The organism is Streptomyces sp. SID13666, assembly GCF_010548325.1.
Taxonomy (GTDB): domain Bacteria; phylum Actinomycetota; class Actinomycetes; order Streptomycetales; family Streptomycetaceae; genus Actinacidiphila; species Actinacidiphila fildesensis.
On record NZ_JAAGLX010000022.1, the window covers coordinates 57,672 to 113,605 of the forward strand.

General features: G+C 69.5%; 51 protein-coding genes and 3 pseudogenes (1 of these 54 only partly in view). 27 read left to right on the top strand and 27 right to left on the bottom strand.

The annotated features are described in order from the left end of the window. Window positions 1–86: 86 nt before the first annotated feature. The gene (locus tag G3I60_RS25520) at window positions 87–437 is read right to left on the bottom strand and encodes a DUF1036 domain-containing protein (RefSeq protein WP_164296947.1); all 351 of its coding nucleotides are present in this window, start codon (window positions 435–437) and stop codon (window positions 87–89) included. A 2-nt stretch (window positions 438–439) separates the two neighbouring features. Continuing rightward, entirely contained in the window at window positions 440–643 is a 204-nt protein-coding gene (locus tag G3I60_RS25525; protein ID WP_164296949.1) for a hypothetical protein, read from the bottom strand. Window positions 644–1,045: 402 nt separating this feature from the next. Between G3I60_RS25525 and G3I60_RS25530 the strand changes: the two are divergent. After that, a pseudogene (locus G3I60_RS25530) lies at window positions 1,046–1,253 on the top strand (hypothetical protein); the annotation flags it as partial. Window positions 1,254–1,439: 186 nt separating this feature from the next. Here the strand turns inward: G3I60_RS25530 and G3I60_RS25535 are convergent. Both G3I60_RS25535 and G3I60_RS25540 read right to left on the bottom strand, forming a co-directional pair. Continuing rightward, the gene (locus G3I60_RS25535) at window positions 1,440–2,114 is read right to left on the bottom strand and encodes a TMEM175 family protein (RefSeq protein ID WP_164296951.1); all 675 of its coding nucleotides are present in this window, start codon (window positions 2,112–2,114) and stop codon (window positions 1,440–1,442) included. Between the two features lie 180 nt (window positions 2,115–2,294). Continuing rightward, window positions 2,295–3,758, bottom strand: coding sequence for an NAD(P)/FAD-dependent oxidoreductase (locus G3I60_RS25540; RefSeq protein ID WP_164296953.1), 1,464 nt, complete (start codon window positions 3,756–3,758; stop codon window positions 2,295–2,297). 341 nt (window positions 3,759–4,099) lie between these two features. On the opposite strand from G3I60_RS25540, the gene G3I60_RS25545 reads away from it, so the two are divergent. Beyond that, window positions 4,100–4,930 carry an alpha/beta fold hydrolase gene (locus G3I60_RS25545; RefSeq protein ID WP_164296955.1) on the top strand — a complete coding sequence of 277 codons (831 nt, stop codon included), beginning with the start codon at window positions 4,100–4,102 and terminating at the stop codon, window positions 4,928–4,930. Between the two features lie 71 nt (window positions 4,931–5,001). On the opposite strand, the gene G3I60_RS25550 is transcribed toward G3I60_RS25545, so the two are convergent. Then, on the bottom strand, window positions 5,002–7,410 hold the full coding sequence (locus tag G3I60_RS25550; RefSeq protein WP_164607759.1) for a helix-turn-helix domain-containing protein: 2,409 nt from the start codon (window positions 7,408–7,410) through the stop codon (window positions 5,002–5,004). Window positions 7,411–7,737: 327 nt separating this feature from the next. Between G3I60_RS25550 and G3I60_RS25555 the strand changes: the two genes are divergently transcribed. Next, window positions 7,738–8,316: a Dps family protein gene (locus tag G3I60_RS25555; protein ID WP_164296962.1), complete on the top strand. Its 579-nt coding sequence runs from the start codon at window positions 7,738–7,740 to the stop codon at window positions 8,314–8,316. A gap of 76 nt (window positions 8,317–8,392) precedes the next feature. On the opposite strand, the gene G3I60_RS25560 is transcribed toward G3I60_RS25555, so the two are convergent. Both G3I60_RS25560 and G3I60_RS25565 read right to left on the bottom strand, forming a co-directional pair. Then, window positions 8,393–8,734, bottom strand: coding sequence for a GNAT family N-acetyltransferase (locus G3I60_RS25560; RefSeq protein WP_164296995.1), 342 nt, complete (start codon window positions 8,732–8,734; stop codon window positions 8,393–8,395). A gap of 10 nt (window positions 8,735–8,744) precedes the next feature. Beyond that, entirely contained in the window at window positions 8,745–9,725 is a 981-nt protein-coding gene (locus G3I60_RS25565) for a pirin family protein (protein ID WP_164296964.1), read from the bottom strand. Window positions 9,726–9,838: 113 nt separating this feature from the next. Between G3I60_RS25565 and G3I60_RS25570 the strand changes: the two genes are divergently transcribed. Then, window positions 9,839–10,342 carry a carboxymuconolactone decarboxylase family protein gene (locus G3I60_RS25570; RefSeq protein ID WP_164296966.1) on the top strand — a complete coding sequence of 168 codons (504 nt, stop codon included), beginning with the start codon at window positions 9,839–9,841 and terminating at the stop codon, window positions 10,340–10,342. Window positions 10,343–10,458: 116 nt separating this feature from the next. On the opposite strand, the gene G3I60_RS25575 is transcribed toward G3I60_RS25570, so the two are convergent. The 4 genes from G3I60_RS25575 to G3I60_RS25590 form a co-directional block, all read right to left on the bottom strand. Next, window positions 10,459–11,196, bottom strand: a complete 738-nt coding sequence (locus G3I60_RS25575) for a YoaK family protein (RefSeq protein WP_164296968.1) — start codon at window positions 11,194–11,196, stop codon at window positions 10,459–10,461. Continuing rightward, entirely contained in the window at window positions 11,177–11,701 is a 525-nt protein-coding gene (locus tag G3I60_RS25580; protein ID WP_164296970.1) for a DoxX family protein, read from the bottom strand. The genes G3I60_RS25575 and G3I60_RS25580 overlap by 20 nt, the downstream gene beginning before the upstream one ends. Window positions 11,702–11,749: 48 nt before the next feature. Next, window positions 11,750–12,412 (bottom strand): hydrolase, encoded by a 663-nt coding sequence (locus G3I60_RS25585; protein WP_164296972.1) that lies wholly within the window; start codon window positions 12,410–12,412, stop codon window positions 11,750–11,752. Window positions 12,413–12,538: 126 nt separating this feature from the next. Then, the gene (locus G3I60_RS25590) at window positions 12,539–14,419 is read right to left on the bottom strand and encodes an amidohydrolase (protein WP_203673854.1); all 1,881 of its coding nucleotides are present in this window, start codon (window positions 14,417–14,419) and stop codon (window positions 12,539–12,541) included. 320 nt (window positions 14,420–14,739) lie between these two features. Between G3I60_RS25590 and G3I60_RS25595 the strand changes: the two genes are divergently transcribed. Together G3I60_RS25595 and G3I60_RS25600 are read left to right on the top strand one after the other, a co-directional pair. Beyond that, window positions 14,740–15,711 carry an alpha/beta hydrolase gene (locus G3I60_RS25595; RefSeq protein WP_164296976.1) on the top strand — a complete coding sequence of 324 codons (972 nt, stop codon included), beginning with the start codon at window positions 14,740–14,742 and terminating at the stop codon, window positions 15,709–15,711. A 56-nt stretch (window positions 15,712–15,767) separates the two neighbouring features. Then, a complete protein-coding gene (locus G3I60_RS25600; RefSeq protein WP_164296978.1) occupies window positions 15,768–16,490 on the top strand; it encodes an alpha/beta fold hydrolase in 723 nt (240 codons plus the stop codon). A 357-nt stretch (window positions 16,491–16,847) separates the two neighbouring features. Here G3I60_RS25600 and G3I60_RS25605 read toward each other — a convergent pair whose 3' ends face one another. After that, the gene (locus G3I60_RS25605) at window positions 16,848–17,804 is read right to left on the bottom strand and encodes a helix-turn-helix domain-containing protein (protein WP_203673856.1); all 957 of its coding nucleotides are present in this window, start codon (window positions 17,802–17,804) and stop codon (window positions 16,848–16,850) included. A gap of 708 nt (window positions 17,805–18,512) precedes the next feature. After that, complete coding sequence (locus G3I60_RS25610) at window positions 18,513–19,385, bottom strand: alpha/beta fold hydrolase (protein ID WP_164607761.1); 873 nt, start codon at window positions 19,383–19,385, stop codon at window positions 18,513–18,515. Between the two features lie 510 nt (window positions 19,386–19,895). Here G3I60_RS25610 and G3I60_RS25615 point away from each other — a divergent pair. The 6 genes from G3I60_RS25615 to G3I60_RS25640 all read left to right on the top strand — a co-directional run bounded on the left by G3I60_RS25615 (window position 19,896) and on the right by G3I60_RS25640 (window position 28,184). Continuing rightward, window positions 19,896–20,996, top strand: a complete 1,101-nt coding sequence (locus G3I60_RS25615) for a helix-turn-helix domain-containing protein (RefSeq protein WP_164297419.1) — start codon at window positions 19,896–19,898, stop codon at window positions 20,994–20,996. A gap of 269 nt (window positions 20,997–21,265) precedes the next feature. Next, window positions 21,266–24,013, top strand: coding sequence for an AAA family ATPase (locus tag G3I60_RS25620; RefSeq protein ID WP_164297417.1), 2,748 nt, complete (start codon window positions 21,266–21,268; stop codon window positions 24,011–24,013). An 86-nt stretch (window positions 24,014–24,099) separates the two neighbouring features. Beyond that, entirely contained in the window at window positions 24,100–24,867 is a 768-nt protein-coding gene (locus G3I60_RS25625; protein ID WP_239070214.1) for an alpha/beta fold hydrolase, read from the top strand. A gap of 230 nt (window positions 24,868–25,097) precedes the next feature. Beyond that, window positions 25,098–26,348 (top strand): sugar ABC transporter substrate-binding protein, encoded by a 1,251-nt coding sequence (locus G3I60_RS25630; RefSeq protein WP_239070216.1) that lies wholly within the window; start codon window positions 25,098–25,100, stop codon window positions 26,346–26,348. 154 nt (window positions 26,349–26,502) lie between these two features. Further along, window positions 26,503–27,372, top strand: coding sequence for a carbohydrate ABC transporter permease (locus G3I60_RS25635; protein ID WP_239070234.1), 870 nt, complete (start codon window positions 26,503–26,505; stop codon window positions 27,370–27,372). Between the two features lie 59 nt (window positions 27,373–27,431). Continuing rightward, complete coding sequence (locus G3I60_RS25640; RefSeq protein ID WP_164297438.1) at window positions 27,432–28,184, top strand: carbohydrate ABC transporter permease; 753 nt, start codon at window positions 27,432–27,434, stop codon at window positions 28,182–28,184. Window positions 28,185–28,263: 79 nt separating this feature from the next. Here G3I60_RS25640 and G3I60_RS25645 read toward each other — a convergent pair whose 3' ends face one another. The 3 genes from G3I60_RS25645 to G3I60_RS25655 all read right to left on the bottom strand — a co-directional run bounded on the left by G3I60_RS25645 (window position 28,264) and on the right by G3I60_RS25655 (window position 30,631). After that, the gene (locus G3I60_RS25645) at window positions 28,264–28,887 is read right to left on the bottom strand and encodes an FMN reductase (protein WP_164297413.1); all 624 of its coding nucleotides are present in this window, start codon (window positions 28,885–28,887) and stop codon (window positions 28,264–28,266) included. Beyond that, window positions 28,884–29,969 carry an LLM class flavin-dependent oxidoreductase gene (locus G3I60_RS25650; RefSeq protein ID WP_164297411.1) on the bottom strand — a complete coding sequence of 362 codons (1,086 nt, stop codon included), beginning with the start codon at window positions 29,967–29,969 and terminating at the stop codon, window positions 28,884–28,886. The genes G3I60_RS25645 and G3I60_RS25650 overlap by 4 nt, the downstream gene beginning before the upstream one ends. A 122-nt stretch (window positions 29,970–30,091) precedes the next feature. After that, on the bottom strand, window positions 30,092–30,631 hold the full coding sequence (locus tag G3I60_RS25655; RefSeq protein WP_203673832.1) for an ABC transporter permease: 540 nt from the start codon (window positions 30,629–30,631) through the stop codon (window positions 30,092–30,094). 104 nt (window positions 30,632–30,735) lie between these two features. Between G3I60_RS25655 and G3I60_RS25660 the strand changes: the two are divergent. The 3 genes and pseudogenes from G3I60_RS25660 to G3I60_RS25670 all read left to right on the top strand — a co-directional run. Then, a pseudogene (locus tag G3I60_RS25660) lies at window positions 30,736–31,098 on the top strand (transposase family protein); the annotation flags it as partial. 199 nt (window positions 31,099–31,297) lie between these two features. Further along, entirely contained in the window at window positions 31,298–31,912 is a 615-nt protein-coding gene (locus G3I60_RS25665; RefSeq protein ID WP_164297409.1) for a flavin reductase family protein, read from the top strand. A gap of 136 nt (window positions 31,913–32,048) precedes the next feature. Beyond that, window positions 32,049–33,251, top strand: coding sequence for a CapA family protein (locus G3I60_RS25670; RefSeq protein ID WP_164297407.1), 1,203 nt, complete (start codon window positions 32,049–32,051; stop codon window positions 33,249–33,251). Between the two features lie 50 nt (window positions 33,252–33,301). On the opposite strand, the gene G3I60_RS25675 is transcribed toward G3I60_RS25670, so the two are convergent. Then, on the bottom strand, window positions 33,302–34,045 hold the full coding sequence (locus G3I60_RS25675) for an alpha/beta hydrolase (protein WP_343241797.1): 744 nt from the start codon (window positions 34,043–34,045) through the stop codon (window positions 33,302–33,304). A 213-nt stretch (window positions 34,046–34,258) separates the two neighbouring features. Between G3I60_RS25675 and G3I60_RS25680 the strand changes: the two genes are divergently transcribed. The 3 genes from G3I60_RS25680 to G3I60_RS25690 all read left to right on the top strand — a co-directional run bounded on the left by G3I60_RS25680 (window position 34,259) and on the right by G3I60_RS25690 (window position 37,304). Continuing rightward, on the top strand, window positions 34,259–35,161 hold the full coding sequence (locus G3I60_RS25680; RefSeq protein ID WP_164297404.1) for a hypothetical protein: 903 nt from the start codon (window positions 34,259–34,261) through the stop codon (window positions 35,159–35,161). Window positions 35,162–35,271: 110 nt separating this feature from the next. Continuing rightward, complete coding sequence (locus G3I60_RS25685) at window positions 35,272–35,928, top strand: transcriptional regulator (RefSeq protein WP_164297402.1); 657 nt, start codon at window positions 35,272–35,274, stop codon at window positions 35,926–35,928. Further along, window positions 35,925–37,304, top strand: a complete 1,380-nt coding sequence (locus G3I60_RS25690; RefSeq protein ID WP_164297400.1) for an MFS transporter — start codon at window positions 35,925–35,927, stop codon at window positions 37,302–37,304. The genes G3I60_RS25685 and G3I60_RS25690 overlap by 4 nt, the downstream gene beginning before the upstream one ends. A gap of 16 nt (window positions 37,305–37,320) precedes the next feature. On the opposite strand, the gene G3I60_RS25695 is transcribed toward G3I60_RS25690, so the two are convergent. After that, window positions 37,321–37,725: a helix-turn-helix domain-containing protein gene (locus tag G3I60_RS25695; RefSeq protein ID WP_138355467.1), complete on the bottom strand. Its 405-nt coding sequence runs from the start codon at window positions 37,723–37,725 to the stop codon at window positions 37,321–37,323. Between the two features lie 239 nt (window positions 37,726–37,964). On the opposite strand from G3I60_RS25695, the gene G3I60_RS25700 reads away from it, so the two are divergent. Then, complete coding sequence (locus tag G3I60_RS25700) at window positions 37,965–38,846, top strand: NADP-dependent oxidoreductase (protein WP_343241798.1); 882 nt, start codon at window positions 37,965–37,967, stop codon at window positions 38,844–38,846. Window positions 38,847–38,894: 48 nt separating this feature from the next. Here G3I60_RS25700 and G3I60_RS25705 read toward each other — a convergent pair whose 3' ends face one another. From G3I60_RS25705 to G3I60_RS25715, 3 genes are all read right to left on the bottom strand, one after another. Then, complete coding sequence (locus tag G3I60_RS25705; protein WP_164607780.1) at window positions 38,895–39,656, bottom strand: hypothetical protein; 762 nt, start codon at window positions 39,654–39,656, stop codon at window positions 38,895–38,897. A gap of 174 nt (window positions 39,657–39,830) precedes the next feature. Beyond that, the gene (locus G3I60_RS25710) at window positions 39,831–40,103 is read right to left on the bottom strand and encodes a hypothetical protein (protein WP_164297398.1); all 273 of its coding nucleotides are present in this window, start codon (window positions 40,101–40,103) and stop codon (window positions 39,831–39,833) included. A gap of 336 nt (window positions 40,104–40,439) precedes the next feature. Continuing rightward, the gene (locus tag G3I60_RS25715) at window positions 40,440–40,598 is read right to left on the bottom strand and encodes a hypothetical protein (RefSeq protein ID WP_164297396.1); all 159 of its coding nucleotides are present in this window, start codon (window positions 40,596–40,598) and stop codon (window positions 40,440–40,442) included. Window positions 40,599–40,714: 116 nt separating this feature from the next. On the opposite strand from G3I60_RS25715, the gene G3I60_RS25720 reads away from it, so the two are divergent. The 3 genes from G3I60_RS25720 (at window position 40,715) to G3I60_RS25730 (ending at window position 43,467) form a co-directional block, all read left to right on the top strand. After that, window positions 40,715–41,371, top strand: coding sequence for an HAD family hydrolase (locus G3I60_RS25720; RefSeq protein ID WP_343241796.1), 657 nt, complete (start codon window positions 40,715–40,717; stop codon window positions 41,369–41,371). Between the two features lie 249 nt (window positions 41,372–41,620). After that, window positions 41,621–42,442 carry a hypothetical protein gene (locus G3I60_RS25725; RefSeq protein ID WP_164297394.1) on the top strand — a complete coding sequence of 274 codons (822 nt, stop codon included), beginning with the start codon at window positions 41,621–41,623 and terminating at the stop codon, window positions 42,440–42,442. Between the two features lie 239 nt (window positions 42,443–42,681). Beyond that, complete coding sequence (locus G3I60_RS25730) at window positions 42,682–43,467, top strand: pentapeptide repeat-containing protein (protein ID WP_239070240.1); 786 nt, start codon at window positions 42,682–42,684, stop codon at window positions 43,465–43,467. 44 nt (window positions 43,468–43,511) lie between these two features. On the opposite strand, the gene G3I60_RS25735 is transcribed toward G3I60_RS25730, so the two are convergent. From G3I60_RS25735 to G3I60_RS25745, 4 genes and pseudogenes are all read right to left on the bottom strand, one after another. Next, a complete protein-coding gene (locus G3I60_RS25735) occupies window positions 43,512–43,979 on the bottom strand; it encodes a PPOX class F420-dependent oxidoreductase (RefSeq protein ID WP_164297392.1) in 468 nt (155 codons plus the stop codon). Window positions 43,980–44,356: 377 nt separating this feature from the next. Beyond that, window positions 44,357–44,515 (bottom strand): hypothetical protein, encoded by a 159-nt coding sequence (locus G3I60_RS44675; protein WP_187144761.1) that lies wholly within the window; start codon window positions 44,513–44,515, stop codon window positions 44,357–44,359. A 157-nt stretch (window positions 44,516–44,672) separates the two neighbouring features. Next, window positions 44,673–45,188: pseudogene (locus G3I60_RS25740) on the bottom strand (undecaprenyl-diphosphate phosphatase); the annotation flags it as partial. 183 nt (window positions 45,189–45,371) lie between these two features. Beyond that, window positions 45,372–46,079: a TVP38/TMEM64 family protein gene (locus tag G3I60_RS25745; RefSeq protein ID WP_164297388.1), complete on the bottom strand. Its 708-nt coding sequence runs from the start codon at window positions 46,077–46,079 to the stop codon at window positions 45,372–45,374. Between the two features lie 428 nt (window positions 46,080–46,507). Here G3I60_RS25745 and tuf point away from each other — a divergent pair, with 428 nt between their 5' ends. From tuf to G3I60_RS25760, 3 genes are all read left to right on the top strand, one after another. Beyond that, window positions 46,508–47,680: an elongation factor Tu gene (gene tuf / locus G3I60_RS25750; RefSeq protein WP_138355461.1), complete on the top strand. Its 1,173-nt coding sequence runs from the start codon at window positions 46,508–46,510 to the stop codon at window positions 47,678–47,680. Between the two features lie 164 nt (window positions 47,681–47,844). Further along, the gene (locus tag G3I60_RS25755; RefSeq protein ID WP_164297386.1) at window positions 47,845–48,687 is read left to right on the top strand and encodes a patatin-like phospholipase family protein; all 843 of its coding nucleotides are present in this window, start codon (window positions 47,845–47,847) and stop codon (window positions 48,685–48,687) included. Between the two features lie 26 nt (window positions 48,688–48,713). Continuing rightward, window positions 48,714–49,562, top strand: a complete 849-nt coding sequence (locus G3I60_RS25760; protein ID WP_138355459.1) for a spermidine synthase — start codon at window positions 48,714–48,716, stop codon at window positions 49,560–49,562. Here the strand turns inward: G3I60_RS25760 and G3I60_RS25765 are convergent. Beyond that, window positions 49,502–50,851: an MFS transporter gene (locus G3I60_RS25765; RefSeq protein WP_164297384.1), complete on the bottom strand. Its 1,350-nt coding sequence runs from the start codon at window positions 50,849–50,851 to the stop codon at window positions 49,502–49,504. The genes G3I60_RS25760 and G3I60_RS25765 overlap by 61 nt on opposite strands. Before the next feature lie 79 nt (window positions 50,852–50,930). Then, window positions 50,931–52,019, bottom strand: a complete 1,089-nt coding sequence (locus G3I60_RS25770) for a hypothetical protein (protein WP_164297382.1) — start codon at window positions 52,017–52,019, stop codon at window positions 50,931–50,933. A gap of 125 nt (window positions 52,020–52,144) precedes the next feature. On the opposite strand from G3I60_RS25770, the gene G3I60_RS25775 reads away from it, so the two are divergent. Both G3I60_RS25775 and G3I60_RS25780 read left to right on the top strand, forming a co-directional pair. Further along, on the top strand, window positions 52,145–52,597 hold the full coding sequence (locus G3I60_RS25775; protein ID WP_138355457.1) for a DUF4442 domain-containing protein: 453 nt from the start codon (window positions 52,145–52,147) through the stop codon (window positions 52,595–52,597). Between the two features lie 224 nt (window positions 52,598–52,821). Then, window positions 52,822–55,934: the 5' portion of a DNA polymerase III subunit alpha gene (locus tag G3I60_RS25780; RefSeq protein ID WP_164607766.1), read on the top strand. 406 nt of this gene lie beyond the right edge of the window; only the first 3,113 of its 3,519 coding nucleotides appear in the window; its start codon is at window positions 52,822–52,824; its stop codon lies off the right edge, out of view.

Genomic DNA, 55,934 nt, shown 5'->3' on the forward strand with positions numbered 1-55,934 from the left:
CCAGCGGCCGCTGACCCGAGGCGCACAGAAGCCCCGAACCGGACAGTCCGGGGCTTGCAGCTGTGAAGGCTGCCGAGGCCGGCCCGTCAGACGACGTTGATCGTATGGTTGATCGAGGTCACCGGCACGAGCACCTTTCTCATGCCGAGCAGCCGGGAGTCGCTGCTCCCCGTGTTCCAGCACCAGTCGAATGCCTGGTCCGGCATTGGGGTGAAGAATTCGCCACCCCAGCTCAGACTTCTGTCCTGATTCTCCGCGAAAAAGAAGTACTTCGCCCCGTTGACCGGGCCGGAACGCACCTTCAAATCTGTGTGCGGAGTGACCATGAACCATCCGGTCTTCGACCACGGGTCACCCTTTGACGCGCAGTCGCTGTCCGCATAGGCGTAAGCGAACCAAACAGTTGTCGACGTGCTGTTCTGGAAGTAGAGTCCCACGGTCATCCCTCCTGCGGTGTGGGGTCGTCACCGCGGGAGTCGTCGTCGGCGTAGTCGCTCTCCACGCCGGGACGGTGGTCCTCACCGCTGGAGACCTCCGCCGTCCGATCCATCGGGACCGCCTCGTCCGTCCGGTCCGGACCGCGTGATCGCTGGTGTTCGGCAGCTTCGTCCGCCGTCCAGGCCCGCGACAATCTCTCTGCCATATGCGACACCCTTCCGTCTCTTGGCAGACCGAGCGATGCTCAGGTCGCCGTTCTGCAGGAGTTCCGTTGCTGGCGTGCCGCATCGCCTCGGTTGAGGCTGCCTCGGATCGGGCGTACTGCCGTTTGGTTCCGTTTCACCAGGACCGAAGCGCCCGCCGGATTCGCCGCTCCACCAGCGTGGTGAGTGCATCTCTCATATCCAAGCTAGCTTCAACGCATCCGCGTCGCATTCGGGCGAGTGATGAGGGGAGATCCGACCACGAGTGCAGGACACCAAGTCGCCGATCCCAAGAAGTGCGAGCGGGGCCTTGGAGCGAGCCACGCGGTGCTCGTTCTGGAGGGGCGGAGTTAGCGGTCACTGCAGCGGTCGCACCAGGCCTCCTGTTGCATCGGCCGGCTGAGCTCGATGCCGCCGTCCTCTGGACAACGCGATACCTCGACGCCGCCGTCGACCACCTGCGGGCCCTGCCGCCCGAGGAGCCGGAGCATGACGTCCTGGACGAGGACGTGCCCCGGGTCTCCGCGCTGAAGCACGCCAACCTCAACTGCCTGGGCCGCTACAGCTTCCCCGCCCGCCCGCCACACAAGGGTTCGCGCCCACTGTGACCCGGCGGCCGTCCACCTCGACGGGGACGACGAGGCTCGTGACACATCGCCACGGCCTTCGTACGCTCACCGCGCACCACACGTGCAGCGACCGTCACGGAAGACTCCGACCTGCTGAGATGAGGGAACTCACCCCGGCTGCACCGGCGCATGGACTCACGGGGGAACTTCACCCTCGCAGAGTCGGCGGTCACGCACCCGTATGGCCGGCGGCTTCGTGCCCTGCCGGCAGCCCTTCGCTGGAGACGAAGTAGAAGGCGGGCAGAACGATGAAGACGCCCAGTGCGATCAGTGGGGAGATCAGGCCGCCCAGCACTCCGGCGACGGCGTAGACCAGCGCGCCGGCCCAGGAACGGAGGCGGCCATGCGGCACATAGGTGGGTTCGACTTCCGGGTCCATGAGTTCGGGGTGGCGGCCGAGGTGGTGATAGAGGACGACCCAGCTCAGACACATCACCGATGCGAGGGACGCGTAGAGGACAACCGCCACCCGCGCATCCGCGCCGGAGACGTCGGACCGCAGCGCATCCGCGACGACGCCGGTGGGGAAGGCGAGCGCCCCCGTGGTGAACAGCAAGAAGAGATTGGCCGCGTGCAAGCCCCGGTCCATGCTGCGGATCCGCACGAAGGCCTGGTGATGGTTGAGCCAGATAACAGCGACGTAGCTGAAGGACGCGAAATAGCCGACGTAGGCGGGCCATTGCGACACAAGGGCGTGCGCGAGCCGGCCGGGCCGGTGCGCGGGAACGGTCAGGCCGAGCACCAGAATGGTGACCGCGATCGCGAAGACGCCGTCGCTGAAGGCCTCGGCACGGGCCGTCTCCGAACGGGAGAACCGCCGGGCCGGAATGCGGTGTTGAGACATAGCCGTTCCTCGGATCGTTGGGTCGCGGGGGCGACGGGGCCGTTCGGGCGCGTGGCAACCCTGTCAGCCACATTGCCCCCGCCGTCGGCAGCGGTCCGGCCGCCGACGGAGGACCGCCCGCCGCTCCTACGGCAGGCATGGCGCGGCGGCGCGGCCCCGTGTGCTGTGGGTCGGCTCCGCTCAGAGCCCATAGGTTTCCAGCAGGCGAAGCCACACCTCGTTCACGGTGGGGAAGGACGGGACCGCGTGCCACAGGCGGCTCAGCGGCACCTCGCCGACCACGGCGACGGTCGCGGTGTGGATCAGTTCGCCGGCGTCCGGGCCGGTCAGCGTGCAGCCGACGATCACGCCGCAGTCTTCGTCGACCACCAGCTTCGCTCGGCCCCGGTAGTCGTCGGCGTGCAGGGCGGCGCCGGCGACGTCGCCGATTCGGTACTCAACGGTGCGGACCGACAAGCCGGCCCGACGGGCCTGGAGTTCGGTGAGGCCGACACTCGCCACCTCGGGGCGGGTGAAGACGGCCTGCGGCACGGCGGCGCGGTCGGATGGCGCCGACCACGGGTTCCAGCCGCTGGGAAGGTCGGAGTGCCCGGCCGTGCGCCGGGCTATCGCTGCGGCGCAGGCGCGTGCCTGGTACTTCGCCATGTGGGTCAGCGGGGCCCGCCGGTTCACATCGCCGACGGCGTAGAGCCAGCCCTCTCCCACCGAGGGGACCTGACAGCTGTCGTCCACCTCGATCCATGAGCCTGGCGCCAACCCGACGGTATCCAGGCCGAGATCGTCGGTCCGCGGCCGCCGACCGACGGCGACCAGGAGCTCGTCGCCCGCGACGGTGGTGCCGTCGGCCAGCTCGACGGTGACGGTCGCGCCATCCCGGACGGTGCGCGTGGCCTCGACGTCGAAGCGGATCGTGACACCCAGGGCCCGGAGCCCGTCAGCCACCTCCTGTCCGACGAACGGTTCCCAGCCGGCCAGCAGTTCGGGGCCCCGAACGAGGAGGGTGACGTGCGAACCGAGTGCGCTCCAGGCCGTGGCCATCTCGCAGGCGACCACACCGCCGCCGACCACGATGAGCCGCTCAGGTACGGTCTGCGCGGCGGTCGCCTCACGGTTGGTCCACGCCCCGACCTCAGCCAACCCCTCGATAGGCGGCAGGACGGGGGCGCTGCCCGGTGCCAGCACGACGGCCTGACGGGCCATCATGATCCGGCGCCCGCCGTCCGCGTCGCGGACTTCGACCCGGCGCTCACCCACGAGCCGGCCCCATCCTCGTACCAGGTCGACTCCGGCGCCGCTCAGCCAGTCGACCTGCCCGGTGTCCTTCCAGTCGGAGACGAAGGCGTTGCGGCGAGCCAGTACCGCCGCCGCATCCAGGTGGCCGGTCACCGCCTCCCGGGCGCCGGCAACTGAGAGCGCGGCGTCGAGGGCGGCGGCCGGGCGCAGCAGCGCCTTACTCGGGATGCACGCCCAGTAGGAGCACTCGCCGCCGACCGCCTCGGCCTCGATCACGACGGCAGTCAGCCCGGCGGTCGTGATCCGGTCAGCCACAACCTCGCCTCCCGGCCCCGCACCGATCACCACCACGTCGTACTCATCGGTGGTGCCGGCGTCATCCCTCTCGTGGTCCGTCGTCGGGCGCTGCATGGCGACTCCTTTTCACTGCTGGGGCGGGTCGGCGCCGGCCGGTTCCGGCGAGCGCGAGGACCGTCACGCTAGCTGTGCGCTGTTGGCCGCGGGACCGGCCGCGAGGGCAGCGGAACAGGCTGTGCGTGGTGAGGACAGCGCTGTGCGCGGTGGGTCAAGTCCTGCCCGCCCGCCGGTTCGGGCCTTTGGCGGCCGTGCCCTCGGCGACAAGCTCGTGTGCGCGCTCGGACCACTCGGCCGTCCGCCGGGCACCTACGTTGACGGGGCAGGCTCCGACGAGGACCCAGCCGTCACCTGCGCATTCAAAGTGCTGGGTCGTATGGCTGGAATTGGGGAATGTCATGCCGTTCGTCAGCGTGGGCGAAGAGAACTCCGCACGGATCCGGCTCTATTACGAGGACCACGGTTCGGGCCGACCGGTGGTGCTCGTCCACGGCTGGCCGCTGAACGCCGCCTCCTGGGAGAAGCAGGCTGCCGCCCTGCTGGATGCCGGCCACCGGGTCATCACCTACGACCGCCGCGGCTTCGGCCGCTCGGACCAGCCCGACACCGGCTACGACTACGACACCCTCGCGGCGGATCTGCACCAGCTGATCGGGCAGCTGGACCTGTCGGACGTCTCGCTGGTCGGGTTCTCGATGGGCAGCGGTGAGGTCACCCGCTACCTCGGGACCTATGGCTCCGATCGGATCCGCAAGGCCGTGATGATCGGTGTCGTCCCGCCGTTCCTGCTCAAGACCGAGGACAACCCGTCAGGGGTGGATGGCGCTGTCTTCGAGGGGATCCAGCAGGCGATCGTGGCTGACCGTCCCGCCTTCCTGGCCGGGTTCCTGCATGACTTCTACAACGTCGACGTGTTGGGCGGCGAACGGGTCAGCGACCAGGTGGTCCAGTACAGCTGGAACGTCGCTGCCGCCGCCTCCGCCCGGGCCACGCTGGCCTGCGTCGCCGCGTGGCTGACGGACTTCCGCGAGGACCTGCCCAAGATCGACGTGCCTACACTGATCATCCACGGCGACGCCGACCGAACGCTGCCGCTGGACGCGACGGCGATCCCGCTCTCGCAGCGGATCGACGGCGCGAAGCTGGTGGTCATCCCGGACGCTCCGCACGGCCTGATCTGGACCCATGCCGCCGAGGTCAACGCCGAACTGCTGGACTTCCTGGCCTGATCCAGCCACCCGTCCCGGTGCCGGGTGCCGTCACGATGGGGCGGCACTCGTGCAGAACAGGAGAACACCCGTCACTCGAAGTGGGTCGGCGGCGCGAGCCGACCGGCGGCAAGGGCGTCAAGGCTTGAGCGGGCTTCTTCCAGCACGACCGGCGGTATGCGGCCTTCCATTGCGAGCACGGCACGGTATTCGGCGGCTGCCTCGGCGTTCTCACCGAGATGCGCGAGGGCGTGAGCCAGATAGAGGTGGACCTTACCTCCGTGCCGGTGATAACCACGGGCCTCGAACTGCCCGCGCATCGGACGCAGCACGTCGACCGCGTCCTGCCAATGTCCTTGGTTGAGATGGACGAACGACACGTAATTGCCGGCGATCGATGCCGTGAGGTCCCGCACGTCGGGCGGAATGCGGTCGCGATTGCGAGGATCGGAGAGAGCTTCCATGATCTCCCGATAGGCTGTGACGGCTTCCTGCATGCGGCCCGCGGTCCTCAGCAGTCCGATGCTCCCGCTGGCGGCCTGGAGGTATCCGATGATGTCGTCGGCCTGGGAGAACAGTTCCCTGGAACGGAGAACGTTGTCGACGGCGTGCGACGTGTCCTTGACCGCCTGCTGCAGCCAGCAGAGATAGTTGTGCGCCCATGCCTGCTGGACGATGTCCCCACAGGCTGTGGCGAGGCGAAGGGCGGACGTAGCGGCGGCGACCGCCTCGTCATGGCGGCCCTCGCACGCCCAATACGCCCACGAGAGGTAGTTGTAGTGGGTGGCTTCCAGCAGCATGTCATGCAGGGCCGCACCGGCCTGGGTGGCGCGTTCGTAGATCTCGACCCAGTGGCCCCAGGACACCCAGTTCTCGGAGAACCAGTGCATGGCTTCCGCGACTTCGATGACTCTGGCGTGCTCGCCGACCTCGGCGGCCTCGCGGAATACCGCCAGCCAGTTGTCGCTCTCCACTTTGAGCCAGCGCAGTGCCTGCTCAGGGTCGTCCAGAGGGACCAGGCGACTCAGGTCCGGCGACGGCGCACCGTAGCCGGGCTCGTACCAGCGGCCGGCGACGACGGCGGTGTCCAGCAGCCAGAACCGCAGACGGGAACCGGCCGCGGCCGACTCCTGCTCGCTCTCCTCCATCCGCCGCCTGGACTTGGCATACAGGCGCAGCAGGTCGTGGAAGCGGTAGCGGTCCTCGCGGGAGGTCATCAGCAGTCCCGCCTCCAGCAGTTCCTCCAGGAGGTCTTCGGCGTCGAGCAGGGGCACGTCCGCGAGGACGGCCGCCAGCGGCATGCTGAAATCGCCTCCCGGTATCAGCGACAGCAGCCGGAACATCCGGGCGGCACCAGGAGCAAGACGCGAGTAGGACAGGGAGAAGGCGGAGTTGACCCGCAGGTCACCGGCGCTGAGCGCGTCCAGTCTGCGATCCTCGTCGGCGAGCCGGGTGGCGAGCCGTTGCAGGCTCCAGTTCGTGCGGGTGGCGGCCCAGTTCGCGGCCACCCGCAAGGCCAGGGGAAGGTGACCGCACAATTCGGTCACCGAGTGTGCGGCTTCCGGCTCCGCGTCCACGCGTCCGTCGCTGACCACGGCACGCAGCAAGGAGTTGGACTCCTGCTCGGTCAGTGGACCGAGTTCCACGCGCCGTACTGCCTCTAAACCGGCCAGGGTGCGGCGACTGGTCACCACCACGAGCACACCCCCCGCACGCGGCAACAGGGGCCTGACCTGCGCCTCACTACCGGCATTGTCCAAGACCAGCACTGCACGCAGCCCGGCTGCGGTCGCCTGGTAGCACGCCAGCCGCTCCTCGGCGCTCACCTGCGCCACCTCGACGCCCCATGCGCCCAGCAAGCGAAGCATCGCCTCCTCTGCCGACAGCGGCTGCTCCTCCAGGCCCCGCATGTCCAGCAGTAGCGCGCCGTCCGGAAAGGCGGGAGCGAACTCCTCGGCAAGCCGGACCGCCAGGGTCGTCTTGCCGCTGCCCGGCGCACCGCACACCACCGCGACTGGCGGCGCAGCGGTACGCCGTCCCTGCTCCTGAGGCTCTGACTCCTCGGCGGCCCGCTGCGCCAGGGCACGCAGCACGGACAGTTCCGCGTGCCTGCCGACGAAGTCCCGGACACCTCTGGGCAGCGCATAGGGAGACGGCTTGACGGAAAGAGTGGCTTTTGCGGCAAACCGGGTGGCTCGGGCTTCGGCCAGCAGTGCATTGTGCGCCGCCTCGTCCAACCGCAGCCCCTGCGCCAACGCGGTGACCGTTCCCCGATGCGGACGCAGACTCCGTCCCCGCTCCATGTCACCTATCGCGCGCCCCGAGACACCGGACGCCTCCGCCAGTTCCTCCATCGTCAAGCCGTGACTCTGCCGCAACTCCCGCAACATCCGACCGAACGACGACCCGCCGGCGGCACCCGCCGCCCGCTTCACCGACGCCCTCCCGGTAGCCGCGGTGCCGCTGTCCTGGGCTCCGCCGGTGGTCGCCTCGATCCCCATCAATTCTCCGCCTTCCAGGTCGCCGGCACGGCCCCCGCGGTGCCCTCAGCCCCCATAGCCCCCACAGCCCCCACAGGCCACGGGACGTGTACGTGATGGCCGAAAACCGACTAATCACCCCCGCAGCATACGTGCCCGTGACGTCGGGCCACCGCGCCAGTCGCTGAGCGCCGGGCGCGCGGGGGAGCAGCAGTCGTGGTGCTTACGCGTGCGCTGAGGACAGTGCGCTGCGGGGCATCACAGCATGCGCTGCCGGACAAGCCGCCTCCCGTCCGGGCACTTAGCGTCACAGGGGTACGCACAGCACCGCACCGCAGGAGGCCGTTCATGACCACCCATTCCCCGCTCGTGAGCGGCAGTCAGCCGTGGTTGCACCAGAAGGGGGCGGTGATCCAGGAATTCGGCACCGTCAAGCAGTTCCCGATCGGTCTGTCCTACGAGGCGCGGATGTACTCCTGCCAGCGCCTGAACAGGGTGCTGGCAGACACGCAGATCCTCTACGGCCTCTACAAGAAGCATCACTGGCTGATGCGCGGTGCGACCTTCTACCAACTGCACCTGGTCCTGGACAAGCACGCGGGGGAACAGCTCGAACTCGTCGACACCATCGCCGAACGCGTCCAATCCCTGGGCGGTGTCGCGGTGGGAGACCCCCGGCACGTCGCCGAGATCACGTCGATTCCGCGGCCTCCGGACGGCGTGGAGGAGGTGCCGGCGATGCTCTCACGGTTGCTTGAGGCCCATGAGACCATCCTCATCGAATCACACGACGCCGCCGCCCGGACTGTTGAACTGGGGGACGACGGCACCAATGACCTGTTCGTCTCCCAGGTGATCAGGACCGGCGAACTGCAAGCGTGGTTCCTTGCCGAGCATCTGGTCGACACGCCACTGGTCCGCGCCTGACGTCGCATCAGCGGGCCTGCCGCCGCGGTCCGATTCCATGTAGCGGCAGGCTCCGGTCCGTGCGTGGTTCTGCCGGTCAGTGAGCGCGCACGGTGCTCAGCCACTGCAGGGTCTCCGCGGTAACGGGGTCGGTGATGTCGGCGAACTCGTCATGCCTCTTGAGGAATTTCGCCACGTAGGGGCAGACGGGCACGATGCGTTTCCCCGCGGCGCGCACGTCACTCAACGCCTGCTGGACGAGTACGGAGGCCAGGCCCTGCCCGGCGAAGGCGTCGTCGATTTCGGTGTGGTAGAAAACGCGTTGGTTGTCGTGGTCGCGGTACGCGGTGTGGCCTGCGGTTTTGCCGTCGACCAGGATTTCGTAGCGGTGTTTGGTGTCCACTCGCTGGACAGTCGGAGTGGCGGCGGGCTGCGTCATCGTATGCCTTTCAGTCACGCGTCGGGTTGGTGCGCGGTGTGATGGTGGCGTTGGGAAGGGCGGGCGCGGGAAGTCGATCGCCGTCGTATCCGTCGACCCTGCCGAAGCGGTCGGATGCGCTCTGCCACCCCTTCCTGGCCTCGACGATGTCTTCGTGGCTCCGGCCGATGAAGTTCCACCACATGACGATCTGTTCCTCGAACGGCGTCCCGCCGAGCAGGACCACCCGAGCAACGGCGTCTGCCTCGTTCGTCAGCGTCAGCGTGTCGCTTCCCGTGCCGACATAGCCCAACTCCGCCGGGTGCAGAGTTGTTCCAGCGATACGGACATCCCCGTGGTCGACGAGAAGGCCGTGCTCGAAGCCGGTGTCGATGGCGAGCGTGGTCGTCGAGCGCGGCTCAAGGATGAGTTCGGCGCCGAGCAGGGGCGTGAAGGTCCGCACCGGAGAGGTGTCACCTGCCAGTGCCCCCAGGAACACTCTGACGTCGGCTCCGCCCACCCGGAACGGGCTCGGCACATAGTGCTGGAAGTCACGGCCGGTGTGCCGGTGCTCTGCGGGAAGGGCCACCCACAGTTGTACGCCGTGCAGGATCGTGGTCCGGGCGGTGGAGACTTCCGAGTGGCTGATGCCGTACCCACTTGTCATGAGGTTCAGCTCACCGGGTCGGACGAGCGCGTGGCTCCCCATGCTGTCCCGGTGCTCGATCTCCCCGCTGAACAGCCAGCTCACCGTCTGCAGACCGGTGTGCGGATGGGGCGCGACGTCCATGCCGCCCGTGCGGGCGATGTCGTCGGGACCGTAGTGGTCGACGAAGCACCAGGCCCCGATCAGCGTCCGGGCCCGCTGCGGCAGCGTACGCCGCACCGTCATCGCCCTCGGACCACCCAACGGGACGTCCCGCGCGGAGAGAACATCGACCTTCGGCACCTGCTCGCCGTGGTCCGGGGCCCTGTGGCCCAGTTCGGTGGGATCCCTCTCGACGTTGCTCATTGCACTCCCTTCGCGCTCAAAGATGATTTCATATTCAACAATTGCCTCTGATGATAAGTCGCTGGGTTGCCTGTCAGGCGAACGGCAGAACGAGCGAGGGCCGGGAGCGGCCCATGAAGGAGTCCAGGTTGAATGACACGGCAGCCGGTCCGGTGAGCAAGCGGGTCTTCGTCGACAAGCAGAGTCCGAAGGCATACCGCGCGTTGGTCGAGACGGCCGAAGCAGTCCGTGCGGTCGCCGCCGACACGGGACTGGACCGCACGCTGGTGGAATTGATCAACCTCCGGGTGTCACAGATCAACGGCTGCGCGTACTGCCTCCATGTGCACACCCGTGCCGCACTGCGCGCCGGCGAGACCATCCAGCGATTGGGTGTGCTGGCCGCCTGGCGCGACACAGAACTGTTCACGGCACGGGAACGCGCGGCACTCGCCCTGGCGGAGGCCACCACCGAACCCGCGAACGCCGTCGTGCAGGAAAGCGCCTACGACTCAGCCCGCCAGATCCTCACCGACGATGAGATCTCCGCGGTGATCTGGGTGGCCATCACGATCAACGCGTTCAACCGGGTCTCCATCATGAGCAAGCATCCCGTGCGTGGGATCCCCCAGCAGTGATCCGATTTCGCCCCTATGTGCGCCGAGATGCCGGTCGCGCCGGCTCATCTCCGATCGAGATGACTGACATCCCGAACCATTGGACCAGGTGAGGAAGGACGAGGGGTGGCCCGCGCTCATGCCTGCGGCTTGGTCCAGGCGGCGTTTGACGCCGAGAGGCGGTACGCCGTCAGGGACGTCACCGCGAGCAGCACCAATACCAGCCCCAAGGTGAGGGCGAGTTTGTTGTGCAGCAACAGCACGGCACCGACCAGGGCTCCGAGGAATATGGCCAGTACGGAGAGGATCCGCCGACCCGGCCGGGGGGCCTGCCCGCCGGCCGCGGTGGAGTCCGCGGCCAGTCCCGTCAAGGTCAGAGTCAGTACGGTCGTGGTCAGGTCCGGGACGCCGAGGCGCCGGGCGGTCGCGTTCTGCAGCCCCATGGCGAGTCCGAGGAGCACGATCAGGGTGTACTGGACTCCGGTGGTCACCTTGCCCTGCGAGGCCGTTGCCGCGATGGCGGCCGCGGCGACGAGCACCGCCTCCAGCGCCGTGGTGATGGCCAGCAGCCGCCCGCGGTGTGCGGCGAACCGGTTGGTGAACCGGCCTCCGGCCAGTGCGCCGGCGAGGAACGCGGCCATCGACACGATGGGAGCGAGTGCGGACAGTCCCTCGGCGCCTGCCAGAGCGAACCCCAGGAAGACCACGTTGCCGGTCATGTTGGCGACGAAGACGTGCCCGAGGCCCAGATAGCTGACGGCGTCCACCAGGCCGGTCGCCACCGTCAGCATCAGCATGAGCGGTGGCAACGGTCCGTGTCTGTCCCCCTTGGGAGGGGCCAGCGTGCGGGCCACGTCAGTCAGCAGTTTGGGCATACCGAGTTGCTCCTTCCGGGACAGCGGGGCGATGCAGCAGCACACGGGTGAACAGTCCGCTTGCGGGGCCGAGCACGATGACCGTGATGGAGGCCCACAGGGGCCAGGGGGTCAGCCCGAGCGCATGGTCGAGCGACCACTGGCCGGGGCCGGTGAGTGCCAGCACTGTGGAGCTGGCGACAAGGACCATCGGGTACTCATAACCGTCGTTCTGAACCCAGAGCCCGTTGTGCCATTTGACGGTGCCGGCGACCGTCATCACTCCCATGGCGGCCATCGCCGCAGCGGGAGTGAGCAGACCGGCCGCCAGGAACAGGCCTGCGCCGATCTGGCTGCCGCCCGCGGCGAGTGCGGTGAGTCTGCCGCCGCGGAAGCCGTCGTGGCGGAACTCCTCGGTCCCGCCCGCCAGGCCATTGCCGCCGAGCCGGAAGCTGACCTTCTGCACTCCGTGTCCGGCGACGAGGAGGCCCACCACCAGCCGGAGGACCAACAGTCCAGTGTTCATTGCTTTCCCACCTGTTCCTGGCGTTTCGTCGATGCTCAGGTGAAGAGGTCAGCCGGCCGCGTGGGCGCCGATGACGGCTTGCGCGTAGACCAGGCCCAGGCCGTAGGCGCCGCCGTGCTCCTTCACCACTTCCGTGACGGGGACGTACGTCTCCGTCCGCGCCCAGTCACGCTGGAGCTCAAGGAGCACCTGCACCCAGGTCACCGGAATCGCGCCTCCCTGGACCATGCGCTGGATGGCGTGCTCGTGCGCCTGCGGGCTGACGCCGCCGGACGCGTCCGTGACGACGTAGACCTCGTACCCCTGGGAGATGGCGGACAGCGTGGGCAGTACGACGCAGACCTCGGTCCACAGCCCGGCGATGACAAGCTTCTTGCGGCCGGTCGCCTTGACGGCCTCGACGAAGTCGATGTCCTCCCAGGCGTTCATCGTGGTGCGGTCGATGATCTTCTGGTCGGGGTAGACAGCGGCCAACTGCGGCATGATCGGACCCGAGAAGGACTCGGCGGCCACGGTACTCAGTACCACGGGAACGTCGAACACCTTGGCCGTCTTGGCCAGGCCCAAGGTCGAGTTGATGATGGCGGTGCGGTCGCCGCTTCCGGTGCCGAAGAACATCTGCGGCTGGTGGTCCACGAACAGCACAGCGCAGTTGTCGGGGGTCAGCAGGTCGGGGCCGGGGGCTGCGGTGACTTCAGAGATGTTGACCACGAGAGGGCCCTTCCATGAGTGAGGTGATCGCGGACGGGCGTCCGCTGACGAGCGCGGCCGTCCGTCCGACGGCGCGAGGGTGGTGACCCGGGAGAGGCGGCTCGTGACCGGTCTTCTCCCGGGAGATCAGAGCGAGAAGCAGGGGTCGAAGACCGTGCTCTCGGAATCCGGGGCCATGCCTCGTCGGGCGCGCCACTGCCGGTGCTGCTCGGACTCCGCTGCGGCCTGGCCGAGCAACTCGGCCTGGCGGGCGCCCGACGAGCCGCTACCGGATACGGCCTGGTAGCCGCCGAAGTGCGCGACCGGGCTCCACTCGGGGCTGACCGGCGGAAGTTCCTCGTCGAGGCCTTCGTACTCGGCGGCGGCGTAGACGATCCTGCCGCCGACGACGGTCAGCAGGGACTCGATGTGCACGATGTCCGGCTCGGGCACCGCGAAGTAATCCTCGGACAGGACCGCGAGGTCGCCGAGGTGGCCCGGGCGCAGGACACCCTTGATGCCCTCCTCGCCGGTCAGTGCGGCTCCGGCTTCGGTGAACATCGACAGCGCCGTCCGCCGGTCGACGCGGTTGTGCGGCGGGCGGACGATCAGGTCACCGACCGTACGGCCGGTGATCAACCAGTGCAGGGCGATCCACGGGTTGTAGGTCGAGACCCGGGTGGCGTCGGTGCCGGCGCCGACGGTCAGACCGCGCTCCAGCATGGCCCGGACCGGAGGGGCGTCCGCGGCGGCGCCGGGGCCGTAGCGGCGTACGAATGCCTCGCCCTGGAAGGACAGCCGGTTCTGCACGGACATGGCGCCGCCGAGGGCGGCGATGCGGTCGAGGCTGTCCGCGGAGACGGTCTCCGCATGGTCGAACAGCCACCGGTTTCCAGCCGGGAAGAGTCCTTCCGCGGCCAGCTTCTCGAATATCGCGAGGTCGCGCCGGATGGTGTCGTCGTAGGTGGCGTGCAGCCGGAAGCCCCAGCCGTTCTCCATGAGCAGACGTACGGCCTTCTCGAATTCTGTCTCATATCCGGGAGCGAGTTCCGGCCGCGGTTGGGCAAAGTTCTCGAAATCTGCTGCCGCCCAGGTGAGATTCTCCCCGGCACCGTTGAGGCGCAGCCACTCGTCCCCGTCCTCGGGCCGGGCCATTTCGATCCAGCGGGCGAGGTCGGCAACTTCCTGACCGGCAGTCTGCGGGAAGAGATGATAGGCGATGCGCAGCGACAGTTGACCGGATTTGGCCAGTTCGACGACCGTGCTGTAGTTGTCGGGGAAATTCTGGAATCCGCCCGCTGCGTCGATCGCCGACGTGAGCCCGAACCTGTTCAGTTCCCGCAGGAAATGGCGGGTGGAGGTCTTCCTGTCCTCGTCCTGAAGCACCGGGGCCTTGGCCAGAGTCGAGTAGAGGATCAGGGCGCTCGGGGCGGCGAGCAGCATGCCCGTGGGCTCACCGTCCCTGCCCCGTACGATCTGGCCGCCCTTCGGGTCGGGGGTGTCCTTGGTGTATCCGGCGGCCTTGAGCGCGGCCCGGTTGAGCACCGCCGACTGGTACAGGTGCAGAACGAACACCGGGGTGTCCGGCGCGGCGGCATTCAACTCGGCAGCGGTCGGTAGCCGCCGTTCTGCGAACTGCTCGGCAGACCATCCCCCCACCACCCGGACCCACTGGCCCTTCGGCGTGCGAGCCGCCTGTTCACGCAGCATCGCCAGGCCTTGACGCAGTGTCCGGACGCCGTCCCAGCGCAGCTCCAGCACGTAGTTGAGCCCACCCCGGATGACGTGCAGATGGGAATCGTTGAGTCCGGGAATCACCCGGCGGCCGAGAGCGTCGACCACCTTCGTGGTCGCGCCGACATGACCGGCCATGTCCTTGTCGTCACCGACGACCGTGATGACGCCGTCGCGGATGGCGATCGCCTCGGCCTGCGGGCGACCAGGGTCTCCAGTATGGATTTTCGCGTTGCGGACGATCAGGTCCGCAGCGTCGTCCGTGGCGCTGGGAACCAGCCCACCGACCGGCATCGTGGACACCTTTCGCCAACCTCCTGCGGGATGAAACGTCGATATCGACTGAGCGACAGTGGGATGACCCCCACTGCTTCGCCGCCAACTTATTTCGAGCCGAAGTACCTGTGTGTCCCGACAGTGCACTGCATTGTTTCCGACAGCGCACTGGTCCCATTCCCGTGCACTGTGGGGTCAGCACCTGTGCACTGGTGGTCAATCCCCGCCGTCTTCAGGGATTTAGTGTGGTGACCGACGGCTCCGCGGAAGACCCATGTGTCTGGCCCGGAGTCGCCGCGCCGGAGAAACCGGTGCGTCGTGAATCACAGGAGGCTCACATGTCCGACGTTGTGGAGCCGGTTGTGCCGGTGCTGGAGCCGGCCGCGGCCGCTTTCGCCGAAGCGACCGCGAATCCGCCCTACCTGTTCGATCTGCCGCCGGCCGAGGGTCGCAAGGCGGTCGACGAAGTGCAGTCCGGTGGGAGCAACGAGCCGGCCGTGGACGAGGAGTGGATCACTGTCTCGGGCGGCCCGACGGGCAGTGTCCGCGCGCGCATCGTCAAGCCCGCCGGCGAGGAGGGGATCCTGCCGGTGATCCTCTACATCCACGGCGCGGGCTGGGTGTTCGGCAACGCCCACACCCACGACCGCTTGGTGCGCGAACTGGCCGTCGGCGCTAACGCCGCCGTGGTCTTCCCCGAGTACGACCTCTCCCCGGAGGCCCGCTACCCCGTCGCCATCGAGCAGAACTACACGGTCGCGCAGTGGGTCGTCCAGCAGGGCGCGTCCAAGAACCTGGACGGCGCACGGCTGGCCGTGGTCGGCGACTCTGTGGGCGGCAACATGAGCGCCGCACTGACACTGATGGCCAAGGAGCGCGGCGACGTACCGCTGGTCCAGCAGGTGCTCTTCTACCCGGTCACCGACGCGAACTTCGACACCGGCTCCTACCACCAGTTCGCCACCGGCTACTTCCTGCGCCGCGACGGCATGCAGTGGTTCTGGGACCAGTACACCAACGACGAGGACGAACGCGCCCAGATCACCGCCTCCCCGCTGCGGGCCACCACCGAGCAGCTCACCGGGCTGCCGCCGGCCCTGGTCATCACCGGCGAGGCCGACGTGCTGCGCGACGAGGGCGAGGCCTACGCCAACAAGCTGCGCCAGGCCGGCGTCCCCGTCACCGCCGTCCGCTTCCAGGGCATCATCCACGACTTCGTCATGCTCAACGCCCTCCGCGAAACCCACGCCGCCCAGGCCGCCATCACGCTGGCCACCGGCACCCTGCGCACCGCGCTCCACACGGGCTGACACCGCGTTCCGCGCTGGCCTCCAAAACCCCCCGACAACAGGGAGAACACCCGACCATGACCACAAACCCCACCCCCACAGCCGTGCTCGTGCACGGAGCCTTCGCGGACGCCGCCAGCTGGACCGGGGTCATCGCGGAACTGCAGAGCCACGGTGTCCCCGTGGTCGCGCCGCCGAACCCGCTGCGCGGTCTGGTGTCCGATGCCGCGTACATCGCGTCCGTGGCTGCTCAGATCGACGGTCCAGTGGTGCTTGTCGGCCACTCGTACGGCGGTGCGGTCATCTCCGTGGCGGGCACCGCGGAGAACGTCGTCGGACTGGTCTACGTCGCGGCGTATGTCACCGATGAGGGGGAGAGCCTGGGCGAGTTGCAGGGCCGCTTCCCCCTCTCGCCGCTCGTCAGCAACCTGAAGGAGGCGACGTACCCGGTAGCGGGATCGGAGCCTGCGGTCGAGGTCACCATCAAGGCCGAGGCGTTCCCGGACATCTTCGCCGCCGACGTCCCGGCCGCCGCCACCAAGCTCCTCGCGGTGGCGCAACGCCCACTGGCCGCCTCGGCATTCACGGAGGCGGCTCCGGCCGCCGCGTGGAAGACGAAGCCCTCTTGGGCACTCGTGGCCGGCGCGGACCAGGCGATCAACCCCGAGGTCGAGCGCTTCGGCGCGAAGCGGGCCGGGGCTACGACCGTCGAGATCGAGGGCGCCTCGCACGCAGTGGCCGTCTCCCGGCCCAAGGAGGTCGCCGAACTGATCCTCGACGCGGTGCGCGCGACGAGCTGACGAGGCGACAGACGGCCGGACTCTCCCGTCGGAGCTCTTGGTCGAGCCGTATCGGGGCTCCCGAACCGGGTGGTCGGCCGCATTCCCGGACCTGTGGGCGAGACGGTCATCCCCCCGGGACGGACGAGTTCTCCTCCATGGACGTGACCACGTAAGACTGCTGCAACAGGGCCTCTTGGCAGCTCGCCGGCTTCGACAACCGCGAGTTACCAGGAGGCCCTTCCGTCGTTCAGTGCGGCAGCGACGGCCCCGAGCTCATCGGCATCCCATCGGGACCGGACCGCGCCCTTCGGGCGCTCACACCGCAGCTGGGCGTCGGCATCCGAAAAGGGGGCCACGTCCGGTGGGAGAGCCCGGTCAGCTCGTAGGGCTCATGCGCGCGGTCGCCTGCCACTCCCGGGGGGTGGTGCCGTAGGCGAGCCGGAAGACACGGCTGAAATGGGAGGGGCTGGCGAAGCCCCATCGATGGGCCACGGCCGCCACATTTGGTGCGTGGGGAGTTTGCCGTGCCAGTTCCGTCCGGCAACGCTCCAGGCGCTGCTGCTGGATCCACCGACCCACGGTGATGCCCTCGAACTCGAAGAGTTTGTGCAGATACCTGACTGACACATGGTGGGCAGAGGCGATGTCCGCGGGAGCCAGCTCGGGGTTCTCCAAGTGCCGCAGCACGTGCTCCTTGATGCGGATCAGCATGGCATCGGCTGCCGCGGGAGCCTGTGGGCTCAGCCGCCCTTGCCGCTCCTGGATCAGGCAGACCAGCAGATCACAGGTGATCCGAGCGAGTCGGCGGCCTTGCGGCGGGGTGAGCGAGTCTGCCGCCCTGTTCAGGCGCTCCAGGTGCCCGGCAAGCAGAGCGGAGGAGGCCTCGTCTCCGCCGAAGGCCGTGGCGGTCACCGCCTGCAGATCATGGTCGGTCACCCCCAGAAGGGATCTCGGGAAGTGGAACGTGGTGAAACTGAATGCCTGCCGCAGCGTCTTGCTGAAGGGCCGCCTGGAATCGGAGAGCGAGAACTGCCCGGGGTGTACCAATGCCTCCCGCCCGTCCTGCGAACGCTCGGCGATCCCCTGGTGCAGGAGCGTCAGCATCAGATACTCCCTACCGTCCCTCGCAATCATCCGCGGGCTGCGGATGACCGTCTGTGATCCGGCCGTGACCGTAGAGATCTGTATGGAGTCCAGTTGACTGGTGCTGATCGTCGCCGCCGAAGGAGCTTCTTCGTACAGGGTCACGTCCAGAGGGACGAACGTTCTCGATACGGCGTCGTGCCAGAAAGCAGCTCGATCCGACGGGGACAGGAGCGAGGTCGACAGCATCAACGACACGCCAACTCCTTGACAAGGTCATGCGGTCGCGCAGCCCTCAGGGCCGTCACGGTCTGCTCCGCGTGGATGCGGCCTTCGGCCCCCTCCGTCATGGAACAGAGCAACCTGAGGGGGGCGGGCCACCGATCTGATCAGATCGCAGCCGGACAGGAATGACCAGGAAGAATCACAGGAAGAACTCTGCGGACAGTACCAAACCTACTGTCCGCCGCGTAGGACGAGCTCAGCTGGTGGAAGGCCCCCTATGACCAGGGCACCTACCGAGCTCGCTACGCCGCGGTGGGACCGGCTGCGGCGGAATTCTCTCGCGGGCGCGGATCAGTCACAGGGTCGTCATTCACCCCTGCTTGTGAGCTCGGCTGTGGCAGTGCCACGCGCAGGGCCACCGTTGGCCACGGTCATACCGGAGGCAACAGCCAGCAGCGCGACCAGCCGGCCCGGCACACCCTGAGACGTCTCTGCGTCAGCGAGCCGACGGGGGCTCTGAACTCGTGGCCTTGCAGACATGAGCACCTTCTTGAGGGGTGTGCCGGGAGGCCGGCTCGTGTGGAAGCGCTGTGTGCCGGCCGGCAGTCTTCGATAGGGGTACGAGAGCCAGAACGGGCATGACCCTCGCGCTTCGTCATTGACGAGGCACAAGTCGATCGGCCGCAAGGCCGGTCGGCGCTGACCGCATCGGGAGTCGGCCGGACGTCCGTGTCAGGGGCGGACGGCCGCTCGGGCGGCGTCGACGATGACGTCGGTCACCACGCCGGGCCGGGTGATGAGGGACAGGTGACCGGCATTGACCGTGGTGATGTGAGCTCCCGCACGGGTGGCCATGGCCAGCTGCTCAGCTGACGGGATGACATGGTCGGCGGTTCCGACCACAGCCCAGGAGGGGATGGTCTTCCAGGCGGGCGTACCGGAGGGTTCGGATCCTGCGCTGACCGCGAAGGGGCGCTGTCCGGCCGCCAGGAGCCGGGCTTGGGCACGGGGGACACCGTTGGCGAAGCACTCCGCGAATCCCCGGTAGGCGCCGTTGGGCGCGACCTTGAGGTAGGCGTCGTAGTCGCCCTGGGGAGCACCGGGGTACTGCACCAGGTTCAGGAACGTCGACGGGTCGGCGGTGACGCACGAACCGGGCTGGGCGGCGTTGATCTGGAACACGGTCTCGCCCTGGGCAGGAATGTAGGCGTCGTCGTAGACCAAGGCCTTGACATGGGGATTGCCCGCGGCGGCGTTGGTGATGACCACGCCGCCGTAGGAGTGGCCAGCCAGGACGATCGGCCCCTCGATGGTGGCCAGGTAGTTCTTCAGGGTCTGTGCGTCGTAGTCAACGCCGCGCAGCGGGTTGGGTGGGGCGACGACGATGTAGCCATCGTGCTGGAGGCGGCTGATCACCGGATTCCAGCTCGACGCGTCCGCCCACGCCCCATGTACGAGCACGATCGTCGGCTTGGGACCGTGGTCCTTCGTGGTGCCGGCTTGCGCGACCACTTGGGTGGCCGGCACCACCGCCCCGGCGATGGCCAGGGCGCATGCGGCGGCCAGCACGCGGGACTTAGGCAGTCGTCTTCCTCGGAGTCGCATGATGGAAGTCCTTTCGGTGGCCCTGTCATGAGGCCATGGGAGGTGAGGTCACCGAGCGCCGGTGGGGCATCGGTGCAGGCACGGTGCCGGGCACGGCCAGGACGGACAAACAAACGGAACGGCGTGTCCCGGGGAGAGCGCTGAGAGGCAGCGCGCTGCACTCGTGGCCTGTCGCTGTTGAGCCGGACCTTCCGGCAGAACGACCCGGATCACGTGCAAAGCACTCCGGTGCCGTTGCTCACACGCTAGGACCCCGGTGCGGGCAGTAGTCGCCCGCGCGCGCACCACCGCTGTACCAGCAGCGCACGGATGGCAGCGGACATACCGGCTGACGGATGACGTGGGAGTGTCGGTGCGCTGTCGCGTAGCCGGCCGGAACCCGGAACGAAGTCACCCGCTCCAGCGCCCCCGCGCACAGGTGAAAGGCCTAGTTAGCGTATTCACGCGATGTGTCGACCCAAGCCCGCTGGCAGGGTGCACAGAAAGCACACCGGCCGAGAGGCAGCGATCATGTCGCCGAGTTCATTGACACAGGAGCCCAGGCAGCTCTCGGACACCCTCTACACCACGGATTCGGTGCCCACCCATCACCGAGGGACGTACTGGCGCGAAGCCCTGTCCAGAACATTCGCCGCGGTGGACATTGCCGTCCCCGACGAGGCCTACTCGGGAACCATCCGAACCTCCCGGCTGGGCCATTTGCAGGTCGCCACGGTGGACGGCGATCCGATGCGCGTATGCCGGACTCCGGGGCTCATCGGACGAGGTGAGGACGAGCAGTTGGTCGTCACGCTCTTGGTCAGAGGTGTCGCCACATTCGAGCAGGACGCGCGTGAGGCCGGCCTGCGACCCGGGGAGATCATCTTCTACGACATGACACGCCCGATACAGATGGAATTCCCCCATGCGTTCCAGATGAAGTCGATCATCCTGCCCCGGCGGCTCCTGGGTCTGCGAGAGGCCGATCTGCAACGGATCACGGCGACACCTCTCCGCCCCGACACAACAATGGGCTCACTGCTGTCACCCTTTCTGACCAGGGTCGTGGACACGGCGGCAACGTGCCCGTCGAATACCAGCGGGGTGCTGGCCAGCAACGTCATCGACCTGCTCGCCATGCTGGCCGAGGAACGACTTCGCCAGGAGGCAGGTGACACGCCGAGCGTCACCCGGCTGCTGGAGATCCAGACATTCATCGACCGGCACCTCGCCGATCCGGACCTGACGCCGGAGGCCATAGCTCGCGCCAACCACATCTCCGTCCGCTACCTGCACAAGCTCTTCCAGACCGACGACATCACCGTCAGTCAGTGGATCCAGCGCCGCCGGCTGGAGGAGTGCCGACGCGATCTGGCCCGGTGGGAGGCGGCCGGCCTGACCATCGCCACGGTGGCGCGCAAGTGGGGATTCACCAGCGCCTCCCACTTCAGCCGGTCGTTCCGGGCCGTGTACGGGATGTCCCCCGCCGAGTGGCGGGATCCCGGGGTGCGGGGGCCTGGTACCCCCTCCTCGCCACATGGCGCGTCAAGGGTGTCGGAGGATTCAGGGGCGCGGCCACGCCGGCATGCCAACCTGCCGCCGGCCCGACGTCATGTCCAGCTCGTCGGCTAGTAGGGCTTTCCCGTAACCCCTGGCGGGCGCCGCCCTGCCGCCCAGCCCTATCAGGGCTTCTGACGGCGGCGTGACGGTGACCGAGCCACTCGACCCATGAACCGGGTGTGCGCTGAGCTGCCATTCTTGCGATAGTGGGCAGCCAGCGCGTCGTCCGCACCCGCCGGAGCCGCCACCCGGCGCCCGCGGGCGACGCCGAACGGCGGAGTCACCATTCCGCTTGGGCTGAGCCCGGCTCCGGCCGGCGAGTGGGGATCGAAAGGGGCAACGTGGCGGTGCCAGGCGGATCGACGTCCCGATCCGGTCTGCGCGGCCGAGAGGCCGAGGTCGAAGAGCTGCAGGCGCTGATCACCTCGGTGGCCCGTACCGGAAGCGGCGCGCTGACCCTGATCCGGGGCGAACCGGGTATCGGCAAGACCACACTGCTCGCCGATGCCGTCGCCCGGGCCAAGGCGGCGGGATTCTCCGTCGGCCTCGGCAAGGCCGATGAGCTGCATCACATCGTGCCGCTCTCGTCGTTCGCGGCCTGCATCCTGCACGGCGATCAGCCGCTGCTGTCCGGCGATGCCTTTGTCGATCTTGAGCGCAAATACGATCAGCGGATCTGGCTGGTGGAGCGCCTGGCGGAGGCGATCGAAGCCAGAGCCGGCAGCGTGCCGATGCTGATCGCCCTGGACGACGTGCAGTGGGCCGATCCGCTGAGCCGGTTCGCCCTGCAGCAACTGCCGGTACGCCTGCGGACCTCGCCGGTTCTGTGGATGCTGACCGGGCGACAGGGACCCGACGGGCCGGCGGAGGAGATCGTCGCAGCTGCCGCGGATGAACTGCCCACGGTCACTCTGCAGTTGGGCCCACTGTCCGGCTCGGCCATCGGTCAACTGGCCGGCGACACCCTGGGCGCAGCAGTTGACGAGCGGGTAAGGGACCTGCTCGACGGAGCAGGCGGGAACCCGTTTTTGGCGGTCGAGATGCTCGCCGGACTGCAGGCCGCCGACGGCTCAGGGGAAATCCTGCCTCCAGGGCTCGTGGTGGGCGTGCGCGGCAGACTCAGGTCCCTGCGGCCCGGCACGCTGCGCTTCCTTCAGATGGGAGCGGTGCTGGGACGCAGGTTCGGTTTCCAGGACGCCGCCGCGCTCTGCGGCCAACCGTCTGCCTCGTTGATCGATGCGCTCGATGAAGTGGTGGGCGCCGGACTCCTGGACGACGACGGCGACCAACTGGCCTTCCGGCATGATCTGCTGCGCCAGGCGGTCTACGTCGGCATTCCGCCGTCGGCCCGGAAGGCGCTGCACAGAGAGGCAGCCAACCACCTTGTTTCTGTGGGCCACCAGCCGATCGACGCGGTGTCGCACCTCCTCAGGGGCGCCCTGCCCGGCGACGAGGAAGCGGTGGCGCTGTTGCGGCGAGCCGCTGACGACGCACTGCCTGTCACGCCCGGCCTCGCGGCCGACCTTATGACACGCGCCCTGGAATTGGTGCCGTGCCCACGGCCGTCGAGGTTCGTGGTGGGTGAGCAAGCGATCGTGTGCCTGACGCGGGCCGGCAGGAATCGAGAGGCGCTGTCGACCGGCGACCGACTGCTGGCCTCAGGACCGTCCCCGAAGGTGTTCAGCCGGCTGCAGGCCGCCCTCGGCGGGACGCTGTGGAACCTGGACCGCGCCGACGAATTGCGCCGCCGGGCCGAAACGGCCCTCGCGGTCGGGGGCGCCGCGCCGGAGATCGAGGCGAGGCTGGCCGCCCTGCGCGCGCTGGCCCTGTCCCGGGGCGATGATCTTGTCCCGGCGCGTGAGGCGGGCGAAGACGCGCTGCGTGCCGCGATCGAGATCGGTGACCGCGAGGCACACGTCCTGGCTCTGTTCGGGCTCGGCGAAACCGCGCTCAACGCGGGTGAGCTTGCCATCGCACTCAGGCGCTTCACCGCGCTCAGCGCGGTCGATTCCGCTTTCCTTCCCGAGGAGATCGTCGCGTACCAGCACCTGGACGACTTCGCGTCCGGCGAGCGGCTGCTCCTGCGGTCGGCGGAGCACGCCGACTCACCCCGCCAAGCAATGCTGCTGTGGGCACAGGCTCAGCAGCATCTGGGGCTTGGCAGACTCGACGACGCCGACGCCGACTTGGTGACCATGGAGCGTCTGGAAGACGACGTACAGGGACCCGTCCAGCAGGTCAATGGTCGCGTGATCCGCTCCCGGACGGCCCTTCTGCGCGGCGACCGGGAAGCGGCGCGGCAGCACCTGGCCGCAGCGCAAGAACGACTGGCGGCCAAACCGAACCCGGGGAACACGGCCGCGGTGCGCTTCCTGGAAGCGATCCACGCCGAGGTCGACGGAGACATCGGACGTGCCATGGGAAAGATCAGGCAGGTGCAGGAGGAAGGCTTCTTCATGCGCTGGCGGCTGTTGCGCACCTGGGTCGATTCCGCGATACGCATGGCCCTGCGAGGAGCGGACCACGAACTGGCCGCGGACCTGGCCGCCCAGGCCGAAGCCCACGCCCGACGTAACCCTGCCGTGCCCACCGCCACGGGTATCGCGGCGCAGGCCCACGGGCTCGTCAACGGCGATCCCGCCCTGCTGGAACACTCCGTGGTACTACTCGAGGCGAGCCCTCGCCCACTGGTCAGAGCCGCTGCCTACGCCGACCTCGGACAGGCGCTGTTGACGGCAGGCCGGAACCCGCAGGCTGTGGAAGCCCTGACTCACGCCCACGGCGCGTTCGCCGAGTCGGGCGCCCACGCCGCCGCGGCACGCGTACGGAGGTTCCTCGACGGCGTAGGGGCCGGCAGCCGCAGGGCAGCGACCTCGCAGCGTCCCGTCCAAGGATGGGAAGCCCTCACTGCCTCGGAGAAGAAGGTCGCGCGCCTCGTCGCCGAGGGCCACACCAACCGGTCGGTCGCCGACCTGCTCACCGTCTCCCCGCACACGGTCAACACTCACCTGACCTCCGCCTTCCGCAAGCTGTCGATCAACTCCCGCGTGCAACTCGCCAACCTCGTCATGGCCTTGCCCGACAACTGAGTGGGCCGGTTGGTACGTTCACGCGATGCCCGCCCCTGCCGATCGCGCTTGAGTGGAGGACCCCCACTCAGTCGGAGGCCACCGACATGATGAAACCCACCCACGCGGCTCCGACCATCGTGCTCGTGCATGGAGCGTTCACCGACGCCTCATCCTGGGCGGGGATCACCAGCCTCCTTCACGCCGCCGGATTGACTGTGCGCGCCCCCGCGAACCCGCTGCGTGACCTGGCGCAGGACGCCGCCTACCTCAGGAGCGTGGTGCGCCGGATCAACGTCCCCGTCGTACTCGTCGGCCACGGCTACGGCGGCGCGGTCATCACCCATGCCGCTACCGACACCGACAACGTCGTGGCGTTGTGCTACGTGGCTGCGTTCGGCCTGGACCATGGAGAATGCGTCCTGGACATCACAAGCCGCTTCGCCCCGACGCCCGCGACCGACGCAACCTTCACCGCCACCTTGCCCGCCCAGAATCCCACCGCCCCGGAAGGGGAGCTGTACATCCGCAGGGACCGGTTCCCCCAGGTGTACGCCGTCGACCTGCCGCCCCGCGTCCAGAGAGTGCTGTCCGTGACGCAACGCCCGATCGCCAGGAGCGCGCTGACCGGTAGATCGGGCCCACCGGCATGGGCCTCCAAGCCGTCCTGGTACGCCATCGCGACCGCCGACCAGGTACTCAATCCCACCGCTCAGCGGTTCATGGCCCAGCGCATGGCGGCCACTGAGTACTTGCTGGACGGTTCGCACGCAGTTGTGTGGTCACAGCCCGGAGCCGTGGCAGCGATGATCAGGGAAGCCGCCTCACACGACCCCGGTTGCGGCTATGGCGAGGGGTATCCACAACGCTTTTGAGCAGGTGATGGACGTTCGGTCTGACCCATGCTCGACGCATACCGGTCAGCAGCGTCCTATAGCATCCATTCGAACAATAGGACGCGGGTATGGATCGTCTCATCGACGACCCGGACGCCTGATCTTCGTGAGGCTCGCGCTGATCGAGTCGCGGCGGGCCGTCCGGGATTGCGTATCACCTTCCTGGACCGACACTCCGGCCGCGGACGTCACTCGGGAAGGGCGCCAGCATGATCTCCCCAGCCAGACCGTCGGCACGGCGGATCACCACCCTCTTCGGAACCATCGCCTTGACACTGGCTGCCACTGGATGCGGCGGTGGTACCGGAGCCGGATCCGCCACGGGCAAGGTGACCTCCATCACCGCGCTGGACTACTACACCGACGCAACCGAACACGCCCAATGGGGCGAGCGGCTCACCGCCTGCGGCAGGACCGCCGGCGTAACGGTCGAGCAGAGAAGCGTTCCGGGGGCGTCGCTCATCCCGAAGGTCCTGCAGCAGGCGTCGTCGCGAACTCTTCCCGACCTGTTGATGCTGGACAACCCCGACCTGCAGCAGATCGCACAGAGCGGCGCGCTGACCCCGCTGGACCAGTACGGCATCGACTCCAGCGGCTTCACCAAAGGCATCCTGTCGGCAGGCACCTACCAGGGGAAGGTGTACGGACTGGCGCCCACGGTGAGCACGATCGCCCTCTTCTACAACAAGGACATGCTTTCCCAGGCCGGTGTCGCCGTACCGACCACCTGGGACGAGCTGAAGGTGGCAGCGACCAAACTGACCGGCCCGGGGCGCTACGGCATGGCGGTCGACGCAAACGCCACGTTCGAGGGCACCTGGCAGTTCCTGCCCTTCCTGTGGTCCAACGGCGGGGACGAGAAGCACTTGGACACGCCGCAGGCCGCGCAGGCACTCCAGCTGTGGGTCGACCTGGTGAAGAGCGGATCCATGTCGAAGTCGGTACTGAACTGGACCCAGGCCGATGTCCACGACCAGTTCGTCGCCGGCAAGGCAGCCATGATGGTCAACGGCCCCTGGCGGATCTCCGCGCTGAACCAGGCGAAGAACCTGCATTGGGGTGTGGCCCCCATCCCCGTCCGCCAGAACGGGCAGACTCTTGTCACACCGCTCGGCGGTGAGGTGTGGACGGTCCCGCAGACCGCTTCCAAGGCCCGGCAGGAGAAGGCCGCCCACGTACTCGCATGCCTGAACGACTCCACGCACATGCTCGCCCTGGCCAAGCAGAACTTCACCGTGCCCTCCCGCACCCCGGTGGCCTCGCAGTTCGCCGAGCAGGTCCCGTCGATGGCTGCCTTCGCCACAAGCGTTGAGCGGGCGCGAGACCGGACCGGCGAGCTCAACGTCAAGTGGCCCAAAGCAGCGGCCGCCATATACACCGCGATCCAGTCCGCGCTGACGGGCGAGCAGACTCCGGAGGAAGCGCTCAAGCATGCGCAGCAGATGGCGACCACTTCCTGATCTGTCCCCGGCCCTTCGGATGAGCACCGTGCAAGAAGACGGCGCCGGTGCCACGCGGACACCCCCCACCGGTGTGGAGCAGCGGGATGAAGACGTGCGCAGAAGGGCCAGGACCGTGGCCCGGGCACGCATCTGGGAGCGGATCGCCCATGGGATGTTCATCGTGCCCGCCGCGGCGTACCTGCTGCTGTTCTTCGGGTACCCGCTCGTCAAGAACGTCGTCATGAGCTTGCAGCAGTACACGACCACGACCTTCTACACTGGTGAGGCGCCGTTCGTGGGGCTGCAGAACTACTCAAAGATCCTTTCGTCGGACCTGTTCTCCAAGGCTCTGCTGACCACGGTCCTGTTCACCGCTGGTTCGATAGTCGGGCAGTTCGTGCTCGGCCTGGCCTTGGCCCTCTTCTTCCAGCGCCGCTTCCCGCTCGGCCGCGTTCTGCGGTCGCTGTTGTTGCTGCCGTGGCTGCTGCCGCTGGTCGTCTCCGGAACGACGTGGAAGTGGATGCTCGACACCGACACCGGTGTCATCAACGACGCGCTGCGCGACCTCCACCTCATGTCGTCCGGCATACCGTGGCTCACCGGCACCTCACAGGCGCTCGTGTCGGTGATTCTCATCAACATCTGGGTCGGAATCCCCTTCAACACCACGATTCTCTACGGCGGCCTGCAGGAGATCCCCACACATCTGTATGAGGCGGCGAAGCTGGACGGTGCCGGACCACTGGCGTCGTTCCGCCATGTGACCTGGCCGCTACTGCGGCCGGTGGTCAGCGTCGTACTGGTGCTGGGCGTGGTCTACACGGTCAAGGTGCTGGACATCATCCTCATAGTGACGGGCGGAGGGCCGGCAAACGCCACGCAGACCATCGCCACCCAGTCCTACGATCTGACCTTTCAGCAGTTCGACTTCGGGCGCGGCGCGGCGATGGGCAACGTACTCATCGTCATCTCGCTCGTCTTCGCCGTCGTCTACCTGCGCGCCAACCGGCGCGCCCAGAACAACGGAGCGGCGGCCCGGTGACGCGCGCAAGCAAACGTGGGTGGCCGTCCACCATCATCGGGATCGTCCTCCTCGCGCTCATGCTGTTTCCCGTCTACTGGATGGTGAATGCGTCCCTGCAGCCCGCCGGCAACCCACTGCAGGGAGGCTGGTTCCCCTTCCACCCGGACTTCAGCGGTTACGCCACCGCACTGCGCGATCAGGGGGACAGTCTCGTCACCAGCCTCGTCGTGTCCCTCGGCAGTGTTGCGCTCAGCCTCGGGCTCGCCGCCCCTGCGGCCTACGCGCTGGCCCAGCTCCCCGTCCGAGGAACCAACCTCGTGCTCTTCGGCGTCCTGATCACACAGATGGTGCCGAGCATCGCCATCGCCAATGCGCTGTACGTCGCTTACAACGACCTGGGACTCCTGAACTCCTACCTCGGACTGATCCTCGCGGACGCCACCGCCGGGGTGCCCTTCGCAATCATCATTCTGCGGTCGTCCATGCAAGGCATTCCCAGGGAGATCATCGAGGCCGCGCGAGTGGACGGCGCCGGGAGGCTGCGTGCCTTCCGCGCCGTCGTGCTCCCGATGAGCGCAAACTCATTGATCACTGCCGGCCTCTTCACCTTCCTCTTCACCTGGAGCGACTTCCTCTTCGCCCTCACGCTGACCACCACGGGGACCGTGCAGCCGATCACCCTGGGCATCTACCAGTACATGGGTGCTCACACGAACCAGTGGAACGCCATCATGGCCACCGCCGTTCTGGCGTCGTTCCCGGCGGCCGTGCTGCTCGTCGTGGCTCAGCGCTATGTCACCGCCGGTGCCGCCGGCGGAGCGATCAAGTGAGGGCTGGTCCCGTCTCCGGAGTGATTCCCCCACACCCGGTGAACCCGTCTGCCCGCTCGGTGGGCCGCCGGGGTCAGCCTCAGTCGAAGCGCAGGTCGGAAAGCTGCCGTTCGAGCGCGGTGATGTCGTCCTCGGGCGTCTCCTCGACCGGGCGGGCGGCCATCAGGACGGCCAGCTCGCCGGCCGCCCGCCGAATGCGTGCGGGCAGGCCCTCGGTGTACTCGTCACCGCCGGATCCCCAGTCTTCGGACGCCGCGTACACCGCGGTGGGTACGACGGTGGCGCGCAGGTAGGCGAAGAGCGGGCGCAGGGCGTGCTCAAGTACCAGGGAGTGGCGGGCTGTGCCTCCCGTCGCCGCGATGAGGACCGGCTTCCCCGTGAGGGCGTCCGGGTCGATCAGATCGAAGAAGGACTTGAACAACCCGCTGTAGGAGGCGGTGAACACGGGGGTCACGGCGATCAGGCCGTGGGCGCCCGTCACCGCGGCGAGCGCGGCGGCCAGTTGGGGCGACGGGAAACCCGTCACGAGGTTGTTGGCCACGGGGACGGCCAGTTCGCGCAACTCGATGATGTCGACCGCCACCTCGTGACCTGGGCCTTTGAGGTCGACGAGGTCGGCGCGGGCCGACTCGGCGAGACGGTCGGTGAGCAGGCGTGTGGAGGACGGGGTGCTCAGCCCCGCGGACACGGCGACGAGGTTCATCCCGCAGACACCGCCTGAACGGTCCGCAGCGACTCATGAGTGGGAGCGTCCGGCACGTCGGCCGGGCGGCCGATCGCGAACTCCTTCCGCAGAACGGGCACCACCTCTTCACCGAGGATGTCGATCTGTTCCAGGACGGTCTTCAGGGGCAGACCCGCGTGGTCCATCAGGAACAGCTGCCGCTGGTAGTCGCCGACGGTCTCGCGGAAGGACAGTGTCCGCTCGACGACCTGCTGGGGAGAGCCCACCGTCAGCGGAGTCTGCTCGGTGAACTCCTCCAGGGAGGGCCCGTGCCCGTACACCGGGGCGTTGTCAAAGTAGGGGCGGAACTCTCGTACGGCATCCTGGGAGTCCTTCCGCATGAACACTTGTCCGCCGAGGCCGACGATGGCCTGCTCGGGCCGGCCGTGACCGTGGTGCTCGTACCGTCGCCGGTACAGCTGGACCATCCGCCCCGTGTGCTCGATGGGCCAGAAGATGTTGTTGTGGAAGAAGCCGTCGCCGTAGAAAGCCGCCTGCTCGGCGATCTCGGGCGAGCGGATCGAGCCGTGCCACACGAACGGCGGTACGCCGTCCAGCGGACGGGGCGTGGACGTGAACCCCTGCAGGGGCGTGCGGAACGTGCCCTCCCAGTCCACCACGTCCTCGCGCCACAGCCGGTGCAGCAGCGCGTAGTTCTCCTTGGCGAGGTTGAGGCCCTGCCGGATGTCCTGGCCGAACCACGGATACACCGGGCCGGAGTTGCCGCGCCCCAACATCAGGTCGACCCGGCCGTCGGCCAGATGCTGGAGCATCGCGTAATCCTCGGCGATCTTCACCGGGTCGTTGGTGGTGATCAGCGTCGTGGCAGTGGAGAGGATCAACTTCTCGGTACGGGCGGCGATGTAGCCGAGCATCGTGGTCGGTGATGACGGCACGAACGGCGGGTTGTGATGCTCACCGGTCGCGAAGACATCCAGTCCGACCTCCTCCGCCTTCAGCGCGATGGCGACCATCGCCTTGATGCGTTCGCGCTCCGACGGGGTACGGCCGTTGGTCGGATCGGGGGTCACGTCCCCCACCGAGAAAATTCCGAACTGCATGGGGGCCTCTTCGTTCCGGCAACTGTGTGGATACCGGAAATGTAGGCACCGGTCGGACGGCCGTCATGCCTGTGCGTGCAGGAGCGCTTGCCCCTCAGTGCCCTCTCTTCGAGGGTGCGTACTCACGACGAGCGGAGAGCTCCCGTGGGCGACATTTGAGCGGCCCGCAGCGCGGGGTACAGCCCAGCCACGGTGCCGACCACCACGGCTACTGCCGGCCCTGCCAACACCCAGACGGTGGGAACCACGGCAGGCCATTCCTGTACGGCTGCGTATGCGTACACCACGGTGACCCCTACGGCCGCCCCACCCAAGCCGCCGAACAGGCCGAGCAATACTGCCTCGATCAAGAACTGCAGGGTGATCTGTCCCCGGCGCGCCCCCAACGCGCGACGAAGTCCCACCTCGCCACGCCGCTCCATGACGCTGACCACCATGGTGTTCGCGATCCCCACTCCGCCGACCAGCAAGGCGACGCCCGCGAGGGAGAGTACGAGGCCGGTGAGGGTGGTGTTCGTTTCAGCGCGCGCTTTGAGCAGGTCAGAGGGACGGGAGACGGCAACCATGGACGGCTGGGCCGGGTTGGCAGTGGCTGCGGCGACCCCCTGTACATCGCTTACCCGCTCGGGATTGACGCGCAGGTAGACAGGAGCCTTTTCCAACCTGATGGCGCGACAGGATGACTACGGAGGCGGGCTGTACGAAGTGGTGAAGCTCCTGGTAGACGGGTTGTCGACCAAGATCAACCATGTCGCCAGGAGCTTCCGTGCTTGCTTACCCATCGGGCATCGATCTGTCCAGTTCGACCCGGCGGTGCCTCGCCCGCAAGTTGTCCACCCATCGGCGCCAGATCGGCAGCCGATGGCGACGCCTGACCGCGGGCCACCAAGCGCTGCTCGCGTTGGCGCATCTGCGTTGCGGGGACACCTAGGCCCAGCTCGCCGCCTCATTCAAGGTCGGCATCGCCACCGTCCACCGCTACGTCCGCGAGGCTGTGGACATCCTCGCCGCCGAGGACCCCACGCTCGCCGATGCCGTCGAGACCGCCAGGGCGAAGGCGTTCGTCATCCTGGACGGCACGCTGCTGTCCATCGACCGCATCGCGGCCGACCGCCCGTACTACTCCGGCTGTGAGTATGGGTGTGCCGTCCCGACGCGGGGCCTGACTCGTACTCTGGCTGGCCCTTGGTGCCTGGTGTTTGATCTGTCGGCCACCGCGTCGGGGCGGTGCGTGCTGGCACCGGGCACTTTCCGTCGAACACAGGGGCTTGGCCGCGCCGTGATCCAGGGTTGAGGTTCACGGCTGCGTTGTATGGATACTGGCTGGCATGCGCATCGACCTTGATCCCGCGGACGTGGACCGGACCGCCTTCTACAAGCTCCTGACCTCGGTGGTTGTGCCTCGGCCGATCGCTTGGGTGTCGACCGTCAGCCCGGACGGCCTGACCGACAATCTCGCGCCGCACAGCTTCTTCACCGTGGCCTGTGTCAGTCCGCCGATCGTGCAGTTCACGTCGGTCGGGCGGAAGGACTCGTTGCGCAATATCGAGGGGACGGGGGAGTTCGTTGTGAACTTTGCGCCGGAGCATCTCTTCGAGCAGATCAATGCGACGGCGACGGACTTTCCGGCCGGGGTGAGTGAGTTCGATGCGGTGGGGATCGCTCGGGAGCCGAGTCTGCGGGTGAAGCCGCCGCGGGTGGCGGCGTCGCCGGTGGCGTTGGAGTGCGAGATGCACAGCATGCTGCGGATGGGGGACTCGACGGTGGTGTTCGGGCGGGTCGTGCATGCGGCGGTGTCCGAGGCGGTGCTGGTCGACGGTCATCCTGAGGTGCGGAAGCTGCAGCCGTTGTCGCGGTTGGGGAAGGACGAGTGGGGTGCGCTCGGGGAGATCCTGGAGATCTCCCGGATCCGGTTCGAGGACTGGCCAGGTGCCGGGGGCTGAGCGTGCGTCACATGGATCGCCCGTAGCCCGGTTGGGCTGACGCGGTTGCCTCCCATGGGTGACTGCTGTCGCAGGTCCCACAGATGCGTGGTGGGATCAAACGACAGTCGGATTTCCTGATGATGGAGTCGCGTCGATGACGATCCGCACACGACACGGGGCACTGGCCATGGCCGCCGCTCTGCTCGGAACCGTTGCTGTCAGTGCCTGTGGCGGTGCTGCCGGGCCGCAGGCCGGGCCGGTATCGAAGGGGGACATCGGGCAGGCGGGCTCGTCCGGTGCCGCGTCGCAGCTGAAGGGGTTCACGCTCGTCGCCTCCGGGGACGTCCTGCCCCATGCGGTGATCATCCGTCAGGCGCAGAAGGATGCCGGAGGACACGGCTACGACTTCCACAAGATGCTCGCGGGCGTGAAGCCGGTGGTCAGCACGGCAGATTTGGCGGTCTGTCATATGGAGACCGTGTACGGCGGGAAGGACGGCCCCTTCACCGGCTATCCGACGTTCAAGTCGCCGCCGCAGGTCGCCCAGGCGCTCAAGGACACCGGGTACGACTCCTGCTCCACGGCCTCCAACCACACGCTGGACGACGGTGCGGACGGGGTGCAGCACACGCTCGACGCCATGGACGCGGTCGGCGTCCGGCACGCCGGATCGGCCCGTACCGCCGCCGAGGCCGGCAAGCCGGCGCTGCTGAAGGCGGGGAGTGCCACCGTCGCACAGCTCGCCTATACCTACGACACCAACGGGTTCCCGCAGCCCGAGGGTCACCCGTGGGCGGTCAATCTCATCGATCCCGACCGGATCATCGCCGACGCGCGGGCCGCCCGGAAGGCCGGGGCGGACGTGGTGCTGGTGAGTCTGCACTGGGGAACCGAGTGGCAGGACGATCCGGACGAGATGCAGCTGACCGTCGCCAAGCAGCTCACCGCGGCGCGGACCGGCGGGCGCCCGGACATCGATCTGATCCTGGGCACCCATGCCCACATTCCGCAGGCGTACGAGAAGGTCAACGGCACCTGGGTCGTCTACGGGATGGGCGACCAGGTCGCCGGGGAGATGTTCAACTACGACGACAAGCAGGACCCGCGCGGCAACATGGGGTCCATCGCCCGGTTCACCTTCGCCCCGCCCGCGACGGCCGGACAGCGGTGGACCGTGCGCAAGGCCGAGTTCATTCCGCAGCTGATGGACCTCGGAGCGCCGTACCGCGTCGTGACCCTCAATGACGCGCTGCGCCAGAACCCGCACCGCGCCGACTACCTCAGGGCTCGTGATCACATCCGCACCATGGTCCTGAGCCGTGGCGGTGCTGCCGCCGGGCTCACCATGGTCCCCTGACTGCGTCTCGGGAGTCTGGGGCCAGTAGCCAGTAGCCAGTAGCCAGGGGATCAGGAGACGGCGATCCCGGCGGCGCGGGCCAGCAGGTGGGCGGTCCGCGTTCCGGCATCGACGGCGTGAGCGGCCGTACTGGGCAGGCAGCGCTGGTGTTCCACGCTGTACTCGGTCAGGACGATGCCGGCGTGGTCGGTCGCGAGCTCTTCGAGCGGCGCCGGCCAGCCGCGTTCCTCCAGCGCGTCGCGCAGCTCACGTGACTGCTCGATGTCCGTGATCGGATCGATGGTGCCGTGCACCAGGTGGACCGGAATCGGCGGCACCGGGTCACCGGCCCGGGATGCGTCCTCGATCGGGACGGTGCCCGTGGTCGGCGCCGCGGAGCGGTATCCGCCGGCGATGCCCACGACGGCTCGCGGTCGCCAGCCGTCGAGCGCGGCGGGGTTGAGGGCGACGCCCAGTACGGCGTTGGCGCCCAGCGACCAGCCCGCCAGAACCATCCGCTCCGCGTCCCCGCCGAAGCGGGCCGCGTTCTCGCGCACGAACGCCACCGATTCGGCCAACTGCGTCCGGCCGCCGTCAGGAGCGTCGGGACGCCAGTCCGGTACGAAGGTGACGACTCCGAGCCGCGCGGCGCTCCGGGCGAGCGGCGCGAGCACGTCCCGTTCATCGGGGCCGCGACCGTGCCAGAGCAGCACCACGGGTGCAGCCGACGACGAGGGCGCGGGACGGTGGACATCCATGCGCCGGCCACTGGTCCCGTAGCCGAGCTCGGTCACCACATCAACGTCCGCCGTCACGGCGCTACCCCCGCATCGTCACATCACTGGCTACGAACTCTGCGAACGACGTCCGGGGCTGCATCGCCCCATGATCCGTTCCTGCTCGGCCCACGGTACCTGGAACCGCCGTTACCCGACTCACGTCGAAGGGATACGCCGCCGGGGCGTGGTCATGGAGGAACCGTCATGCGCAGCCGTGCCGCTCTTGTCAGTTCAGCTCTGTTGTTAGGTGTGTCTCTCACGGTCGCGGGGTGTGGCGCCGAGGGGGTGCGGACGGCGTCGGACGCGCCCGCCGGCAAGGACGTGCTGGTGACCGAGGGCGCCGGGCGTCCGGACGGAGCGGGCGCGCGGAGGGCGGCCGAAGTGGCCAAGGCCTGGGCGGGATCGGCGGCGGAACGCGCGTGGCGCGAGGGATACCGACCGCTCGACCAGGCGGAGTGGCTTCCGCCGGACGCGTTCCGCAGCGGGGAGGACAAGGCCGCGTTCGCCAGCGGGCACCTCGACCTCGCCACTCAGCTCCCGGCGTCCGGGCCCGACGGCCCGGAGGGAACGGTGACGTGGCCGGACGGATCGTCGGCGAAGCGACCGTTGTTGTCGGCACGTCAGGTATTCGACGGGATCGTGCGGAACAAGTCGGCGTGTCAGGGAGCGGATTGCAACGGGCGGCTGCGGGTGACCGGAGTCAAGGCGGCCACCCGAACACTGGCGACGAGTCGCGGCCGGGCCACCATCCCCGTCTGGGAGTTCACGATCGAGGGCTACGCTCAGCCGTTCGCCTATCCGGCCGTGGCCCCCGATCAGCCGCCGCGGTCGGACCGTCCAGCGCCTCGCATCGACGGTGTGAGCTCGGCGGGGGGCTGGAACGGACTCTCGTCCGACGGCCTCGTCCTCAACGTCGGGGTGTCGCACGGGTCGTGCGTGAAGGCCCTGCCCGGCCAGGTGTACGAGACGAAGGACGTCGTCGTCCTCATCGGCCGTGTCGGGCAGTTGCCCAAGGGCACGATGTGCAACGCGGATCTGCGGGTGACGCCCGTGCAGTTCCGCTTGTCGCGCCCACTGGGCACCCGGACCGTGCTCGACGCCGTGACCGGGGACCCCATGGTGCTGATGACGCCAGGGGCGGTGGCCCAGTAGTCGGCCTTGCGGACGGCCGGTGCCGCGGGGAGCACGGCTGAGCAAATAGGCAGAGGCTTCTCTGCAGATATCCCTTTGCAGAGAAGCCTCTGCAACCTATGATTGCGGCCATGGCCGATGAATCCGCACGTCCATCGCTCCCGTCCGAGGCCGCGCCCGAGTCCGGGCCCCCTTCCGAATCCGCGTCCGATCCGGAGAAGACCGTCCGGCACATCGACGCCCGCAGCCTTCGCGGGCTCGCGCATCCGCTGCGCATGCGGATGCTCGAACTGCTGAACCTCGACGGGCCCGCCACCTCGACCGGGCTCGCCGAACGGCTGGGTGAGAACACCGGCACCGTCAGCTGGCATCTGCGTCAGCTCGCCGAGCACGGTTTCATCGAGGAGGTGGTGGGGCGGGGCACCAAGCGAGAGCGCTGGTGGCAGGCGGTCAAGGAGCGGCGCACGCTCGACACCACGCAGTTCCGCTACGACCCCGACACCCGGGGCGCGCTCTCCGTCTACATGCACGAACTGATCCAGCAGACGTTCTCCCGGGTCGCCGACTACCTCGCCGACGACTGGGAGGGCCCATGGCAGGGCATCGGCACGCTCGTCGACCGATCCGACCTGCGGCTGACGCCTGCTCAGCTGTCGTCGCTCAACGCGGAGTTGATGTCCGTCATCGACCGGCACACCCCGGCTCCCGACGCGGAGCCCGGCGAGGACGCGCTGCCCGTCATCGTTCAGCTCCAGTCATTCCCCCGCAAGGAGCGTGGCGGCGCATGAACCAGGGCACGGACAACGGTCTGCGCGAAAACAGGCGCTCCGACGAAGACACGCGCCCGGACGACGAGCTTCGTTCGGACGGCACCACGCGCTCCGACGACGGCATACGTGGCGGGCTGCTGCGCCGGCACCGCGACTTCCGGCTGCTGTGGTGCGGTGAGACGGCCGGCAAGTTCGGCGCGTCCGTCACCGGAGTGACGATGCCACTCGTCGCCGTCACCACGTTGCACGCCACCACCTTCCAGGTCGGCGTGCTGACAGCCGCCACCTGGCTTCCGTGGCTGATCATCGGCCTTCCCGTCGGCGTCTGGGTGGACCGGATGCGGCGCCGCCCGATCATGCTCATAGCGGCGGCGGTCTCCCTGCTCCTCTACCTCAGCATCCCGGTCGCCGCCTGGTCCGGTGCGCTGAGCATCGGGCTGCTGCTCGCCGTCGCCCTGCTGACGGGTACGGCCGTGGTCTTCTTCCAGACCGCCTACACGGCCTACCTTCCCAGCATCCTGGCGCCGGCCGACCAACCCGAAGGCAACGCCAAGCTGCACGGGAGTGCGTCGGCCGCGCAGATCGCGGGTCTCGGATCCGGCGGTCTGATCGCCCAGTTGGCGGGCGCGGTCAACGGGATGTTCGCCAACGCCGCGACGTTCCTCGTCTCGCTGCTCTGCCTGTCGGGCATCCGGCACCGCGAACCGCGCGCCGTCAGGACCGAACGTCCGCCCAGGGCGCTGGTCAAGGAGGTCGGGGAGGGGCTTCGGCTGGCCACCCGCGATCCCTGGATCCGCAGCCTGACGCTCTTCGGAGCGACCTCCAACCTCGCGCTGATGGGCTTCCAGTCGATCCTGGTGGTCTTCCTGGTGCGGGAGGTCGGCGTGGGCTCCGGTACGGTCGGCGCGCTGATCGCGGCCGCCGGCAGCGGCGGGGTCGCCGGTGCGTTCGCCGCCCGCCGGGTCGCCGCCCGTGTGGGTACGGCGCGCGCCACGCTCCTGTTCGAGCTGGGGTTCGCGGTGTTCGCGCTGCTCATTCCGCTCACCGTCGGCGGTGCGGGGGTGCTGCTCTACGTGGCGGGCGGCTTCTGCGTCTCCGCCGGGGTGGTGGCGGGCAATGTCATCAAGGCGGGCTTCCAGCAGAGCTATTGCCCGCCGGAGCTGCTCGGCCGACTCACCGCGAGCACGTCGTTCATCAACTTCGGTACGATCCCGCTGGGGGCGCTGCTCGGCGGCACGCTGGGTACCGTACTCGGCCTCCGTGCCGCCATGTGGATCACGACGGCAGGGGTCCCGCTCGCCGGTCTGATCCTGGTCTTCTCGCCGGTGCGCAGTACCCGCGACCTGCCCACGTCACCGCTGTCCGGCACCCGATCCGCCGCGCTCCCGCACTGATCCGCCCCGTGGTTCGTCAGGCGTCGGCACGGCTGTCGTAGGACTCGCGCGCCGCGTCGACCGCCTCGATGTGCTGCTCGGCCCAGTCCTTCACCGCGCGCATCACGGGCAGCAGAGTCTCACCGAGTGGTGTCAGTTCGTAGTCGACGCGGATCGGCACGGTCGGCGTGACGGTCCGGCTGACGAGACCGTCGCGTTCGAGGGCGCGCAGCGTCTGGGTGAGCATCTTCTGGCTGACGCCCGCGACACGGCGCGCGAGATCGCCGTACCGCATCGGGCCGTCGGCGAGTGCGCTGAGCAGCAGGCTGACCCACTTGTCGCTGATGCGGTCGAGCAGCCGCCGCGCCGGGCAGGTGGCGAGGTAGGCGTCGTACTCCTGCCGGGCCTCGGCCCGGACCTCGGCGGCGGTTCGTGTCGGCATGGTGCGTCCCTCAGGGTGCGTTGGGCACTCTCAAGTGCGTACTTCCTGAAGGAGAGTAGCTCTCTCTAGGTTGGTGATCGAGGCCCTGCGCGGGCCGTTTCCTCGTCATTGATCTACGGAGGTTCGCCGTGCGCGCACTGATCGCCCGATTTACCGACGGCTCCGACGGCTCCGATGGTTCCGGAGGTTCCGGAGGTTCCGGTGGCTCTCACGGGACGCTTGAGGTCGTCGACGCGCCGGTGCCAAAGGTCGGCGCCGGGCAACTGCGGATCGCGGTCGAGGCCGCCGCCGTCAATCCCGTCGATCTCCTCGTGTCGGCCGGGGCGCCGGTCGCCGCCGGGCTCGTCGGTGCCCGGCCGGTCTTCGGCCTCGGCTGGGACGTTGCCGGGACGGTCGACGCCGTCGGCCCCGGCGTGACGGCGTTCGCGCCCGGCGACCGGGTCATCGGACTCCAGGACCGGCTGGACGTCCGCACCGGCGCCCAGGCGGAGTTCGTCGTCCTCGACGCGGACGCCGTCGCCTCCGCTCCCGCCGGGATTCCGCCCGAGGCTGCGGCGACCCTGCCGCTCAACGCACTGACCGCGGATCTGGCGCTCGACGTGCTCGGCGCGCTCGGCCTGGCGTCCGGCGGAACACTGCTGGTCACCGGGGCGGCCGGGGCCCTGGGCGGGTACGCCGTCGAGTTGGCGGCACTCCGGGGGCTGCGGGTCGTCGCGGTCGCGGGTGCGGCGGACGAATCCTCGGTCCGGGCGCTGGGGGCCGCGTACTTCGTCGGACGGGGACCAGAACTGGCCGACAGGGTCAGGGAGTTGGTACCGGGTGGGGCCGACGCCGCGCTGGACGCGGCGATGCTGCGGGCCGATGCCCTGGACGCGGTGCGTGGCGGCGGCGCGTTCGCCTCCGTCAACGCGGGCGCCGGGCCGGTGCCTCTGCGCGGAATCAATGTCCGCGACGTATGGGTGCGGGCGGACGGCGCGCGGCTCGCCGAACTGGCCCGGCTCGCGGAGACGGGCGCGCTCACCCCGCGCGTCGCGGGGGTGCTGCCGCTGGAGCGCGCGGCGGAGGCGCACGCGCGCATGTCGGAGGGCGGAGTACGGGGCCGGTGGGTGCTGGTGCCGTAGGGCGCGCGGCGACGTCCGCTCTCCACCCTTTCGTGTTCCGCCCTCCCGTCAGTACTTCAGGACCGCCCACACCAGCGCGCCGGCGACGGCCGCGGCGTAGCAGCCCGCTGCCGTGACGACCGCCCGGTACCGGGCTCCCGGACTCCAGGAAGTCAGCGACAACAGCCAGGCCAGCGCCGGGAGAACCAGGATGGCGTGCAGGCTGACGCCGTGCAGCGGCTTGACGGAGGCGGTGCTGCGGTAGCCGGCTGCCTGGTGGCCGGTGCGGGTCAGGACGACGCCGCGCGCGATCATCGCCGCGCCCGACAGGAGTCCGATGAGCAGGATGGCGAAACCGGTGCGCAGCGCGAGCGGCATACCGGTCGGCCCCTCGGGGCGTCGGGTGAACGAGACGACCGCGAACGCGGAGAGGATGACGACGAGCAGCGCGCCGCCGACGGCGAGGGACATGGACACCGAGGTGTTGAAAGGTGACTCCATGTTGAAGTGCGACGGCACGCGGCGCCACGCCTGGAGCGTGATGCCGCCGACCTCCAGTACGCAGTCGGCCGCGAACAGGGTGAGCAGCACGGCGCGGGTGCGGGCGCCCATCCGCAGATACGACGTCACGCAGGTGATCGCGATCAGCGTCAGACCGAAGGAGAGCCCGAAGGTGAAGGGCTTCCGCCAGGAGACCGGCCCCTCCCACGGACCCCCGTCGACGGCGAACACCCCCAGGTGCACCAGCCCGGAGACGACGAGAACGGCGCCGGTCACGTAACAGAGCCGTTCGCTCCTCCTCGCCACCCGCCACCCTTCTCCCCGCCGCATCGCGGGCGGCGCTCCGGTCGCTCCCGGCGGGTTCGTGCGCGTCGCAGGGTCGGGCTGGGGCACTGCCGCTCGCGCATGCATGGGACAACTCCTGGCGGAACGTGGGAGGGGGTTGGGTGGGCCGGAGGCCGGGTGAGCTGGGAGACAGGGCGAGCCGGGAGACAGGGCGCGATGTCAGAAGCGGACCGTGGACTCCGTGCGGCGGCTCATCCGCAGTACGGAGACGGCGCCGGCTATGACGATGCCCAGCAGAGCGGCGAGCTGCACCACCGTCGAGGCGATGAGGAGGCCGTTGCCCGACCCGAGGTGATCGCCCGTGTTCGGCGTCGTGAACGATCCGATGCCGATGAACAGGCCGACGGCCGTCGCGATCGCGGCGGTCCAGAGGCGCGGACGCCAGGCCAGCAGCCCGGCCGCGACCACCGGAATGACGGCGCCGGGCGGCACGACCGGGTAGTCCGCGCCGCTGCCATCTGTACGGGAATCGACGCCGCCATCAGGACCAGCAGGGCGAGGGTGATTTTGACGGGTCCACGATGGGTTTCCATACCCCCAAGAATCCCGAGCGGCCGTCCGGGTGTCGTCGTCCGGCCGAAGGCACCCGATCTACGCCCGGGGGAGTAGTGGGGGCGGACCAGGACAGGGTGGACCCAAGACAGGGTGCACCAAGACAGACCGGATCAAGGCAGGGTGGACCGTGGCCTTTCCATGGGTCCGACGGTCCGACGGTTCAGATGGATGGGCTGGGCGGATGGACGGGAAATGGATGGCCGGGAGCGCTGGTTACGCGGCGTTCGCGCGTTCGGCGCGGCGCGCCGTCAGATAGGCGTCCCGGAGGCGGGCGAGTTCCGTGAGTTCGGCGGGTGTCCAGGATCGGTCGCCGTGCGCCTGGACATAGGCGCGCAGTCGATCATTCGCATGGGTCGAGAGTGTGCCGCGCATGCGATAAGACTATGGGTCCTCAGCGGCGATCGGAATCCAGCTGCCAGGAACGGCATATGCGACCTCGGAACGGCGCGGCATTCCGGGCCCGGCCGGAACCCTCGTACGCTGACAAGGTGATCGAGGCAATGGTGTTCGATATCGGCGAGACTCTCATCAGTGATACCCGGTACTGGGAGTCATGGGCCGACTGGCTCGGAATTCCGCGGCATACGATGTCCGCCCTGGTCGGCGCCGTTGTGTCCCAAGGCCGCGACAACGCGGACGCGTTGCGGCTCATTCGTCCCGGGCTCGATCTCCCGGCCGCCCACGCTGCCCGCCGGACCGCTGGCCGCGGCGAGTTCCTCGACGAATCCGATCTCTACCCGGATGTGCGTCCGGCGCTGGGCGGGTTGCGGAAGCTCGGAATCCGGGTGCTGGTCGCGGGTAACCAATCGGCGCGCACTGGTGAGCTGTTGCGCGGTCTGGACCTGCCTGCCGACGTGATCGCGACGTCCGAGGAGTGGGGTGTCGCCAAGCCCAGCCCGGAATTCTTCGCCCGGGTCGTCGAGTTGGCGCAGGCCGAGCCGCACGAGATCGTCTATGTCGGGGACCATCCGGCCAACGACGTCTTCCCGGCGAAGCACGCCGGACTGCGGGTCGCGCATCTGCGGCGCGGGCCGTGGGGACATCTGTGGGCGGACGATCCGGAGACGGTCCGGGTGGCCGACTGGCGCATCGGTTCCCTGACCGATCTGAGTTCGATCGTCTCGACCTGGAACGTCTCTGCCTAGAACGTGCCACTGACCCCTGGGCCCAACATTCCAGTTAACACCACGGCGGTTGCGGTGGAACCGTATTCGCGGGAGGGCGGGAAATCGACGCCGTCGATCTGGGATTGTGCAGCGGGACCTTCTGGGCAGGATCTGTGGGTGGCGCGTTAATTCGTGGAGTGGTGATCGCCGGATCCGGTGCACCGTTCGAATTTCTGTCGCGCACAAGTACATATGTTCGGCTCGTAGTTCGTAGTTCGTAGGAGCGAGATGGCAGCAGCGCAGTGGAATCGGCTGATGGACCACGTCATGGCGGTCCCGGAGCGGACCTACGAAGGTTGGAACAGTCACGACGGCTGGGACAACCACACCGAATTCGGGGTGGAGTTCGGCGAGGACGGGTACTCCTGGTGCGTCATGTGGGAATGGGACATGTACCACGACATGGGGCTCGACGCGATCGTGCCCAAGGTCGACAACGTCTCGGCCTTCACCGCCTGGGCGCAGCAGCGCGGCCAGTGGAGCGAGTATCCGAGCATCGGTGCCTGGGTGAACCTCGGCAACGGTGCCCACACCGAGATCGTGACGGGCTTCGACGCCGTCAACATCCGCACCAAGGGCGGTAACTCGATCAAGGAGGGTGCCGCCGACAACGGGCAGGGCAACGGTGTCTGGTCGCACACCACCGCCCGCCGTTCGTCCCGCGTCGTCGGGTACTTCGCCCCGCGCTTCCCGGACGGCGTGTGCCCGCCCACCGCCGACCCCAGCGATCACCGCGGCGGCAAGGCCGTCGCCTCGTACCACTGGACACCACCGTCGACACCGGGAGCGCCCGCGTTTCCCGGGCGGCAGTACTTCGTACTGGGGGCGAGCAGCGACTACGCGCTGCAGCTGCAGACGTGGCTGCAGCGCGGCGACTGGGGGCCGCCGTACAAGGTCGGCCCCAGCCGCACCATGTCCCAGCTTGATCTGATCAAGGTCAAGGCGCTGCAGCAGCACTACCTCTCCGTCCTGGGCCCGGCCGACGGGCTCACCGGTCCCAGGACGTGGCAGTACGCGTACGAGATCGCCTACGGTCTCCGGGCGAAGTGATCCGGGCGGTCTCGGTGGAGGCGGCTGTGCGGGACGAGGTCGGATAATGTGCGAGGTGAGAGTGCCGGACCCAGTCGTTCAGCGATGCGGAGACGCAGCCACCGTGCCGGCGGCCGCGGTCGGCACCGCCGCTGCGTAACAGGAGACCGAGCACGTTGTCTGAGAACCGCGAACGTACACAGGCCGAGCCGGAGCCCGGTTCGGGGCCGGAGGCCGGCCCCGGTGGCGGGCCGGCCGCCCTGCGCGCCGACTGCGGGAGCTGCTTCGCGCTGTGCTGTGTCGTGCCGGCGTTCTCCGCCTCCGTCGACTTCGCGATCAACAAGAACGCCGGCCAGGCCTGCCCCAATCTGCAGCAGGACTTCCGCTGCGGCATGCACACCCGCCTCAGGGACAAGGGCTTCCGGGGCTGCACCGTCTACGACTGCTTCGGCGCCGGGCAGAAGGTCTCGCAGGTCACCTTCGGTGGCCAGGACTGGCGGCAGGCACCGCGCACGGCGAAGCAGATGTTCCAGGTCTTCCCCGTCATGCGGGATCTGCATGAGCTGCTCTGGTACCTGACCGAGGCGCTGACGCTGCGGCCGGCCCGCTCCCTGCACGCGGAGCTCGGGGCCGCGCTGGAGGAGACCGAACGCCTCACCCGGTACAACCCCGAGCTCCTCGTGGAGCTGGACGTTCCGGCCCACCGCAGGGACGTGAACGCCCTGCTGCTGCGGGCCAGCGAACTCGTGCGTGCCGAGGTCCGGGGCAAGAAGAAGGACCGCAGAGGAGCCGACCTCATCGGCGCCCGGCTCAAGGGCGCCGACCTGAGGGGCGCCAACCTGCGCGGGGCGTATCTCATCGGGGCCGACCTCTCGGGCGCCGATCTGCGGACGGCCGACGTGATCGGCGCCGACTTCCGGGACGCGGACCTGCGCGGCGCCGACCTCACCGGGGCCATCTTCCTCATCCAGTCCCAACTGGACGCGGCGCGCGGGGACGCCGGAACGAAGCTGCCGCCCGCGCTCAGCCACCCGGAACGCTGGTAGGCCCCACGCCGCACTGCCTGCCTCGGACGAGGCTCAGGCCCGTCCTATCCGGTCACGTCGAGAGCGGTGCCGTAGAGCCGGTCGACCTTCAGCCGGATGACGAGCCGCTGCTCCGCTACGAGCTGTGCGAGGAACGGCCCCTCGTCCGCCGGACGGGCCGAGGCCGGCAGCATGGCGAGCAGCTCGCGCCCGACGGCGTCGCCCGCCTCGGTCGTGATCTCCGAGACCTCGGCCTCGCCCTCCGCGACGGCGAACGACCAGTGGTCCTCGCTGGAGACGTGCAGCGCGGCCCGTGAATCGTTCCTGAGCTGGCGCACCTTGACGCGGTCGGCGGTGGTCGAGAAGCGGACGATCCGGGACTCGGGATCCCAGTGGTAGAGCATGGTCGTCAGATGCGGGTGCCCGCTGCGCTTGTTGGTGGCCAGGACCCCGAACTGATGCGTGGCGAGCAGCGCGGAGAGCGCGTCGTCCGCCAGGACCCGGGGGCCCGGGCCGCTCTTCTCGTCGGTCATGTGGACTCCCCAACTTCCGGCGTACGGAGGCTCGTGATCGGAGAAGGTCCTGTGGTCCTCGTGGTCCAGACCTCCCATGGCCAGCTCAACGAGCGGCACCCGTCAAGGATGTGCCGGATCTGCGGGCCCGTCAAAGGGGCCGGCGCCGGGTGCGCCTTCCGTCCTATCCCTCCTCTCCGTCCTGTCCGCCGAGGACGGAGGTGGGATCACCGGTGTACCAGAGGTTGTCGATGTGGGGTGTGCTGACGCCCGCGGGCTGTCCCATCGCGTAGGCCCCGCAGACAGAAGCCGCCCACACCGGCTGGCGGTGTGGGCGGCGGGACGGTCGTCGGGTGCGGGGCGGCCGGTGGACGGCGGCCCGGCAGGAGGGTCAGTCGCTACGCGGCTTTCCGGTAATGGGCGCGCTGCGCTGCCAGGAACGCGGACCGCAGGCGTTCGAGCTCGGCGAGCTCGGCCGGGGTCCAGGCACGGGAACCGTGCGCGTGAAGGTAGGCGCGGAGGGCGTCGTTCGCCTCGGCCACAGGTGTTGCATGCATACCGATCAGGTTACGGTGCGCCGGTGGTCGCTCCGACCAATCCAGCAGGAATTGCGTGTGCGAATGGTCACGCTGCGGAAGGTCGCCCGGTCGGAGCGGCGCCCCGCGGCCGGTGGCCCGGGCCGGGGCCCGTGCGGCGCGGACCTCACGGATCCGGTTACTCGAACGCGGCGGCCTTGACGTCCAGCACACCGGCTCCCACCAGTGCGAAGAGCACGACGCCGAGCAGGACGCGGTAGATCACGAAGGGCATGAAGCTCTTGGTGGAGATGTACCGCATGAACCAGGTGATGACGGCGTATCCGACGCCGAACGCGATGACGGTGGCGAGGATCGTCGGTCCCCAGGAGAGATGTGAGTCACCACCGACGTCCTTGGGCTCGAAGACCCCGGACGCCAGGACCGCGGGGATGGCGAGCAGGAAGGAGTACCGGGCCGCGGCCTCGCGGGTGTGGCCGAGGAAGAGGCCGCCGCTGATGGTGGCGCCGGAGCGGGGGACGCCCGGGATCAGGGCCATCGCCTGGCAGAGGCCGTAGACCAGGCCGTCGCGGGTGGTGAGGTCGCGCAGCGTCTTGCGGGGCGGTGCGGCGCGGTGCCGACCGCCCTGGTCGTCGGGGCCGCCGCGGGCGGCGAGGCGGTCGGCGACGCCGAGGACCAGGCCCATGACGATCAGGTCGTCGGGCGGTGGAGAGCGGTGCCGGGACGTCGGTCCGCGTGGGACACGTTCGCCGGTGCCGGAACGTCGGTCCGTGCTGAAGCGTCAGCCGGTGCCGGAACGGCTGGAACGGCTGGAACGGCTGGGACGGCTGGGACGGCTGGGACGGCAGCCTGTGCTGGCCATCCCGGTGCAGGAAGGTCAGGCGGCCGACCTGGTGCTCTGGGTACGGCGGGCCCGGACGGCGACCAGGACGGCACCCAGGCCGGTCACCGCGATGAACCCCATGGCCAGCAGGAAGGCCGGTGAGGTCGGTGACGACGCGCGGCTGCCCGCTATGACGTAGGCGGCCGTGTTGGGGATACTGCCGATCGCGGTGGCGAGCAGGAACGGGCCCAGGCGCATGTGCGAGACGGCCGCCGAGTAGTTGGCGGCGGCGAAGGGCACACCGGGGAAGAGCCGGATCGCGAGCATGCTGCGGAAGCCGTGCCGGCTCAACTGCCGGTCCACCGAGGTGATCAGGCGCCCGCGCAGCAGGGGTCTGAGCGCGTCGCGGCCGAGCACCCGGCCCAGACAGAAGGACAGCCCGGCGCCCAGTACGGTGCCGGCCAGTGAGGAGAGCAGCCCGGCCTGCGTCCCGAACAGCGCGCCGGCCGCGACGTTGAGCAGCGGGCGGGGCACGAAGGCGAACGCGCACACCCCGTACGCGGCCGCGAAGAGCACCACCGCGGCGCCGCCCGACAGCTGGGGCCAGCCGTCCATGACCAGGTGCTGCGGCTGCCAGACCAGCACGGCCGTGGCCGCACCCGTCAGCAGCGCGACCAGCAGGGCCAGCCGCGCCCACGGCGAGAGCAGCGCACGGGTGCACCGTACGGCGGGGCCGTCGGACGTCGGGAGGCGATCGAGCATCCAGGGAGCCTAACCGAGACCGGTGAACGTGCGGAGTGAGCGGGGGTCCCCGCAGGGTTCCCGCACGCTCCCGCACCGTCCCCGCAGGGTTCCCGCACCGTCCCCGCAGGCGGAAAACCGTTCGACGCCGGGCCGCCGGGTGACGGATCATCAACGCCATGAACCGGTATGCCTTCGCAGATACGTCCGCAGTCGCGGACGCGCTGGAGGCTGCCCTCGCTTCATTCCTCGACGGCGCCCGAAGCTGACCCTCCCCGGACATTCCGGCGGACCCCGCAGGGGGAGGGTCGGTCCGGCCCAGGGGGTCCCCGCGTTCCCGTGCGCGATCACCACGTCATCCGGTCACCAGGCCAGGCCGCCCGGCCGAGCCACCCGACCATGCCGTCGTGCCGCCGCGCGCAGAATTCCGAGGAAGAAGCGAACCGACCATGTCCAAGACGGCATACGTGCGCACCAAGCCGCACCTCAACATCGGCACGATGGGCCACGTCGACCACGGCAAGACGACGCTGACGGCCGCGATCACCAAGGTGCTCGCCGACCGGGGGACCGGCACCTTCGTACCGTTCGACCGGATCGACCGGGCGCCGGAGGAGGCCGCCCGCGGGATCACGATCACCATCTCGCACGTCGAGTACGAGACCGCCACCCGGCACTACGCGCACGTCGACATGCCCGGGCACGCCGACTACGTGAAGAACATGATCACCGGTGCGGCGCAGCTCGACGGGGCGATCCTGGTCGTCTCGGCGCTCGACGGCGTGATGCCGCAGACCGCCGAGCACGTACTGCTCGCCCGGCAGGTGGGGGTCGAGCACATCGTCGTGGCCCTCAACAAGGCCGACGCCGGTGACCCCGAGCTGACCGACCTGGTCGAGCTGGAGGTGCGCGACCTGCTCAGCGCGCACGGATATCCGGGGGAGTCGGCCGCGGTGGTGCGGGTGTCGGGGCTGCGGGCGCTGGAGGGCGACCCGCGGTGGACGGCGGCGGTCGGTGAGTTGCTGGACGCCGTCGACACCCAGGTGCCGATGCCGGTGCGCTACACCGACGCGCCGTTCCTGCTCTCGGTGGAGAACGTGCTGACCATCACCGGTCGGGGCACGGTCGTCACGGGCGCCGTCGAGCGGGGGACCGTGCGGGTCGGCGACCGCGTCGAGGTGCTCGGCGCGGACACGGCCTCGGTCGTGACCGGTCTGGAGACCTTCGGCAAGCCGATGGAGTCCGCGCAGGCGGGCGACAACGTGGCGCTGCTGCTGCGCGGGGTGCAGCGGGACGTCGTGCGGCGCGGCCACATCGTGGCGGCGCCGGGCAGCGTGACGCAGAGCACGCGCTTCACCGCGCGGGTGTACGTGGTGCCGGCCGCCGAGGGCGGGCGCCGTACCCCGGTCTCCACCGGCTACCGGCCGCAGTTCTACATCCGCACCGCGGACGTGGTCGGCGACGTGGACCTCGGTGTTGCCGGGATGGCGCTGCCGGGCGACACCGCCGAGATGACGGTGGAGCTGGGCAGGCCCGTACCGCTCGAGGTCGGGCTCGGCTTCGCGATCCGCGAGGGCGGCCGGACGGTCGGCGCGGGGACCGTTACCGCCATCGACGGCTGACCGGTAACGGTCGCCGGAGCCGTCCCGGGCCGTGTCCCCCGCACCATCCGGTGCGGGGGACACGGCCCGTCGTCTGTTCGTCGCGTGACGCACACGGCACACTGCTCCTCACACCTGTTCCCGGGAGCGCATCGGCCGCGGCCCGTGGCGAGAGGATCCTGGGCATGAAGGGCACAGCGCTCGTACTGGGCAGCGGCGGACTGACCGGCGTCGGGTGGGAGATCGGCATGATCGCCGGTCTCGCGGCGGCCGGGGTGGACCTCAGCACGGCCGATCTGGTGGTCGGCACCTCCGCCGGATCCATCGTCGGGGCGCAGCTCACCTCCGGCCGGCTCGGGGTCGAGGAGCTGTACGAGCGCCAACTCGTCGATCCGCGGGGGGAGACCGTCGCCCGGATAAGCCGCCGGCTCATCTCCCGGTACGTCTGGGCCGCGGCGCGCTCGCACGACGTACAGGGCTACCTCCTGCGCATGGGCCACATCGCGCGTACCGCCCGCACCGCCCCCGAGTCGGAGCGGCGGGCCACCATCGCCGGGCGGCTGGTCTCGCACGACTGGCCGGAACAGCGGCTGCTGGTCACCGCGGTCGACGCGGAGAACGGCGAGTTCACCGTCTTCGACAGTGCCGCGGGCATCGGGGTCGTCGACGCGGTGAGCGCGAGCTGCGCCGTGCCCGGCGTCTGGCCGCCGATCACCGCGGGAGGGCGGCGCTGGATCGACGGCGGCGTGCGGTCCAGCGCCAACGCCGATCTCGCGGCGGGCTACGAGCGGGTGGTGGTCCTCGCGCCGGTGGCCCGTGGCGGTGGCCCGGTCCCGGCGCCCCGGACGCAGACCGCCGAGCTGACGGCGGCCGGCGCCCAGGTGGTGCTGATCACCCCGGACCAGGCGTCGCGGACCGCGTTCGGACGCAATGTGCTCGATCCGGCGCGGCGGGCCGGCGCCGCGCGGGCCGGCCGCGCCCAGAGCGCCGCGCACGCCGAGCAGGTCCGGGCCGTGTGGTGCGGCTGACCTGTCCGGCTTGGGACAATGACGCGGTGGATCCAGAACCGATACCGGTGACCCGTGCCGTGGACTTCGGCACCGCCAAGCTGCTGCCCGATGTGGACCGGGCGCGGGCCTGGCTGCTCACCGTGGACGGCGCGCCCCAGTCGTACGTGGACCTCGACGACCCGGTGTACCTGGAGTTCGAGTACGTGCGTCGGCTCGCCCACGCCGTGGACGCGGTCTTCGACGAGGGCCGGCCGCTGGACGTGGTGCATCTCGGCGGCGGTGCGCTGACCCTGCCGCGCCGGCTGTCCGTGACCCGTCCCGGATCGCGGCAGGACGTGGTGGAGGCCGACCGGGGGCTCGTGGCGCTGGTGTCGGAACATCTGCCGCTGGACGATCCGGCGGTCGTCGTGCACACCGACGACGCGCGCGGCTGGCTCGAGCGGGCGGCGCCGGACAGCGCCGATGTCCTGGTGGCGGACGTGTTCGGCGGCTCGCGGGTGCCGGCGCATCTGACGTCGGTGGAGTTCCTGCGGTCGGCCGCGTCCGTGGTGCGTGCGGAGGGCGGCCTGTATCTGGCCAACCTCGCCGACGCCGCGCCGTTCGCGTTCCTCGGTTCGCAGATCGCCACCGTGCGCGAGGTCTTCGAGCACTTCTGCGTGATCGCGGAGCCGGGGATGCTGCGCGGCCGGCGCTTCGGCAACGCGGTGCTGCTCGGTTCGCACGGCCCGCTCCCGCTGGACCGGCTCGCCCGGCTGGCGGCGGCCGACGCGTTTCCCGCCCGGGTGGTCGACGGGAAGGCCCTGGCCCGGCTCGCGGCCGGGGCGTCCCCGGTCTACGACGCCACGGCGGTGCCGTCGCCCGAGCCGCCGGACGGCGCCTTCACCGTCGGCTGAGCCGGTTCGGCGGGCTGTTCCGGCGCAGTCCCGGTGACGGCTGCGGGCTCGCGGCGGGTCAGCCGGCGGACCTCGGGCAGGAGGAGCACCGCGGCGGTGAGCAGCACGATGAGACCGGAACACCCCCACAGGGCGGCGGAGCGGCCGACCGCGTTCATGACGGGTCCGGCGAGCGCCGTGGCGACCGGGATCATCGCGACCGAGCCGAACCAGTCGTACGAGGAGACCCGCGACAGTTTGTCGCCGGGGATCTCCTGGTGCAGGGCGAGCATCCAGCCGACGGCGAAGACCTCGATCGCGACGCCGGTCACGAACATCAGCGCCGCCAGCCCGGCGGCGGGCACCACCAGGGCCAGGGCGGCGGGCGGCAGTGCCATCGGGAAGACGGCGAGCGTGCCGGCCAGCAGCATGCGGCGCGGCTTCCAGCGCATCATCAGCACACCGCCGCTCACCGTGCCCGCGCCGAACGCCGCCAGTGCCAGGCCCCAGGGGCCTGCGCCGCCCAGCCGTTCGTTCGAGACGAGCGGCCCGTAGACCGCCTCGGAGGCGGTGAAGACGGCGTTGACGACGGAGAACTGCAGGACGATGCCCCACAGCCAGCGCCGTGAGGCGAACGCCCGCCAGCCGTCGCGCAGATCGTGCAGCATGCCCCCGCCGGCCTCGGCGCGCAGGTTCGCGGTGCCGGTGAGGAACGAGCGCAGCGCCGCCGCGACCGCGAAGGCCGCCGCGTCGACGGCGAGGACCCAGCCGGGGCCGATGGCGGCGACCAGGGCGCCGCCGAGCGCCGCGCCGCCGATGTTCGCGCCGTTCATGCCCACCCGGAAGACCGAGAACGCCTTGTTGGCGTGGGCCGGGTCGACGGTCGCCAGCAGCATGCCCTCGGAGGCGGGGGCGAAGAACGCGTGCGCGGTGCCGCCGACCGCGGTGAGCGCGGCCATCTGCCACAGCTGCGCGTGCCCCGAGATGATCAGGGTGGCGAAGACCGCCTGGGAGGCGGAGTTGAGCACGTTGGCCGCGACCATCACCTGGTTGCGGGGCAGCCGGTCGGCCAGCGCTCCGCCGATGAGCAGGAAGACCACCAGCGGAAGGGTGCGTGCGGCGGCCACGAGGCCGACGTCGGTGGCGCTGCCGCCGGACTCGATGACCGCGAAGGCGGCCGCTATCAGGGCCCCGGAGTTGCCGAGGCTGGTGATGATCGACGCCGCGGTGAGCAGCCGGAAGTCGCGCCCGGCCCAGGAGGGCAGTCGGGGCGGGCGGCCGGGGGACCGGAGCGCGGCTTCGGGAGTCACCCGGCGACTATCGCGGCCCGTCCGCCGCGGTGCCACCGGATTTCGGCGGTGGGCCCGCCCGGCCCACCGCCGTCGGCGGTCACTTCTTCTTCAGCTCGCGGATGCTGCCCATGATGGTGGTGATGGTCGCGTCCGGCAGGCCGTCGGTGACGCCCGCGCCCCGGTCGGCGTACAGCACCCACACGGTCAGGGCCTTGGTGGAGTCCACCCAGGCGACCGTGTAGACGACACCGTCGGACGTGCACTTGTTCTTCTTGGGCACGTTCTTCGCGGTGGCGGAGGAGGAGAAGCCCGTGATGCCGTGCGAGTTGCTGAACGGCTTGGCGGCGGTCTTGGCGACGGTGACCTTGCCGTCCTCCTGGTATCCCCAGTACGCCCACGACTCGGCCTGGACCTCGGCGGCCTCCTGGACGCTCTTGGCCCCGTTGGCGCCCTTGGTCCCGACCGCGGCGCGCTCGTCCTTGTCGCACCAGTTCTCTTTGTAGAAGGCGGGCGCGCCCATGGTGACGGCGGGCTTGCCCTTGTCCTCGAAGCCGATGAGGGTGCCCTCGCTGGCCAGCGTCCAGTTCGCCGGCACGTCGAAGGCGACGTTGCGCTCGGTGCGCCGGACGACCTGCCAGCCCGGGACCACGGGCTTGATCTCGACGGCGTTCGGATCGCCGCGCGAGTCGTCGCCGGTCCCGCCGGTGCCCGCCGCCGTGGTGTTCGAGGGGGTGGGGGTCGGGGTCGGCGTGGCGCTCTGCGAGACGCTCGGGCTCTTGCCCGGGTCGGCGGCGGTGTCCTTCTTGTCGTCCCCCGACAGGTAGACGCCGCCGATGACCACGGCCGCGATCACCGCCACGGCGGCGACGATCGACACGGCGATCGTCATGTTCTTGCGGTTGCCGGGCTGTGGGCCGCCGGGGCCGGGGCTGCCGGGCATGGTGGGCGGTCCCCACTGCGGCGGCGGGCCGGGCGGCTGTCCGGGCTGCTGGTACTGCCCCTGCGGCGGCTGTTGCTGCGGCGGCTGCTGCGGGTAGCCGTAGCCGGGTGTCTGGTACGGGGACGGCGTCTGGTAGGGCGACGGCGCCTGGTACGGCGGTTGCTGATTCGGGTCCTGCGGGTACTGCCCCTGTGGGTTCTGCTGTGGGTACTGCTGTCCCCCGGGCTGCTGCTCTCCTGGCCACATGGCCAGAAACACTAGGGGGTGAGGGCTTCCGGTTCCACGCCGCCCCTCGTTACTGGTCAGTAATTTCTGCTGGCAGGCCCACGGATGCCCTGGGCAGGGTTGCTACTCGCTGGTAACATCCAGGCATGTCCGAGACCCTGCCTTCGACCGGCGAACTGCTTGCGGCCACTGTGCCCATGGTCCGCACCCTGAACCTGCAGTTCGGGGAGACCAGCGCGGAGCGTGCCGTCGTCACGCTGCCCGACCAGCCCGACTTCCACAACCACGTCGGCGGCCCGCACGCCGGCGCCATGTTCACCCTGGCCGAGTCCGCCAGTGGCGCGATCGTCCTGAGCGCCTTCGGCGACCAGCTCTCCCGCGCCGTGCCGCTCGCGGTCCGCGCGGAGATCGCGTACGCGAAGCTCGCGATGGGCCCGGTCACGGCCACCGCCGAGCTCGGCCGCCCCGTCGCGGACGTCGTCGCCGAACTCGACGCGGGCGAGCGCCCGGAGTTCCCCGTCCGCGTCACGATCCGCCGTGAGGACGGCGCGGTCACCGGCGAGATGAGCATCATCTGGACGCTGCGCCTCAACCGCTGATCCACCCGGGCGGCCATGTCCGCCGCACGTTTCCCAGGGCGCGGCCGGTCCATCCGGTCGCGCCCTGAGTGCGTCATCCGGGCCGCCGGCGGACCCCGGGTGGGTCTTGTCACCTCCCTCCACTCTCGCTTATCGAACAAAGATTCGATCTGTGGTTTATGGTGAAGAGGCAGGTCCGAGGGTCGGACCGGGGGCAGGGGGCACATGAGCGGCAGGAGGCGTGTATGTCGTTTACGCACCTCCACACCGCGAGCGGTTTCTCCCTCCGCTACGGGGCCAGCCACCCCGGGGCCCTCGCCGAGCGCGCCGCGTGGCACGCGATGGACGCCCTCGCACTGACCGACCGGGACACTGTCGCGGGCCTCGTACGGTTCGCGGCGGCATGCACCGCGGGCGGTGTGCGCCCGGTCTTCGGCGTGGACCTCGCGGTCGAATCCGCCCCTCCCCTTTCCGTCCCCGGGTCGGCTCCCGGGACGGCCCCGGCCCGGCGGCGCACCCCGGTGCGCGGTGGCGCGTACATCGACGAGTCGGCGCCCCGGATCGTCCTGCTGGCGCGGAACGCGGCCGGCTGGGCCGCGCTGTGCCGGCTGGTCAGCGCCGCGCATGCGGGCGGCGACCGCCCGCTGCTGCGCTGGGCTGACCTGGAACGGCAGTCGGCCGACGGTCTGACGGTGCTGCTGGGACCGGCCTCCGAGCCGGTAAGGGCACTGTCCGCGGGCCGCCCGGACAGCGCGGAGCGACTGCTCGCCCCGTGGCGCGAGCGGTTCGGCGAGGACCTGCGGCTCGAGGCCGTGGACCACGGGATCCCCGGCGCGGGACCCGGATCCCTGCGGCTCGCCGCCCACACGGTGGGGCTGGCCGACCGGCTGGGCATCCCCGCCGTCGTCACCAACGCGGTCCGCTACGCGGATCCCGCGCAGCACCGGGTGGCCGACGTACTGGACGCGGCCCGGCTGCTGCGGCCGATCGACCGCCGCCGGCTGGACTCGGGACAGCGCTGGCTGAAGAGCCCGCAGGACATGGCGCGGGTCGCGGAACGGATCGCCGGGGCCGCCGGGCGCGGGCGCGGTGGTGCCGCCCGGCTGCTGGCGGTGACGCGGGAGACGGCGGACGCGTGCCGGATCGACCCGAAGGGCGATCTGGGCATGGGCAGGCCGCACTTCCCGGAACCCGAGCTGGCCGGGGCGACCGCGGCGACGGCCGGCCGGGTGCTGCGCGAGCGCGCCGAGGCCGGCCTGGCCCGGCGTGGCCTGGAGCACGCGCCGGACGCCCGGCGCCGGCTGGACGCGGAACTGACGATCATCGGCACGCTCGGTTTCGAGACGTATTTCCTGACCGTCGCCGCCGTGGTCTCCGACGCCCGGGACCTGGGGATCAGAGTCGCGGCCCGGGGCAGCGGCGCCGGGTCGATGGTCAACTACGCGCTGGGCATCTCCCACGTCGACCCGCTCGAACACCATCTGGTCTTCGAACGGTTTATGTCGCTGCGCCGCAACTCCCTGCCGGACATCGACCTCGACACCGAGTCGGCCCGCCGGCTCGACGTCTACCGCGCGGTGATCGGCCGCTTCGGCCCCGCGCGGATCGCGACCGTGGCGATGCCGGAGACGTACCGCGCCCGGCACGCGATCCGGGACACCGGGGCCGCGCTGTCCCTGCCGCCGTGGGAGATCGACCGGCTGGCGAAGTCGTTCCCGCACATCCGGGCCCGCGATGTGCGGGCGGCGCTGGCCGAACTGCCGGAACTGCGGGAGGTCGCCGCCCACGCGGACCGGTACGGCCCGCTGTGGGAGCTGGTCGAGGCGCTGGACGGGCTGCCGCGCGGGGTGGCGATGCACCCGTGCGGCGTCCTGCTGTCGAACGCGTCCCTGCTGGACCGCACCCCGGTGGTGCCGACCAGCGGTGAGGCGCTCCCGATGAGCCAGTTCGACAAGGAGGACGTCGAGGCGATGGGCCTGCTGAAGCTCGACATCCTCGGCGTGCGCATGTGGTCGGCGATGGCGCACGCCACGGCCGAGATCCGGCGGGCCACCGGCCGGGACATCGACCTGGAGGACCGCGCCCAGGTGCCGCCGGACGACCCGGCGGCGTTCGAGCTGATCCGCGCCTCGGACACCCTCGGCATGTTCCAGCTCGAATCGCCCGGCCAGCGTGACCTGCTGGCCAGACTGCAGCCGACCACCGTCGACGACATCGTCGCCGACATCAGCCTGTTCCGTCCCGGACCGGTCGCCGGGGGCATGCCGGAGCAGTACATCGCCGCCCGGCACAGCACCCGGCCGCCGCGGTATCCGCACCAGGATCTGGAGCCGGTGCTCCGGGACACCTTCGGGGTGACGATCTGGCACGAGCAGATCATCGGCATCATCGCCGTGCTGACCCGCTGCGAGCCCGATCTGGCGGAGGAGGCGCGGCGCTGTCTGGCCGACCCCGTCCGGCGGCCGAAGGTGCGGAAGTGGTTCCACCGCGAAGCGGCGGCGCACGGCTACGCGCCGGCGGTGCTGGCCGAGGTCTGGGGGATCCTGGAGGCGTTCGGCGCCTACGGTTTCGCGCGCGCCCACGCCGCCGCGTTCGCCGTTCCGGCGCTGCAGTCGGCGTGGCTGAAGGCGCACTTCTCGGCGGCGCTCTACGCCGGGCTGCTGGAACACGATCCGGGGATGTGGCCGAAGCGGGTGATCCTGGCGGACGCGCGCCGGCATGGCGTGCCGATCCTGCCGCTGGATGTGAACGCGTCGCGCTCCGCCTATGTAATCGAACTGAAGTCTGATAAGTGGGGGGTGCGGCTCGCCCTCTCCGAAGTAGGCGGCATGTCGGAGGTCGAGGCCGGGCGGATCGAGGCCGGGCAGCCCTACTCCTCACCGGCGGACCTGTGGGAGCGGGCGAGGCCGTCCCGTCCGGTGCTGGAACGTCTCGTCCAGGTCGGAGCGCTCGACGCGCTGGCCGCCGGGCCCACCCGCCGCGACCTGCTGCTCCAGGTCTCCGAACTGCACCGGCAGGGACGCGCCGACGTACCCGGGGGACAGCTCGCGCTCGCCGCTCAGGAGTCCGCGGTCCCGGCCGGCCTGCCCGACATGAACGCCGGCGAGCGGACCGGCGCCGAACTGGAGGTGCTGGGCATGGACACCACCCAGCATCTGATGGAGCACCACCACGCGCTGCTGGAGGAACTGGACACGACACCGGCCCGGCGGCTGCACGAAGTGCGGCACGGCGAGACCGTGCTCGTCGCGGGCATCAGGGCCTCCACCCAGACACCGCCGATCGCGTCCGGGAAACGGATCATCTTCGTGACGCTCGACGACGGGTCGGGCCTCGTGGACCTGGCGTTCTTCGAGGA

Bases quoted from the DNA above. Each gene is read 5' to 3' on its own strand.
- G3I60_RS25525 (WP_164296949.1), bottom strand. From the start codon at position 643: ATGGCAGAGAGATTGTCGCGGGCCTGGACGGCGGACGAAGCTGCCGAA.
- G3I60_RS25535 (WP_164296951.1), bottom strand. From the start codon at position 2,114: ATGTCTCAACACCGCATTCCGGCCCGGCGGTTCTCCCGTTCGGAGACG.
- G3I60_RS25540 (WP_164296953.1), bottom strand. From the start codon at position 3,758: ATGCAGCGCCCGACGACGGACCACGAGAGGGATGACGCCGGCACCACC.
- G3I60_RS25545 (WP_164296955.1), top strand. From the start codon at position 4,100: ATGCCGTTCGTCAGCGTGGGCGAAGAGAACTCCGCACGGATCCGGCTC.
- G3I60_RS25550 (WP_164607759.1), bottom strand. From the start codon at position 7,410: ATGGGGATCGAGGCGACCACCGGCGGAGCCCAGGACAGCGGCACCGCG.
- G3I60_RS25555 (WP_164296962.1), top strand. From the start codon at position 7,738: ATGACCACCCATTCCCCGCTCGTGAGCGGCAGTCAGCCGTGGTTGCAC.
- G3I60_RS25560 (WP_164296995.1), bottom strand. From the start codon at position 8,734: ATGACGCAGCCCGCCGCCACTCCGACTGTCCAGCGAGTGGACACCAAA.
- G3I60_RS25565 (WP_164296964.1), bottom strand. From the start codon at position 9,725: ATGAGCAACGTCGAGAGGGATCCCACCGAACTGGGCCACAGGGCCCCG.
- G3I60_RS25570 (WP_164296966.1), top strand. From the start codon at position 9,839: ATGAAGGAGTCCAGGTTGAATGACACGGCAGCCGGTCCGGTGAGCAAG.
- G3I60_RS25575 (WP_164296968.1), bottom strand. From the start codon at position 11,196: ATGCCCAAACTGCTGACTGACGTGGCCCGCACGCTGGCCCCTCCCAAG.
- G3I60_RS25580 (WP_164296970.1), bottom strand. From the start codon at position 11,701: ATGAACACTGGACTGTTGGTCCTCCGGCTGGTGGTGGGCCTCCTCGTC.
- G3I60_RS25590 (WP_203673854.1), bottom strand. From the start codon at position 14,419: ATGCCGGTCGGTGGGCTGGTTCCCAGCGCCACGGACGACGCTGCGGAC.
- G3I60_RS25595 (WP_164296976.1), top strand. From the start codon at position 14,740: ATGTCCGACGTTGTGGAGCCGGTTGTGCCGGTGCTGGAGCCGGCCGCG.
- G3I60_RS25600 (WP_164296978.1), top strand. From the start codon at position 15,768: ATGACCACAAACCCCACCCCCACAGCCGTGCTCGTGCACGGAGCCTTC.
- G3I60_RS25605 (WP_203673856.1), bottom strand. From the start codon at position 17,804: ATGCTGTCGACCTCGCTCCTGTCCCCGTCGGATCGAGCTGCTTTCTGG.
- G3I60_RS25610 (WP_164607761.1), bottom strand. From the start codon at position 19,385: ATGCGACTCCGAGGAAGACGACTGCCTAAGTCCCGCGTGCTGGCCGCC.
- G3I60_RS25615 (WP_164297419.1), top strand. From the start codon at position 19,896: ATGTCGCCGAGTTCATTGACACAGGAGCCCAGGCAGCTCTCGGACACC.
- G3I60_RS25625 (WP_239070214.1), top strand. From the start codon at position 24,100: ATGATGAAACCCACCCACGCGGCTCCGACCATCGTGCTCGTGCATGGA.
- G3I60_RS25630 (WP_239070216.1), top strand. From the start codon at position 25,098: ATGATCTCCCCAGCCAGACCGTCGGCACGGCGGATCACCACCCTCTTC.
- G3I60_RS25635 (WP_239070234.1), top strand. From the start codon at position 26,503: ATGTTCATCGTGCCCGCCGCGGCGTACCTGCTGCTGTTCTTCGGGTAC.
- G3I60_RS25640 (WP_164297438.1), top strand. From the start codon at position 27,432: ATGCTGTTTCCCGTCTACTGGATGGTGAATGCGTCCCTGCAGCCCGCC.
- G3I60_RS25645 (WP_164297413.1), bottom strand. From the start codon at position 28,887: ATGAACCTCGTCGCCGTGTCCGCGGGGCTGAGCACCCCGTCCTCCACA.
- G3I60_RS25650 (WP_164297411.1), bottom strand. From the start codon at position 29,969: ATGCAGTTCGGAATTTTCTCGGTGGGGGACGTGACCCCCGATCCGACC.
- G3I60_RS25665 (WP_164297409.1), top strand. From the start codon at position 31,298: ATGCGCATCGACCTTGATCCCGCGGACGTGGACCGGACCGCCTTCTAC.
- G3I60_RS25670 (WP_164297407.1), top strand. From the start codon at position 32,049: ATGACGATCCGCACACGACACGGGGCACTGGCCATGGCCGCCGCTCTG.
- G3I60_RS25685 (WP_164297402.1), top strand. From the start codon at position 35,272: ATGGCCGATGAATCCGCACGTCCATCGCTCCCGTCCGAGGCCGCGCCC.
- G3I60_RS25690 (WP_164297400.1), top strand. From the start codon at position 35,925: ATGAACCAGGGCACGGACAACGGTCTGCGCGAAAACAGGCGCTCCGAC.
- G3I60_RS25695 (WP_138355467.1), bottom strand. From the start codon at position 37,725: ATGCCGACACGAACCGCCGCCGAGGTCCGGGCCGAGGCCCGGCAGGAG.
- G3I60_RS25705 (WP_164607780.1), bottom strand. From the start codon at position 39,656: ATGCGGCGGGGAGAAGGGTGGCGGGTGGCGAGGAGGAGCGAACGGCTC.
- G3I60_RS25715 (WP_164297396.1), bottom strand. From the start codon at position 40,598: ATGCGCGGCACACTCTCGACCCATGCGAATGATCGACTGCGCGCCTAT.
- G3I60_RS25725 (WP_164297394.1), top strand. From the start codon at position 41,621: ATGGCAGCAGCGCAGTGGAATCGGCTGATGGACCACGTCATGGCGGTC.
- G3I60_RS25735 (WP_164297392.1), bottom strand. From the start codon at position 43,979: ATGACCGACGAGAAGAGCGGCCCGGGCCCCCGGGTCCTGGCGGACGAC.
- G3I60_RS44675 (WP_187144761.1), bottom strand. From the start codon at position 44,515: ATGCATGCAACACCTGTGGCCGAGGCGAACGACGCCCTCCGCGCCTAC.
- G3I60_RS25745 (WP_164297388.1), bottom strand. From the start codon at position 46,079: ATGCTCGATCGCCTCCCGACGTCCGACGGCCCCGCCGTACGGTGCACC.
- tuf (WP_138355461.1), top strand. From the start codon at position 46,508: ATGTCCAAGACGGCATACGTGCGCACCAAGCCGCACCTCAACATCGGC.
- G3I60_RS25755 (WP_164297386.1), top strand. From the start codon at position 47,845: ATGAAGGGCACAGCGCTCGTACTGGGCAGCGGCGGACTGACCGGCGTC.
- G3I60_RS25770 (WP_164297382.1), bottom strand. From the start codon at position 52,019: ATGTGGCCAGGAGAGCAGCAGCCCGGGGGACAGCAGTACCCACAGCAG.
- G3I60_RS25775 (WP_138355457.1), top strand. From the start codon at position 52,145: ATGTCCGAGACCCTGCCTTCGACCGGCGAACTGCTTGCGGCCACTGTG.